Here is a 42787-nt window from a genome sequence, read left to right as displayed (position 1 = left end):
CAGTTCCCCGCGCCCCTGAAGGGGCGCTCGTGCAGCGCCCCTTTCTTTGAGGGGCGCGGGGAACTGCGCGAGCAACCACAGTCCACCCGCGCTCTCTCCACCGGCATCAGCCCGGCAGACGCTAAAGAACCTCGGCAAAAGTCACCGTGCGCTCCACGAGCAACGGCCACACCTGCCCCACGACGACCTCCTTGAAGTGCTCGGCGGCCTTGTGCGCCTCGAACCCCTCCCGGTCCACGTACCGCTCGTACAACAGAAACCCACCCGGCTCGCCCTCCACCACGTGCACCTCGTACATCAGGTTCGCGGGCTCCGTCCGCGTGGCCTCCCGCGCCTTCAGCAGCGCGGCACGCACCGCGGCCTCGTCGGCGGGTGCGCAGCGATAGTGGGCGACGACTGTGTACGCCATCCGTTTTCTCCTCTTCTTCTCAGCACTTGTCCGGCCCGCCCGATTCCAGCATGGATCATGCGCCCGACGGCCCGCGCACAGCGCAATCAATGCCTGCCCCCGCGGGGCTGGTGAACCCCCTCCCACATGGTGTGTTGTCGCAGACGGCCCGCACGGCCGGCAGCGCGGACGACGTAAGGAAGTGATCTCCATGCGCACTCTGGAAACCCTCTTGGGCGGGGAGTGGGTGAGGACCGGCGAATGGATCGACGTCCACGACCCCGCCGACGTCCGCACTCCCTTCGCCCGTGTTCCGGCCCTGTCCGCGAAGGACGTCACCAGGGCCTACGACCACGCCGAGCGCGGCTTCGCCGGCTGGAAGCGCACCAGCCCCTTCGAACGGGCCCGGGTCTTCACCGAGGCGGCCCGGCTGATCCGGGAGCGGGCCGGGGAGATCGCCGCCGACGTCACCGCCGAGAACGGCAAGACCCTGGCCGAGGCGACCGGCGAGACCCTGAAGGCCGCCGACTTCCTGGAGTACTACGCGGGCCTCGCCCGCCAGGGCTACGGCACCCTCCTGCACGACGTACGCCCGGACCACCGTACGCACACCCAGCGCGAGCCGATCGGCGTGATCCTGGTGATCAGCCCCTGGAACGATCCGCTGATCACCCCGGCCCGCAAGCTCGCCCCGCTGCTGGCCACCGGCAACGCCGCCGTGTTCAAGCCGGCCACCGAGACACCCCTGGCAGGGCTCCACTTCGCCCGTGCCCTGCACGACGCGGGCCTGCCCGCCGGCGTCCTCAACGTCGTCACCGGCCGGACCGCCGAGATCGAGGAGGCCCTCCTCGACGACCCCCGGATCGTCGGCATCACCTTCACCGGCTCCAACGCCGTGGGCAACCGCATCCGGCACCGCCTCGCCGACCGCAACGTCCGCTTCCAGGGCGAACTCGGCGGCAAGAACGCGTCGGTGGTGCTGCGCGACGCCGATCTGCCGGCCGCCGCGAAGGCCGTCGCGGCCGCCTCCTTCGGCCAGGCTGGACAGCGCTGCACCGCCACCAGCCGGGTGATCGTCGAACAGCCGGTGTACGACGAGTTCGTCACGCTGCTGGTCGCGGAGGTCCGGGCGCTGACCGTCGGCCCCGGCACCGACCCGGCGAGCACCCTGTGCCCGCTGTCGAGCCCGAAGCAGCGCGACAGTGTCCTCGCCGATCTGGGCAGGGCGGTGGAGCAGGGCGCGACCGTGCTCACCGGCGGCGGGGCGGACACCGAGCGACCCTACGGCTGCTACGTGGAACCCACCGTCCTCACGGGCGTCACCCCGGAGACGGCCGTCTGGCGGGAGGAGGTCTTCGGGCCCGTCCTCGCCGTCCGCGCGGTCGACGGCTTCACCGCGGCCGTGGAGGCGGTCAACGACTCCGGTTTCGGGCTCGCCGCGGCCGTGTTCACCCGCGACCTCGGCTCGGCGTACCGGTTCGCCGACGAGGCCGAGTGCGGGCAGGTCGCGGTCAACACGACGACCACCGGCTGGGACGTCCATCTGCCGTTCGGCGGCTTCCACGACTCCGGCACGGGCTACAAGGAGCAGGGCGAGGAAGTCCTCAGGTTCTCCACGCGGGTCAAGACGGTGGCCGTCCACTTCGGTGCCCCGGAGCGGGCCGATGGCTGACGAGACGGTCGGCGTCGTCGGCGCCGGCATCGTGGGCCTGGCCACGGCCCGCGAGATCGCGCTGCGCCGCCCCGGCACCCGGGTCGTGGTCCTGGAGAAGGAACAGGAGGTCTCCCGGCACCAGACCGGCCACAACTCCGGTGTGGTGCACGCCGGCATCTACTACACGCCCGGCAGCCTCAAGGCCGACCTGTGCGTGCGGGGCGTGTCCCTGCTGCGCGAGTACTGCCAGGACCGGCAGTTGCCGTACGACGAGATCGGCAAGCTGGTCGTGGCGGTCCGTGAGGACGAGCTCGGCCGGATGCAGAACCTGTACGAGCGGGCGAAGAACAACCACGTACCGGAACTGCGGAGGATCTCGCGCGACGAGATCAGGGAACTCGAACCGCACGTCGGCGGTATCGCGGCCCTGCACTCACCGCGCACCGCGATCACCGACTACCCGGCGATCGCCCGCGCGTTCGCCAAGGACATCGTCGACTCGGGCGGCGAGGTGCGCGTCGGCTTCCCGGTCACCTCGGTCACCACCGTGCCCGGCGGCATCGAGGTCGCCTCCGGACCGGACCGGGTCCGCGTCGACCGGCTGATCCTCTGTGCCGGCCTCCAGTCCGACTCCGTCGCCAGGCTCGCCCAGGACCGGCAGGAGCCCCGGATCATCCCCTTCCGCGGCGAGTACATGCTGCTCAGGCCGGACCGGTCCCATCTGGTGTGCGGCCTCGTCTACCCGGTGCCCGACCCGCGCTACCCCTTCCTCGGCGTGCACTTCACCCCGCGTGTCGACGGCTCGGTGGAGGTCGGCCCCAACGCCGTCCTCGCCCTCGCCAAGGAGGGGTACCGGCGCAGCAAGGTATCGCCCCGGGACCTGCTGGCCCTCGCGGCCTACCCGGGCGCCTGGCGGATGGCCGCCCAGCACTGGCGTACCGGCATCAGGGAGTACCGCGGCTCCTTCTCCACGGCCGCCTTCATGAAGGACGCCAAGCTGTACGTCCCGGGCGTCGGCGTCCGTGACGTGGTGCGCGGCGGCGCGGGCGTGCGCGCCCAGGCGCTGGACCGCGACGGGACGCTCGTCGACGACTTCCGCATCCACCGGGTCGGCCGGATCACGGCCGTACGCAACGCCCCCTCGCCGGCCGCCACGGCCTCCATGGCGATCGCCGAACACATCACCGCGGCCGTCTTCGACGACGCCTGACACAGCGGCCGCATGCCCCGCGAACAGCGCACTTCCGTGCAACAACAGCTTGCGCTCCGGGATCTCCGCAAGAGCGCACCGGCCGCCTAGCGTTCCTTCCACACCGCCCCACCACCCCCTTCGAGAGAAAGAGTTCGGACATGTTCGTCGTCGACACGCAGATCCACATCTGGAAGGAAGAGACCCCGGACCGCCCCTGGGTGCCCGGCGCCCGCGAGCGGATCCGCCTGAACGGCCACCGCGAGGACCCCTTCTCCTACGAGGAGGCCCTGGAGCTGATGGACGAGGCCGGCGTGAACCGGGCGCTGATCCTGCCGCCGTCCTGGGAGGGCGACCGTATCGACTACGCCCTGGAGGCCTGCGAGGCCCACCCGGACCGGTTCGGCATCATGGCCCGCATCCCGCAGAACAAGCCCGAAGAGGGCACGGCCATGCTCAAGGACTTCGCGCAGAACCCGCATGTGAAGGGCACCCGGCTCACCTTCCACCGGCCGCAGGACCGCAACTGGATGATCGACGGCACCAACGACTGGTACTGGCCGATCGCCGAGGAACTGCGCGTCCCGACCATGGTCCACGCCCCGATCTGGAAGCGCGAGCTGGGCGAGATCGCCGCCAGGCACCCCGAGCTGAAGATCATCATCGACCACATGGGCATCATGGCCCGCTGTGTGGACGACGCGATCGGCTACTGGGTCTCGGAGACCGCCGACCTGCACGTCCACCCGAACATCTACGTCAAGGTGTCGGCGCTGCCCGGCTACTCCACGCAGCCCTTCCCGAACAACAACATCCAGAAGTACGTGCGCGAGATGGTCGACAAGATGGGCCCGCAGCGCTGCTTCTACGGCACCGACATCACCCGGCTGCTCGGCCACGGCATCACCTACACCGACACGATCGAGCAGTTCACCAAGCACTGGGACTTCACCCCCGAGGAGCTTGAATGGATCATGGGCCGCGGTATCTCCGAGGTCCTGAACTGGCCGATCGAGGGCTGAGGAAACTCCGGCGATGACCAACAACCCACGGACCGACGGCGGGGACGCCGTCGTCTCCGCCTTCAACGCGGCGGGCGCCGACTACGTCTTCTGCTCCTCGGGGTCCGAATGGGCCCCGGTGTGGGAGGCGCTGGCCCGCCGCCACCGCGACGGCGAGCCCGCCCCGCGGTATCTCGACCTGACCCACGAGACGGTCGCCGTCGGCATGGCGACCGGGTACGGGCTGATCGCGCGCCGCCCGCAGGGCGTGCTGCTGCACGCGGCGCCGGGCCTGCTCCAGGGCTCGATGGCCGTGCACGGCGCGCTGCTGGCCGGCGTGCCGATGGTGGTCGCCTCGTCGGAGTCGACGACGTACGGCGACGCCCCCGGCCACGACCCGGGCGGCCAGTGGTACCGCAACCTGTCGATCGTGGGCGGCCCGCACGGCATCGCCCAGCCGTTCACCAAGTGGTCCACCGAGGCCGCCAGCGTGCACACGCTCCCGGTCATGATCACCCGGGCGGCGGAACTGGCCCGGCGCGCCCCGGCCGGACCGGCGTACCTGAACATCCCCCTGGAGATCCTCCTGGAGGAGTGGGACGGCCGCGAGGCCAAGCCCGTCGTGCCGCCCGGTTCGACGCACAGTTCGCCGGAGGAGGTCGACCCGGTCGCGCAGCTGATCCGGGAGGCGGCCAACCCCGTGATCGTCACCGAGACGGCGGGGCGCGAGGCGGGCGGCTTCGAGGCCCTGGCCGCCTTCGCCGAGGCCTGGAGCATCCCGGTCGTGGAGCCGGACTCGGCGGTGTGCGGCAACTTCCCGCGCACCCACCCGCTGCACGCGGGGAGTGACATCGGCCCCTGGACGGACACCGCCGACCTCATCCTCCTCGTCAACTGCCGCGCGCCCTTCTACCCGCCCTCGCGCCGCCCCGCCAAGGCGAAGGTCGTCGTCATCGACGAGATCCCGCAGCGCCCGCACGTCGTCTACCAAGTGCTTTTCGCCGACACCTACTTGGAGGGCAACGTTGCCAACACGCTGCGCCAGCTGACCAAGCGGGCGAAGGACCTCGACGAGCGGGCGGTCGAGGTGCGCCTGGCGGCACAGGAGGAACGGCACGCCGCCGAGCGGTCCGCGATCGCGGCGGCGGAGGCGAAGGCGGCCGAGACCAAGGGCGTCGACCCGGTGCTGGTCGCCGCCACCCTGCGCACGCTGCTGCACGGGCAGGACGCGATCGTCGTCGACGAGACCATCACCCACAGCCGGGTCGTGAAGCGCCATCTCCAAACCGCCGACCCGGACTCCTACTTCTACGTCCAGGGCGGACTCGGCCAGGGCATCGCGGTCGCCCTCGGCGTCAAACTCGCAGCGCAGGAACGGCCGGTGGTCCTCACCATCGGCGACGGCGCCTTCACCTACAACCCGGTGATCCCCTCGTACGACGCCTCGAACGCGTACGAACTGCCGTTGCTGATCGTGGTGTTCAACAACCGTGTCTACAAGTCGATGAACCTCAACCACCGCCGCTTCTACCCCGACGGCGCGGCCGCCGAGACCGGCGAGTGGCTCGGCACCGATCTGCACCGGCTGCCGCGGCTCGCCGGGTTCGCCGAGCCGTTCGGCATGCACACCGAGACCGTCGACACGTCGGAGGCGCTCGCGCCGGCGCTGGAACGCGCCCTCAAGGCCGTGGCCGAGGGCAGCACCGCCGTCGTGGACGTCCTAGTCACCCGCTAGCCCAGGAGACACACCCCAACCATGTCCAGCACCCCCACCAGGATCCTGGTGCCCGCCGACGACCTGCGCACCTTCTCCGCCGCCCTCCTGGAGAAGGGCGGCCTGAGCGCCGAACACGCCCGGACCACCGCCGACGTGTTCGTCTGGGCCGCGCAGCGCGGCGTCGACTCGCACGGCACCGCCCGCGTCCCCGCCTACCTGGAGCTGCTCGCCAAGGGCGTCGCCAACGCGCGGCCGGAGATCCGGATCGAGTCGACGGCGCCGGCCGCCGCCGTCCTGGACGCCGACCGTGCCCCCGGCCCGGTCGCCCTGACAGCCGCCGCCGACGAGGCGGTACGGCGGGCCCGCGAGACCGGCATCGCCTCGGTCGGTGTCCGCCGCACGGTGCACACCGGCGCGATCGGCTACTACGTGTCCCGGATCGCCGAACAGGGCCTGGTCGGGCTCGGGTTCGTGGCCGGCATGCCCAACATGGGCTACACCGGCGTCAAGGGCGCGGCCGTCGCCACCAGTCCCCTCGCCATCGCCGTACCGGCCCGTGAACACGCCCCGCTGCTGCTGGACATGGCCACCGCCACCATCGCCCTCGGCAAGATCCGCCAGGCGAAGGCGAGCGGCACGCCGCTGCCCGAGGGCGCGGCCGCGACGGCGGACGGCACGCCGACGACCGACCCGGAGCTGGCGGTCATGCCCCTGCCGCTCGGCGGCGCGAAGGGCTCCGGCATGTCCCTCGCCTTCGAGCTCCTGACCAGCGTCCTCGTCGGCGCGCCGATCTTCGCGGCCTTCCACTCGGACGACCCGGCGGGCCGCAAACACCGCCAGAACGCGCTCCTCATCGCCGTGGACCCGGCCGCCTTCGGCGACCCGGAGGCCTTCCTCGGCGCGGTGGACGACACGCTGGGCACCCTGAAGGGCCTGCCGGCGGCGGACGGCGTGCCCGGGGTGTTCTACCCGGGCGAGCGGAGCGCGGCGGTGGCGGAGGAACGGGGGGCGAAGGGCGTCCCCGTGGCTCCGAAGGTGTGGCGCGAACTGACCGACCACGCCGAGACGCTGGGGGTGGAGGCGCCGAAGCTCGGGGGCTAGCGGCGGGTTTGCACCACCCTGGACACGGTGGGCTGCCGGATGGTCGGCCCACCGTCGCGTCCTGACTCTGAAGGCATGACCAACAACATGCCCGGAAGAGCATTACGCATCGCACTGGCCGCGCTCGCCTGTGCCACGTTCCTCGGCGCCGTCGTCACCGTCCCGTCGGCCGCGGCCGCATCGGCAACCGGCGTCTCGGCGCGCGGAGAACTGCTGTCCGCCACCCCGGTGGGGCACCTGTCCCGCACCGAGGTCGTCGCGGCCGTCGCATCGATCCCGTTCGACACCACCCCCGTCCGCCACGGCGTGACCGGCTACCGCGTCACCTACCGCACCGTGGACGCCGCCGGCCGGCCGACCACCGCCAGCGGACTGGTGGAACTGCCCGACGGCAGCCGACACGACCTGCGGGTCATCTCCTACGGCCACGGCACCCGGGCCTACCGCGGCGGTGTCGCCTCGATGGCGGCGGGCAACGGCGACCGGGAGGCCGTCGAGTACTTCGCCTCTGCCGGGTACGCCGCCGTCGCGCCCGACTACCTGGGCCTGGGCACCGGGCCCGGTGCCCATCCGTACATGGACACCGCCACCGAGACGACCGCCTGGATCGACATGCTGCGCGCGAGCCGCACGCTGGCCTCCCGCCACGGCCACCGCCTCGAACCCGGCGTGCTGCTGACCGGCTTCTCCCAGGGCGGCACGGCGGCGATGGCCACCGGCAGGGCCCTCCAGCACGGCGCCGACCCGTACTGGAAACCGGCGGCACTGGCCCCCGTCAGCGGCCCGTACGACGTGCGGCACGCGGAGATCCCCGCGATGTTCCTGACCGGCGGTATGGATCCGGTCGAGGCCGCCTTCTACATGGGCTACTGGACGGTGTCCATGAACCGGCTGCACCACCTGTACGACTCGCCGTCGGAGGTGTTCCGGGCGCCGTACGACACCCTCGTCGAGGGACTGTACGACGGTGACCACACGGAGGAGAGCATCGTCGCCCAACTCCCCGCGAGTCCGGCCGAGTTGCTGACCCCGCGGTACGTCCAGCGGCTGCTGCACCCCACCGGCGCGCTGCTGGCCGCACTGCGCGACAACGACACGACCTGCCAGTGGCACCCGGAAGTCCCGGTCCGCCTGTACGCGGCGGACGGGGACCGGGACGCGGTGTTCGCCAACGCACTGCACTGCCGGCGGCAGCTGCGCGCTCACGGGGCGGACGTGCCGCTGGTCGACGTGGGCGACACCGACCACGTCGGCTCGGCCATCCGCGCCATCCCGCAGGTGCTGGACTGGTTCGCCCGTCAGGACTGAGGCCGGGGAGGCCGCCGGGGGCGCTACCGGACCGCCCGCACATGACGTGCGATGAGCGCATAGACCTCCCGTGCCCTCACGTCGTCCTTGCCGTCGTATCCGTGATCCACCCCCGCCACCTCGTGGAGTTCCACCAGTGCTCCCACGGCCCCCAGTCGCGAGGCATACCGCTCGCCCTCCGCCCTGAGGAGGTCGTACTCGGCGGTGATCACCAGTGCCGGGGCGATGCCCGTGAGGTCGGCCGTGTCGGACGGGTGGGCGGGGGAGACCAGCGGGTCGGTGCGGTCCTTCGGCTCCGGGACGTACGCCGTGTCGAACACCTCGGCCATCCAGGGCCGCAGCACCGGTCTGGCGACGGCGGCCCGCTTGTCGTTCGCGCTCGTCGCCAGGTCCAGCGGGGGATAGTGGAGGACCTGGAGGGCGATCGAGGGGCCGCCCTCGGCCAGCGCCCGCCGGGCCACCGCCGCCGCGAGTCCGCCGCCGGCGCTCTGTCCGCCGACGGTCAGCCGGGCACCGTCCCAGCCCTGTTCGGCCGCGTGTTCGGCGACCCAGCGGACCACTTCGTAGGCCTGGCGCGGCGGAGCAGGGAAGGGATGCTGCGGGGCGACGACGTAGTCGACGTTGACCACGGCCACCCCGGCCTCGGCGGCCAGGAACCGGCAGAGCGGGTCGTCGAGTTCGGTGAGCGACATGACGTAACCGCCGCCGTGGAAGTTGACGTGCACCGGGGGAGCGGGGTTCGTGGCCGGCGGCAGGTACACCGTGGCGCGGGCCGGGGCGACGGCCGTCGGGATGGTCAACGCGCGCACGGTGCGGGGGAATTCGGGGAACCGGGCGTGCGAGGCGGCGTCCGAACCCGGGCCGCTCGGGCGCCGGCTCGCGAACCCGGTCAGGCGCTGCATGGTCTTCGCGGCGAGCGCGGCGGCCGAAGGGCGGGCCAGAAGGGACATACGGCTCCGATCGGGAGGGGCCTGCACCATGGGGCGGTACCCGGCGGGCGACGGATCGACCATCAGGAATCCTGACGATCGTCGGGTGACGATAACCCCCGTTCCGATCGTGGTGTCAAGCCCCGCGGCGATCAGCGGGGGTGTCGGCCCGGCCCGTCGTGGTCGCGGGGCGGGTGGCCGCAGGGGCCGTGTTCGGGCGGCGGTACCGGCATCCCCGTCTCCTTGAGGGAGGTCACGCACGCGGCGAACTGGGCGCCCTCGATCATGTGCTCGCTGTCGGAGGCGGCCTCGGCCAGGCTCGCGCACGACACCGCCAGCAGCGCGGCGCCCGCGACCAGCGGCAGTGCGCGGCGCGGTGGCGGCGGGGCGAGCAGCGCCCGGACCCGCTGCGGCACCGCGCCCCCGGTCGCCGCGAGCGTGGCCCGGGCCCGGGCCGGGGCCTTGGCCGAGGCGAGGGCCGCCCGGCCCACCGCGCGCGCCACGACCGTGCGGTCCCCGAGGCGTACCGCGGCCTCCTCGTCGGCCCAGCGCTCCAGCACGAAACCGCCGGTCTCCCCGACCGGCCGCAGCAGCGGGCAGGCGGCCGCGGTGAGCCGCCAGGCGGTCTGGAAGAGATGGTGGCGGCCGCGCAGATGGGCCCGCTCGTGTGCGAGCAGCGCCTCCCGCTCGGCGTCGCCGAGGCAGCGCAGCATCCCGTGCGAGACCACGATCCGGCCCGGTGCCCCCGGGAGCGCGAAGGCGTGCGGCGACGCGTCGTCGAGCACGGCCAGCTCCAGGTCCCCGGGCAGCCGTGCGCACTCCCGGCGCGCCCAGAGCAGATGCCGTACCTGTCGTACGGCGGCGACCGTGAGGCCGGTGAGGGAGGCGAGCAGGGCGACCGTCGCGACCGCGGACACGGTGAGGTACACGGGGTCGTCCGCGCGCAGCGCCGTCACCGACCAGCGGCCCTCCTCCGCGACCTCGGGGATCTGTGCCAGCCCGGTGAACGCCAGCAGCGCCAGCGAGCCCAGCCAGCCGAGCGCCGTCACCAGTGCGCCGCCGGCCAGCGCCCACGCCGCCGGGCGCGGCGCGAACCGCCGGGCGAGCCGGGGCGCGAGCACCGCGAGGACCACGGTGACCAGGAAGGGGACGTAGACGCTGACTGTCATCGGCTCACGGTCCTTCGTCGGCGGGGCCGCCGTCGTGTTCCCCGAGCAGGCGCTGCAGCAACTGCTCGTCCTCCTCGGAGAGTTCGGAGACGAACCGGGCGAGCACGGCCTCCCGGTCGGAGCCGCGCTCCAGCAGGGTGTGCATGCGCTGGGCGGTGTCGGACGCCTCGTCCCGCACGGGCGCGTACGCGTAGCCGCGGCCCGCCCGGTGCCGTACGAGCGTGTCCTTGTCGTGGAGCCGGGACAGGATCGTCAGCACCGTCGTGTAGGCGAGGTCCCCCGGCAGCCGGTCCTGGACCTGCCGGGCGGTCAGCGGCTCGGAAGCGGCCCACAGGGCGGCCAGCACACCACTCTCCAGCTCGCCGCGGGCCCGTCGGCCGGTTGCCTCGCCGGTCTCGTCGATCTTCCGGTCGTGCACCGTTCACCGTCCTTCAACCAGCATTCGAGGTCACAGCCTACCGGGACTGCTACTACGGCTTGTAGAACCGGGGGCGGGCGGCTGTGAGCTGCGCGAAAGCGGTCTACTACAAGTTGTACGAGATTACCTACTACATGTTGTAGAGTTTCGCCGCTCCACTCCACCTGCGGAGTCTCTGCGGAGGAACCCACCCATGCCCCACCTCGGAAGTACGGTGCATCTGCGCGCCCTGGCGGCCGCCGCCCTGCGTCCCCGTCCCGCCCCGGTGCCCCGGCGCGCGACGCCCGCCGAGCGCGTCGTGATCGTCTCCGCGAGCATCGGCGCGGGCCACGACGGCGCCGCTCGCGAACTGGAACGCCGGCTGACGGCGGCCGGTGTCACGGTCGACCGGTACGACCTGCTCGACCTGCTGCCCGCCCGACTCGGCCGGACCGTCCGTGACGGCTACCACCGGATGCTCGTCCGGGCGCCCTGGATCTACCAGCGCGTCTACTCCAGCACCGAACGCGCCGGAGGCGGCGGCCCGCTGGCCCGCGCGCTGCTGCGCACCGCCGAGAACCGCATGCTCGACGCCCTCCCCGCCGACACCGGCGCCGTCGTCTCCACCTACCCCGGCGCCAGCCGCGTCCTGGGCAGTCTGCGGCTCGGCGGGCGCCTCGACGCACCGGTGTTCACCTATCTCACCGACTTCTCGGTGCACCCGCTGTGGGTGGCCGAGGGCGTCGACGTGCACCTCGCCGCCCACGCCGTGCCCGCCGCCCAGGCCCGCGCCCTGGGCGCCCGGGACGTCCGGGTGGGCGGCCCGGTCGCCGACCCGCGCTTCCGTCCCGCCGACGCCGAGCGGCGCCGGGCGGCCCGGGCCCGGTTCGGGCTGCCCGCGGACACCCCGCTGGCACTGCTCGTCGCCGGCTCCTGGGGGGTCGGCCCGGTCCGGCAGGTGGCCCTGGAACTGCGCGACTGCGGCGCGGCCGTACCGGTCGTCGTCTGCGGCCGCAACGAGGCCCTCGCAGAGCAACTGCGCGCCGACGGCATCGAGCACGCCTACGGCTGGGTCGACGACATGCCGGGCCTGATGCACGCGGCCGACGTGCTGGTGCAGAACGCCGGCGGGCTGACCTCGCTGGAGGCCTTCGCCGCCGGACTGCCCGTCGCCAGCTACCGCTGCATACCGGGCCACGGCCTCACCAACGCCGCGGCCCTCGACGAGGCCGGGGTCGCCGCCTGGATCCGTGACCCGGACCGGCTCAAGGACGTACTCGGCGATCTGATCGACGGCCCGCGCGGCCTGCTGCAGCGCGAGGCGGGCCACGCCCTGTTCGCCGCCGCCGGCGCGGGCCCCGCGGACGAGATAGCGCGCGCCTGCCGTGCGGCCGGCCCGCGCCCGGCTCCGCTCGGCCTCGACCGGCCGGCACCCCCGTCGGGCCCGGCCGCGAGCGCCCCCGGCACCGCGTCCGTACCGCGCGGGTCCCGCCCGGCCGTCCGGCGCCTCGCCGTCAGCGTCGCCGTGGCCTGTGCCGTCTGGGCCGGCGCGGTCGGCACCGCGGTCGCCACGACCGGCAGCGGCTCTGGTGTCATCCACGCCATCGGCCACACCCTCGACCTCGACGACGACGTCCACCTCGGCGCCCCGCAGCAGCAGGACCATCACTCATGACCCCCGCACCCGCCTCCGGTACGGCCCCGCACCCCGCCCGCCCGACGGAAGGGCCCTACTCGTGACCGCCACCGCACCCCTCCTCCGCGCGGCCGCGTTCGCCACCCTCCCGGCGCTCGCCCTGCACTCGGCGCCCGTGGTCTCCACGTTCGGCCCGCTGCGCAACCGCGTCATGCCCCGGCTCGCCGGCCGCGGCCGCGCGGACCATGTCGCCCTCACCTTCGACGACGGCCCGGACCCGCTGTCGACCCCGTTCTTCCTGCGGGCCCTGGACCAACGGAGCATCCGGGCCACCTTCTTCCTGCTCGGCAGCCAGGCCCGCCGCTCGCCCGGCCTGGTCCGTGAGATCGCCGCCGCCGGGCACGAGATAGGGATCCACGGCTGGCTGCACCGACCGCTCCTGCTGCGCGGCCCCCGGGCCACCCACGACGACTTCGCCCGGGCCCGGGACACCGTCGGCGCCCTCACCGGACAGGCTCCCCGGCTGTTCCGGCCGCCGTACGGAGTGATGTCCACCGCGGCCCATCTGGCCGCCCGCCGGCTCGGTCTCACCCCGGTGCTGTGGACCTGCTGGGGCGAGGACTGGACCGCCCGCGCCACCCCGGACTCCGTGCACCGCACGGTCACCCGGGACCTGGACGGCGGCGGCACGATCCTGCTGCACGACTCCGACTGCACCTCGGCGCCGGGCGCCTGGCGCTCGGCCCTGGGCGCGCTGCCGCGCATCCTGGACACCTGTGACCGGCGGGGATTCACCGTCGGACCGCTGCGTGAGCACGGACTCTGACGACCGGCGCGTACCCACCGCGCAGTACGGCGGGTAAACCCGTGCAGTAATTTACTTGAGTTACGCAACGATATGGTAAACTGGCCGGTATGTCCACAGAACCGCTGCCAGTCGTCCCCGCCGCCACGCCGGAGGTCGTCGAGATCGAGCGTGCCCTGACCCGTATCACCTATCTCAGCACCAGGGCCCGGCAGCACGAGCGGCTGATGGCGCTCGCCGGCGTCCCGCTGGACCGCGCCGCGGTGGCCCTGCTCCGCCAGGTCGCCGACTCCGAGCCGCTGCGCCCGGGAGAGCTGGCACAGCGGCTCGGAGTCGAGGCATCCCATGTGACGCGCACGGTGCAGCAGCTCCAGAGGTCCGGCTACGTCACCCGCGTCCCCGACCCCGACGACCGCCGCGCCCAACGGATCGAGCTCACCGACGGCGGCCGGGAGGCCGTCGACCGCGTCCGGGACGCCGGGGCACGCGGTATGCAGCTGGCCCTGGGGGAGTGGGAGCCCGAGGAACTGCGGCAGCTGGCCACGCTCTTCCACCGCATGGTCGACGACTTCCTGGCGTACGCGGTCGAGGACGAACCCGGCCAGGAGACCACCGAGACGGAGCCCCCGGCCTCCCGGGCCGTGTGAGGCGCAGGTAGGCGCGGCCGGGACGGCGCGGCCGGGTCGGTGGTCCGGTCGGAGCAGGACCCGGCGGCGAGCGGGGCGGTACCGCCCGGTAATATCCGGCGGCAGATCGTCAGAGGAGGCTGTGTGGCCCGGTCCGAACGTTCACCCCTGCTGCTCGCGGGGTTGCTGGCGACAGCCGGCGTCGCGCACTTCGCGGCACCGAAGTCGTTCGACGCGACGATTCCCAAGGTGCTGCCGGGTCCGCCGAGAGCATGGACGTACGGCAGCGGGGCCGTGGAACTGGCCCTGGCCGCGGGGATCGCCCTGCCGCGGACCCGCGCGGTGGCGGCCCGGGCGGCCGCCGCCTTCTTCGTGGGTGTGTTCCCGGCCAACGTCCAGATGGCCGTCGACTGGCAGAAGCGGCCCGAGCCGCTCAGGACCGCGGCCCTCGCCCGGCTGCCGCTCCAGATTCCCCTGGTGCTGTGGGCGCGTGGTGTCGCACGTGACGAGGAGGGCCGATAGATGGCGTCAACTGTCGAGGTGGGAAGCAGGATCGAGGACTTCGCGCTGCCGGACGAGACCGGTACGACGCGGACCCTCACGGATCTGCTGGCCGACGGGCCGGTCGTGCTGTTCTTCTATCCCGCCGCCCTGTCGGCCGGCTGCACCGCCGAGGCCTGCCACTTCCGGGACCTGGCCGCCGAATTCGCCGCCGCCGGCGCCCGCCCCGTCGGGATCAGCGGGGACAGCGTGGAACGCCAGCAGGAGTTCTCCGGCAAGCACACGCTCGGCATGCCGCTGCTCTCCGACGCGGACGGCGCCGTCCGGGAGCTGTTCGGCGTCAAGCGGGGCTTCTCGATCGCCCCGACCAAGCGGGCCACCTTCGTGATCGCCCAGGACCGCACCGTCCTGGAGGTCGTCCGCAGCGAGCTGCGCATGAACACCCACGCCGACCGGGCACTGGCCGCCCTGCGCGCCCACCAGGGCTGAGCGGACGGCCCGGGCCCGCGCTTGATGCGCCGGGGCACAGGTCTCATCCTGGGGCGTATGGAGCGTGTCGCTGCCACCGCGGTCGTCGACGCCCTGGGCAGGGTGACGGGGTGGAGCGAGGGCGCGCGGATGCTCACCGGACACCGGGCCGAGGAGGTCGTGGGCAAGCCCGCCGCCGACCTCCTCGCCGAGGCGGTCCCCGTCCGGGCACTGGCCACCGGCTCCGGGACCGTCGCACTGCGCCATGCCGACGGCCGCCGCCTGGAGATCGCCCTGACCGCCTGCCCGGTCCTCGGTCCCGACGGCGGCACCACCGGCCACGTACTCACCGCCGACCCGCCCTGGCAGACCGATTCCACGCCGGCCGGCCAGGCCTTCCAGCAGGCCTCAGTCGCCATGGCGGTCTTCGACGTCCGACAGCACTACCTTCGCGCCAACCATGCCGCCTGCCGCCTCATGGGCGTCCCCGAGGAGGCCCTGCTCGGCCGCTTCCTCCTGGACACCGTCGAGGAAGCCCCGCACAGTGACGGCTTCCTGCGCCACCTGCGCCAGGTCGTCGAGACAGGCCGGCCCGTCCGCTACGAGACCTCCACCGGGGGCCCGGCCCTGAACCGGGACCACGCGTGGAACATCGAGATGTGGCCCTTGCGCGACCCCGCCGGCGAGCTGACCGCCGTCGCCCTGGCCGCCTTCGACAGCACCGAGGAGTACCTGGCCCGGCTCCGGCTCGCCCTCCTCAACGAGGCGGCCACCGCCATCGGCACCACCCTGGACGTGGTGCACACCGCCGAGGAACTCGTCGACCTCCTCGTCCCCCGGTACGCCGACTTCGCCAGCGTCGACCTCCTCGACTGGGTCCTCGGCGCCGAGGAACTGCCCACCGTTCCGGAGGGCGACATCGCGCTGCGCCGCGTCGCCCACGGCTCCGTGACCGAGGGCACCCCCGAGGCCGCCGTACGGCTGGGCGACGCCGAGGTGCACCCGGCGGCGTCCCCGCCGGCCCGGGCGCTGCGGGAGCGGCGGGCGGTGGTCAGCCAGGCCGGCGAGCCCGAGTTCCGCCGCTGGGTCGAGGAGCGCAACGCCCTCTCGCCCGCCGGCCGGCCCTACCGCCAGGGCGTCCACTCCATGATCGCCGTACCCCTGCAGGCCCGGGGTGTCCTGCTCGGCGCCGTCGTGGGCGTGCGCATGCGCCACCCCGACGACTACGTCATCGACGACACCGTCTTCGCCGAGGAACTCGCCAGCCGCGCCGCCGTCTGCATCGACAACGCCCGCCGCTTCGCCCGCGAGCGCTCCACCGCCCTCGCCCTCCAGCACAGCCTGCTGCCCAGCGGCCTGCCCGGACAGGCCGCCGTCGAGGTCGCCCACCGCTATCTGCCCTGCGGATCGCTGGCCGGCATCGGCGGCGACTGGTTCGACGTGATCCCGCTCTCCGGCAGCCGGGTCGGCCTGGTCGTCGGCGACGTCGTCGGCCACGGCATCCGCTCCTCCGCCACCATGGGGCGGCTGCGTACGGCCGTACGCACCCTCGCCGACGTGGACCTGCCCCCCGACGAGCTCCTCACCCACCTCGACGACCTGGTGACCCACCTTGCCGCGGACGGCCCCGGCGAGGAAGTCGCCGAACTGGGTGCCACCTGCCTGTACGCCGTCTACGACCCGGTCTCGCGCCGGCTGAGCCTCGCCGCCGCCGGTCACCTGGCGCCCGCGATCGTGCTGCCGGGCGGCGAGGCCGAGCTGATCCCGATGACCGCGGGCCCGCCGCTCGGCGTCGGCGGTCTGCCCTTCGAGGCGACGGAGCTCGAACTGCCCGAGGGAGCCGTCGTCGCCCTCTACACGGACGGTCTGGTCGAGGACCGCGACCGGGACGTGGACCGCGCCACCGAGGAGATGTGCCGCGCCCTGAGCGCGCCCGCCGACTCCCTGGAAGCCCTCAGCGACAACGTGCTCAAGGCCGTCATGCCGGAACAGCCCGCCGACGACGTCGCCCTGCTGCTGGTCCGCACCCGCGCCCTCGGCGCCGACCGGGTCGCCACCTGGGACGTGCCGCCCGACCCTGCCCAGGTGGCGCACTTCCGGCAGGCGGCCACCGAACAGCTCACCGCCTGGGGCCTGGACGAGGCCGCCTTCGTCACCGAACTCGTCGTCAGCGAACTCGTCACCAACGCGATCCGCTACGGCGAACCGCCCATCCAGCTGCGCCTGATCCGCGACCGCGCGCTCATCTGCGAGGTCGCCGACGGCAGTTCGACCTCACCGCACCTGCGCCGGGCGCACGCCTACGACGAGGGCGGCCGGGGCCTGCTCCTCGTCGCCCAGCTCACCCAGCGCTGGGGCAGCCGGCAGACGGGCAGCGGCAAGACCATCTGGGCCGAACAGCCGCTGCCCGAGGGCGCGTTCCCGGTCGCCGACGAGTGACCGGTCCCGCCGGCTACTGGAAGTCGCAGCCCGGGTTCGGCACCGACTCCGAGTACGGCGAGCCGTGCGGCAGGATGTAGAGCACGTCGAGGACCAGGTCGGTGTCACCCAGGTTGGCACCCAGGTGCACGTCGCCCGGCCCGCCCGACTCGTACACCGTGCCGCCCCGCTTGTAGACGCCGTCCTCCTTGCAGTCGGAGTGGAAGTGGCTGAGGGTGCCCTTCTGGACGTACCCGTAGACCGGGCCGTCGTGGTAGTGCCAGCCGGTGGTCTGGCCGGGCGGGACGGTGATCTCCCGCAGGACGTAGTCCGTGTCACCGATGGTGGTCTGACTGATCACCCTGCCGGTCACACCGGGTCCGGCGGGGGTGGCGTAGGCGGTGCCGCAGGTCAGCAGAGTGCCGGCGGCCACCGCCCCGGCCATTGCGGTACGGAGCGCGGTACGCATGTGTGGGGGCCTCCTGAACCGAAGATCGAGTACCTTCGTGAACATAGGCTCCCGCACGGCCGGCCGGGGCAGGAACGGCTCAATCCGCGTACGCGCGGGCGGCGTTGCCGCTCATCCGTTCGGACACCGCCCGTCACCCCTCACCCGCCGAGCCCGGCAGCCGCCACGCCGAACTGCGCACCAGCCCGTCCTCGCGCAGTTTGATCATCGCCTTCCACGAGTCGACGTACCTGCCGACCCGGGGGTTGGGCCAGTGGATCAGATACAGGTCCACGTACTCCTGGCCCAGCCGCTGCCGTGACTCCTCGAAGGAGGCGAGGGTCTCCTCGTAACCGTGGTGTCGTCCCTCCAGCCTCGCGGACGGAGTGCGCGGTTGCGAGGAGTTCGGGGCGGCGTAGCCTGGACATGATCGACGCCAACCCGGCACTGGAGGTGGGCGATGTTCATCCGAATGCTGCGGCGCCGACTGCCGCGTGGCCTTGTCCTTCTCGGCAACGGCCGTCTCATCCGGGGGTTCAGCGGCGGCGACTACGACGGTCACGGATACCAGTCCTGACACGCCTGCACCCCTGAACGGGAGGAGGCGCGGTGGCTCAGGACTCCGATGCCCTCGTGGCCATGACGCACATCCTTTCACCCCACTGCCGTGTCACCAGGTTGTCCGGCGGGGCCCTCATCGCCGACTGGCGACGCACGCGTTTTCTCGGCATGACGACCGCCGACGTCCGGAAGTTCGTCGGCGGAGACGTCGAGGAGCGTGCGGAACTCGTCACCGGTCTCGTCCGAGCCGGATGTGCGACGGCCCGGCGAAAGGCCCACGCGGACGCCGAGATCGGGCTCTGGCTCCGCGGTGTGCATCTGCTGATCCGTGCCATCGGTTTCGGACGCGTCCTTCGGCTGCTGCCCCTGGTCGCCCCCGGCTACACCCGCGCGGACACCCCTTCCCCGCAGGATGTGGCACGGCTGAAACGAGCGGTCGAAGCACACGGCCGCAGAAGCTGGTTCGTCGACGACGACTGCAAGGCCGAGGCCGTGACGGCATTCGTCCTCCTGCGGCGGTGCGGCTTCGAAGCCACGCTGCACGTCGGTGTGCGTGAGCACCCGTTCGCCCTGCACGCCTGGACGTCAGCGGCCGGGCTGTGCGTTCCCGCCGCCGCTCCGCGAGGACACGCCTTCACGCCGGTTCTCTCGATCGGCTGCGGAAGCGAGTGATATTGGAAGCGCTCCGACTCGAATGGTCCGGGGGCGACGCGAAGCTGTGGACCGCGGGGGCGATGGCTCGGCAGAGACTCGTGACAACGGTCTCCTCACCGGCCGGCACCGCGGCGGTCGTCGGCTGGGCCGACTCGGTCCATGACCGCCAGGCGGGCGCCCGAGCTCTCCTCGACGCCTTCGACCGCCCCGGAGCCGAACCGCCACTGCCGACCGGTGACTTCGCGGCTGTCCTGGTGTACCGCGACCGCGTGCTGCTGATGCGGGACGCGCAGGCACGCATCCCGCTGTTCTTCAGAGAGTCCGGCGGCCGTGTGAGCGCCGTGAGCACCGCGGCGCGCAGCCTGGGGCACCCCGCGGAGTTGGAACGGCGTTACTTCTGCCGCTGTCTGACCGGGAACATGGCCCAACCACATACGGAGCTGAGCCCGTTCGCCGGGGTGCACCGGGTCCTCGGCGGCGAAGTGGTGGAGCTCTCGGTCACCGGACGGCTGCGCGGCCGGTCGGTACTCCGCGCCCGCCGGCCCTGCGACCCGCCGGCATCGCCCGACGGACCCGGCCCCGGTGCGGCCGGGCAGGATCTGCGCCAAGCCCTGGAGCAGGCCGTCGGGCGCCGCCTCGGCAGGACGACCGCATGTCACGTCTCCGGCGGCACCGACTCCACCAGCGTCGCGTTGCTCGCGGCGCGCCTGCTCGCCGAGGGCGAGGACCCCGACGCGGACCTGATCCTGCTCGCCGGGCGCTTCGACGGGGGAGAACTGGCCGGGGAGCGGCCGTACCTCGAGGAGGCCGTCGACGCGGTCCGCCGGCTGGCACCAGCGGCCCGTCCGGTGATCGTCGAGGCCGACGACGTGGCCGACTTCGATGACTTCGAGCACCATGCGGGAGACTCGGACGAGCCGCACGCCCACGCCTTCCGCGCCCCGTTCTGGAACCGGCTGCATGCCGTTGCGGCGGAGCTGGGCTGCGACATCCTTCTCACCGGTTGCGGAGCCGATCCGGTCGTCGACACCAACCCGCTGCACCTGCACCGGCTTGCCCGCTCCGGAAGGCTCCGGGAGCTGACCAGGCAGGCACGCGCCCATGCCGCAACGAGTGAACGGGGTGTTCGCGAGATCGTCGGCACCCACGTGGTGCGGCCGGCGCTTCCGCTGGCGGCCGAACGGTTCGCGAGGCTCGTCCATCGCGGAACAGTACTCGGGGGACTCGGCAACTTCACTCGCCCGCCCTGGTTGCGACCCGAATTCGCGCGGGCTCACGGCTACCGCTCGGCCAGCATCGCCGAGAGCCGGTTCGTGTTCGGGAGCCGGCCGGAGCAGTCGCTCTACGACGCGGCCAACTACCTTGCCGCGCCTGACCCGTTGTCCTGGCGCTACGCACAGCAGAACGGGTTCTTCCTCTCGCACCCCTTCCTCGACCCGGAGGTGGTCGCGACGATGCGGCGCCTCCCCGCCGAAGTCACGATGCGGGCGGGCCGTTCGAAGGCGGTTCTGCGCGAGGCGATGGCGGATCTGCTCCCGCCCCGGATACACGGCCGAACGGCCAAGATCCCCTTCAACGACCTCTACGTCCGTGGTCTGCGGGCACACGGCGACGAACTCATCGACCTCTGCCGCTCCGCACGGCATCCGCTCATCGCCGAGATGTTCGACGTCGACACGCTGTGCCGGGCGGTGCGCGAGGCTCAGTGGGGGATGGGCGACTCGTACTCCTGGGACCGCGTGAACTGCTCGCTCGCGCTGGTGGTGTGGCTGGAGCGGCTGGGGGACCGGCGTTCGGCGGTACCCGGGGCGGTCGTGCCCGTCAGAGCTTGCTTTTGATGTCCCACAGGGTGCGCTCCACCGGCCCTGTCTCGACGATTCGGATGCCGTACCGTTCTGCCACTTTTCCGGGCGCCTCCTTCCCGTCTGGCATGTTGACGGTTTCCGCAATGTCTACGCCGTGAGCGCCGAACTCCCAGTAGACGTTGATGTGTCGGGTGTCCCTAGTCTCCTCGTCGATGGCGTTGTTCTCGTGAAGCGTGCTCTCGTAGATGAGGGAATCAAAGTCCTTGCGCTTTTTCAGCCAATCGGGCACCCGCCCGCCGGCCCAGCTCCTGAAACCCGTTGTGGCGGGCTTCAATTGGTCGAGAGACACGCGGTCCTTGCGCGTGAGGTGTGCGCTGGCGTAGAACGCCACCTGGTCGTACTTCGTGTCCTTGGGTAGTTGCACGACGACTCGAGCGCTGACGGTGTCGTTCGCGCCGATCGGATCTCCGTAGCGCATCCATGGTTGTGCCTCGACCAAGTCACCTGGCTGGTACCTCTCTCTACGCGACAGTGGATTCGTCCCCTCGAATGATGTCCACTGTTCGGCAACGGCTCGCCACTCCTGGCGAAGCCGGTCCTGCCGGATCAGTGGCACCCGTTGCCCCATGGCGTGGAATTCGGTGCCCAGTACGTCGAAACTCAAGTCGCTATGGTTCTCAAGAGTGATCTGGACCGGCACTGAGAACGCCTTTCGATCCGGACTCAGCACCGGGTCCCCCGTGGTCAGCCTGATGACGGGCCTGACTTCGCGCTGTGACGGCAGGTAGAGATTCTGATAGCCGAAATTTCCTACCGCAATGGCGGTGGTGGCGAGCAGCGTCATTGCCACCCGTTTGGGAGCAGGGATCGTGGCCAATGTCCGCCAGACGGCGTAGACGGCCCATGCCGAACCCAGTGTGAGGGTGCCGAGCAACGCCTTCCAACCTGCCGAGTCGGCGTTGCTCAGCAGTTCGAGGAAGAGCGTCAAGTTGGCCAGGAAGGCCACGAAGGTACCGAGCAGTGCCACCAGGCCGGAGTGGGGGAAAGTCCGGAGCAGCCAGTGGTCCATGAGCGCCGCGGCGCCCAGGAACGAGATGAAGGCGACCCCGACGAGCACCGCACCGGTGAGGCGACCGGGAAAGGTGAAGGCGCTGGTCAGGTCCCCCACACCGAAATAGCCCAGCGCCGCGGCCGTCAGCAGGAGGACCAGCAGGACCGACACCAGGCACACGCGTGAGCGTCCGTTGTGCGCCAGAGCCCGTTGCGCCCGCTCGCGCGTGGTGTCCCGCGACTTCTTGCGAAGGCTCACGCGGCCACCTGCCTCGCCGTGTCAACGGTTTTCACGAGTGTCTCCTTCGCGGACCACAGCGGACCAGAAGCTCTGCCACCAGGGATTTCGAGATCATCGTCCGTGGAGAACCGTCCGATCGCCATCCGCGTGCCTCCGGATGCAGGAGCACCCGGTGCATCACCGCGTCCCATGCCGGGGTACTTCACCAGTGGCCGGTACCGACGACCAGCGGAGCGCACATGACGACGGAAAGCAGCACGGGGAACCCGGCGGTCGAGGTGAACCCCGTCTCCGGGCACATCGGGGCCGAGATCACCGGCGTCGACCTCACCGAAGAACTCGACGACGTCGTGGTCGGGCTGATCCGGGAGGCCGTGCTGCGTTGGAAGGTCGTCTTCTTCCGGGACCAGCGCCTGGACCACATCGGGCACGTCGCCTTCGCCCGCCGCTTCGGCGAACCGGTCGTGCTCGGCCGGCGTGGCAGCGCCTCACCGGCCGGCTTCCCCGAGGTGGAGACCACCGCCGACCGGCTGGAGCTCGGCGGCCGGTTCGGGATGGAGCACGAGGAGTGGCTCCAGAGGCGCCGGCACACCCTGCTGCGCGGCTGGCACTGCGACCACGGGGCGCGGATCGACCCGCCCTCCGCGACCATCCTGCGCGCCGAGACCGTCCCGCCGTACGGCGGCGACACCACCTGGGCCAATCTGGCCGCCGCCTACGCCGGGCTCTCCGCGCCCGTGCGCGCCTTCGTCGACGGCCTGCGCGCCGAGCACCGCCTCGGCGTCGGTTACCAGCCCCGCCCCGGTGATGACACGTATCTGCGCCACCTCCTTGACCATCAGGTGGCCTCGGTGCACCCGCTGGTGCGCGTCCATCCGGAGAGCGGCGAGCGGGTGCTGTACGTCAACGGCTACTACGTCGAGCAGATCGCCGACGTCTCCCGCCCGGAGAGCGCCGCACTCCTGGAGATGCTGCTCGAACAGGCCGTACGGCCCGAGTACACGGTCCGCTTCCGCTGGGAGCCCGGCAGCGTCGCCTTCTGGGACAACCGGGCCACCATCCACCTCGCGCCCAGCGACAACGCCCACCTCGGCTTCCCCCGGGTCATGCACCGGGTGATGCTGCACGGCGAGGTTCCGGTCGGTGTGGACGGCAAGCCGTCCGAGCCGGTGACCGGCACGGAGGTGGGCCGCTGGTGACTCAGGCAGCGGACCCGGGGCGCCAGCCCAGGGCCGGACCGAGGTGGGTCGCCAGGTCCGTGAGGATCTGGACGTAGTCCTCGTGCTCGAACGTGAACGGCAGCGCGAAGGCCACCTCGTCGACCTCGCGGAACCCGGCGTGCGCGTGCAACCGCTCGACGATCTCCGCCGAGGTGCCGACGATGTCCGGGGCGAACAGCAGCCGCGCCGGGCCCTGCGGGGTGGTGGTACGGGGCAGGCGCTTGGCCGCGTACGCCTCGTACCTGGCGCGCTGCTCGGGCGTGGCGGAGTCGGTCGGGATGACGACCAGGCCCTGGGAGACCCGGGCCGCCTCGCCGTCGGGATGGTGGGCGCGGAACTCGCGGATGTGCGAGCTCTGGATCTCCGCGAAGTCGTACGGCCCCTCCGGGTCCACGGCCCTGACGACACTGCTCGTCAGGAAGTTCATGGCGTGCTCGCCCGCCCAGCGCGCGGAGCCGAGACTGCCGCCGCCGTACCAGAGCCGGCGCCCGAGACCGGCGGAGTGCGGCTGGACGACATCGGAGAAGACCTCGAAGCCCTCGACCCCGCTGAAGTCGGTGGCGGGCTTGCCCCGGACGAAGTCCAGGAGCCGCCGCACCCGCTCGTAGCTGAAGTCCTCGACATCGGCCGTGTCCGGGTAGAGGGCCTCCCTGACCTGCTCGTAGTGCATGGGCGGGCCCACGCTCACACCGGGGTTGAGGCGGCCCCCGGACAGGATGTCGACGGTCGCCAGGTCCTCGGCGAGCCGCAGCGGGTTCTCCCAGCCCAGCGGGATCACCGCGGTGCCGAGTTCGATCCGGCTGGTGCGCTGCGAGGCAGCCGCGAGGACGGCGACCGGGGACGAGATGCCGTACTGGAGATGCCGGTGGCGCACCCATGCGCTGTCGAAGCCCAGCCGCTCGCCCAGCTCGATGATCTCCAGCGTGGACTCGTGCCCCCGGCCCGGATCCGCGCCGTCGAACAGGCCGATGGTGAGGAAGCCCAGTCTGCGCAGGGGGCGGGGGGTGGACGGCACGGGTCCTCCAGCGGTCGTACGTCAGTTCTGCCCCGATTGTGACACCCGAACATTGCGGGAGTGTGATCAGCTGCGGATCAGGCCAGGGGGATGGTGATCTCGTCCTCCACCGGCGGGTCCAGCTCCTGGGGCCGGTTGCCGGTGGCGGCGAAGCAGCGCAGCCGCACCGCCTCCGGGCTGACGTCGAGGCGTAGGAAGCACTTGAAGAACGGCGGGCTGTAGGTGACCGAGCCCGGGGAGAACAGCTGGGTGTAGATCTTCTTCACGGGCAGCCGGAAGCGGGAGCCGCGGCCCGGGCGGCTGCCGGCGCCCAGCAGCGTCGCGACCAGGCGGGTGCGGCGGGTGACCCGGGTGTCCGGGGCGGGCGCGCGACCGGGTCTGATGCCCAGCCGCTCGGCGATCACGGCCGTGGCCTCGGCCTCGCTGAGCGTGAAGAAGCGGGGGAGACGCAGTCTGCGGCCGTACAGCCGGCTGTAGAAGGCGAGGGAGTCGCCGCGCAGCGGGTAGCAGCGGAAGTCGTCCTCGGTGACGTTCGCGACCGAGACCGGCGGGATGGTGTGGGTGGCGTGCATGAAGGCACCGCCGCCGCCCGCGACCACGTACTGGATGGTGCGCCCGTCCACGTCGACGGGGTAGCGCTGGTAGTTGTGGATGTCGCCGCCGATCGCCGCCACATAGTGGTGGGCCGGGTCGCGCACGATGTCGTCGACCGTGCCGCCGCCCTCGATCGGGCACGGGTGGTGCTCGCCGTCCACGTACAGCGGGGAACCGGTGACGAGGATCTTCGGGCGCGGCCCCCGGGACACCTCGCGCAGCCAGGCGCCCTGTTCGGCGTCGACGGTGCCGAGCAGCCCGGTGTCGATACCGACGATCCGCACCGGCCCGGCGTCGATGGCCCAGTACGGGCCCGGCTGCACGGCCGTCTGCTCCGGTGCCGACCGCAGCTTCCGGGCCTCCGCGAGGAGTTGCTCGTCGGCCGGGCGCGGCCGGTGCCACAGCAGGGCGCGCCACCAGGCACGGGTCAGCGGGCGGGGCCCCGGCTCGGCCGGGAGCGGCGCGGCCTCGTCGCAGAAGACGCGCATGAAGGCGCCGAGGTCCTCGTACCAGTCGTGGTTTCCGGGTATCGCGTATATCGGCGCCGGATAGTCCTGGTACGGCCGGAAGAACTTGGTGCCGTAGTCGTCGGTGGCCCCGACCGGATAGATGACGTCGCTCGCGATCACCGCGAAGTCGGTGTCCCGACCGGCCTTCAGAAAGCCCGGGACGACGGCGTACTGCGAGTCGTCGCCCTCGCCGGTGTCGCCGATCACCATGAACGAGAACCGGTCCGCCTCGTGACGCCGGATCACCTTGTCGCCGGGTGCCCCGGCGGCCGCCTGCTGCGCCACCCAACGGCTGCGGGTACGGCCGGTCGGATCGCCGAACCAGGAGGACAGCACCCCGTTGCGGGCGGCCCACATGGTCCTCGGGTCGAACCAGAACAGCTTCTCGACATGGTCCGGCATCAGCCGGCGATAGGCACCGTGCTCGGCCTCGCCCCAGCCGGCGCCTTCTGCGGTCTCGCGTGAGGAGTCAGACACGCGGGAACCGTACAACGATCAACGGGTGGTTGTGGCGAGGGGGTTGGGGCGGGACAGGTCGGCCGCACCGACGAGGTCGTCATGGTGCGGGAGACCTGCCGGCCCGGTCGGCTTACGAGGACCTTCCACGGTGGAAATCCCTCCGTAACGCCAACCTTGTCAACTCTTATGCAACGATGATTCATCTCAGTGGACATCCTGTAGTGAGCAGGGAGGGCCCCATGACGACCGAACCCGAAGCAGCCGCCCCCGATCTCGCCGAACTGGTGCGGGCCGACGGCGTCGAGTTCGTCCTCGCCGTCTTCGTCGACCTGACCGGCAAGCCGTGCGCCAAGCTCGTCCCCGCCCAGGCCGTCGGGGAACTGCGGGACGACGGCGTCGGCTTCGCCGGATACGCGGCCGGCGCCCTCGGGCAGCTGCCCAGCGACCCGGACGTCGTCGCCCGCCCGGACGCCTCCTCGTACACCCCCCTCCCCTTCGTGAAACCCGGCCTCGCCCTCGTCCACTGCGACCCGTACGTCGAAGGGAAGCCCTGGCCGTACGCCCCGCGAGTCGTCCTGCGCACTGTGCTGGAGCGGGCCGCCGCGCAGGGCCTCTCCCTGGCCGTCGGCGCCGAGGTCGAGTACTTCCTGGTCAACCGGGACGAACACGGCGTCCTCAGCGTCGCCGACAGCAGGGACACCGCCGTGCGGCCCTGTTACGACGCCCGCGGCCTGACCCGGATGTACGACCACCTCACCGCCGTCTCCAGTGCCATGAACAGCCTCGGCTGGGGCAACTACGCCAACGACCACGAGGACGGCAACGGCCAGTTCGAGCAGAACTTCAGGTACGCCGACGCCCTGACCACCGCCGACCGGGTCATCACCATGCGGTACCTGGTGTCGGTCCTCGCCGAACAGCGGGGCATGACCGCCACGTTCATGCCGAAGCCGTTCACCGACCGCACCGGCACCGGCATGCATCTGCACCTGTCACTGTGGCGGGGGAACGAGCCCGCCTTCCCCGATCCCGCCGACACCCGCGGCCTCGGACTCTCCCCGCTCGCCTACTCCTTCGTGGCCGGGATCGTCGAGCACGCGCGGGCCCTCCAGGCGGTCATCGCACCCACCGTCAACTCGTACAAGCGGACCGGCGCCGTCTCCACCCGCTCGGGCGCCACCTGGTCGCCCCGCGTCGCGGGCTACGGCGGCAACGACCGCACCCACTTCGTCCGCGTCCCCGACGGCAACCGGATCGAACTGCGCGGCGGCGACGGAGCCGCCAACCCCTATCTCGCCGCTGCCGCCGCCCTGGCCGCCGGGCTCGACGGCATCGAACGCGGCCTCGACCCGGGCGAGCCGGGGGCCGGCGGCAAGGGGCCGGAACTCCCGCCGACCCTCCTGCACGCCGTCGAGGCACTGCAGGCCGACGAGGTGATCAGCGGCACCCTCGACGCGGCCGGACCGGGAGTGAGCCGGTACTTCGCCGACCTCAAGCGCGAGGAGTTCTTCGACTGGCACTCCACGGTCGGCGCCTGGGAGCTGGACCGCTATCTGACCGCCTTCTGACGGGACTTGGGAAGGGACCTCCATTGTGCGGAATCGTCGGGCTCCATCTGCGCGAGCCCTCACTGGAACCACGCCTCGGCGAACTGCTCACCGCGATGCTCGGCCAGGTCGTCGAGCGGGGGCCGGACTCGGCGGGAGTCGCCGTCTACGGTGACCCCCGGCTGTCCCCGCCGGGACGGGCCGTCGTCTCACTGCTCGGGGTCACGCCGGTCGAGGCGCAGGCCGCGCTGCCGGGCGCGGTGGCCGTCAGCGCCGACGTCACGACGGTCGTGCACGCGGAACGTTCCGTCGCCGCCCTGCTCGCGGCCGTCGCCGACGGGCTGCCGCACGCCACCGTCATCGGCTCCGGCACGGACATGGCCGTGCTCAAGGGCACCGGGAACCCGGTGGAGTTGGCGGACTCCTTCGGGCTCGCCGGCGTGACCGGCTGGCAGGGCGTCGGACACACCCGGATGGCCACCGAGTCGGCGGTCACCCCCGAGGGCGCCCATCCGTTCTCCGTGGGGCCCGGCCAGTGCCTGGTGCACAACGGCTCCTTCGCCAACCACGCCACCATCCGCCGCGAACTGCGCGCCCAGGGCGTGGATTTCGACAGCGAGAACGACTCCGAGGTCGGCGCCCGGTTCGTCGCCCACCAACTCGCCCAGGGAGCCGACCCGGAGAAGGCGCTGAAGCTGCTGTGCGAGCGGTTCGACGGCTTCTACACGCTGCTGGTGTCCACCGGCGACTCCTTCGCGGTCGTCCGGGACGCCATCGCCTGCAAGCCCGCGATGGTCGCGGAGACCGCCGACTGGGTGGCGATGGCCTCCGAGTACCGGGCGCTGGACGTCCTGCCGGGCATCGAGAACGCCCGCATCTTCGAACCCGAGCCGGAAGAGGTGTACGTATGGCGACGCTGATCGACCTGGCCGAGACGCCGGTCCGGGAGCTCAACGGGGCGTTGCACGCGGCCGGGGCCGACGAGTGGCGGGTGCTGAACCCGCGCGGTGCGCATGCGGTCGCCTGCGGTATCCGGGATCCTCTCACCGTCGACGTCGAGGGCCACGTCGGCTACTACTGCGCCGGCATGAACCAGCACGCCACCGTCACCGTGCACGGCAACGCGGGGACCGGGGTCGCCGAGAACATGATGTCCGGCACGGTCCGGGTGCGGGGGAACGCCTCCCAGTCGGCGGGGGCCACCGCCCATGGCGGGCTGCTGGTGATCGACGGGGACGCATCGGCGCGGTGCGGGATCTCCATGAAGGGCGTGGACATCGTCGTCGGCGGAAACGTCGGGCACATGAGCGCGTTCATGGGGCAGGCCGGGCGGCTGGTCGTCTGCGGCGACGCGGGGGACGCGCTGGGGGACTCGCTGTACGAGGCTCGGATCTATGTGCGGGGGGCGGTGAAGTCACTGGGAGCGGACTGCGTGGAGAAGGAGATGCGGGGTGAGCATCTCGCCGAACTGGCCGAGTTGTTGAAGGCGGCGGAGCGGGATGAGGAGCCGGGTGAGTTCCGCCGGTACGGATCGGCTCGGGAGTTGTATCACTTCAAGATCGACAATTCGGCTGCGTACTAGCGTCGTGCGTCGTCTGCGGGCCGGTTGTGGCTGGTCGCGCAGTTCCCCGCGCCCCCAAGGGGGCGTTCCGCTCACCCCTGTCTGGAGTTGTGAACCTTGGAACCCGCATCCCTCGGCCTCCGTGAGTCCGCCACCTTCGATCGCGCCACCATCCACGCCATCCAGCGCGCCGCCGACACCGGGATCTACGACATCCGCGGGTGGGGGGCCAAGCGTCGGCTCCCGCACTTCGATGATCTGCTGCTGCTCGGCGCCTCCATGTCCCGCTACCCCCTGGAGGGTTATCGCGAGCGGTGTGACACGGACGTCGTCCTCGGTTCCCGACACGCGAAGAACCCGCTCCGGCTGGCCACGCCCGTCACCATCGCAGGCATGAGCTTCGGCGCCCTCTCCGCGCAGGCAAAGGAGGCGCTCGGGCGGGGGGCCAGCGAGGTCGGTACGTCCACGACCACCGGTGACGGCGGGATGACCCCCGAGGAACGCGGGCACTCCAAACACCTCGTCTACCAGTACCTGCCGTCCCGGTACGGCATGAACCCCGACGACCTGCGGGCCGCCGACGCCATCGAGGTCGTTCTCGGGCAGGGGGCCAAGCCCGGTGGCGGGGGCATGCTGCTCGGGCAGAAGGTCACCGAACGCGTGGCCGGGATGCGGACGCTGCCCGTCGGTATCGACCAGCGCAGCGCCTGCCGGCACCCCGACTGGACCGGCCCCGACGACCTCGCCATCAAGATCCTCGAACTGCGCGAGATCACCGACTGGGAGAAGCCGGTCTATGTGAAGGTCGGCGCGACCCGGACGTACTACGACGTGAAGCTGGCCGTGCACGCGGGTGCGGACGTCGTCGTGGTCGACGGCATGCAGGGCGGTACGGCGGCCACCCAGGACGTCTTCATCGAGCACGTCGGCATCCCGACCCTCGCGGCCCTGCCCCAGGCGGTCCGGGCACTCCAGGAACTGGGCGTCCACCGCGAGGTCCAGCTGGTCGTCTCCGGTGGCATCCGCTCCGGCGCCGACATGGCCAAGGCCCTCGCCCTCGGGGCGGACGCGGTGGCCGTCGGCACGGCAGCGCTCATCGCACTCGGCGACAACCACCCCCGGTACGACGCCGAGTACCGGCAACTGGGCTCTGCCGCAGGCTACTTCGACGACTACCAGGACGGGCGCGACCCGGCCGGCATCTCCACCCAGGACCCCGCTCTCGCCGCCCGGCTCGACCCCGTCGAGGGCGGTCGGCGGCTCGCCAACTTCCTGCGGGTGATGACCATGGAGGCCCAGACCCTCGCCCGCGCCTGCGGCAAGGCCCACCTCCTGCACCTCGAACCCGAGGACCTGGTCGCCCTCACCATCGAGTCCGCCGCCATGGCCCGCGTCCCGCTCGCCGGCACGGACTGGATCCCGGGAGCCGGACTGTGATCGCGGTCGTCGGCGCCGGACTCATGGGCGCCGCCACCGCCTGGCAGCTCGCCCGGCGCGGCCACCCGGTCACCCTGATCGAGGCGTACGACATCGGCCACAGGCGGGGTGGCTCGCACGGCAGTTCGAGGATCTTCCGGCGGGCGTACGCCGACCCCTTCTACGTCGGGCTCACGGGCCGCGCCTACGAGGAGTGGCGGGCGTTGGAGGAGGACGCCTCGACTCCCTTGCTGCGCAGGACCGGTGGGCTCGACCTGGGGGAGGGGCGGGACCCCGAGGGGCTCGCCGGGGTGCTGGCGGCGGCCGGAGTGCCGTACGAGCTCCTCGGTGCCGGGGCCGCCCGCGAGCGCTGGCCGTACATCCGCTTCACCGGACCGGCCCTCTACCACCCGGGCGCGGGCGTGATCGATGCCGACGCGACGGTCGCGGCCTGTGTGCGGAGGGCCGCCGAGCACGGGGCGCAGGTATGGAGCGGGGTGCGGGTCACCGGCATCGACGTACGGCGGAAGGTGCTGCTGCGCACGGCCGACGGCCGTGAGCTGACCGCCGACACCGCCGTGATCGCCGCCGGCGCCTGGCTGCCCGAACTCGGACTGCCCGTCGCCCTGCCGCCGTTGGCGGTGACCCAGCAGCAGGTCTTCCACTTCCGGCAGCGCCAACCGGACGAGCGGTGGCCGATCCTGGTCACCAAGGACGCGGAGATGCAGACCTACGGCCTGCCGTCGGGCAGGGACGGCGGACCGCTCCCCGCGATGAAGGTCGCCGAGCACGACCGGGGCACCCCCACCACGGCCACCGCCCGCACCGGCGTCGTCGACCCGTCCTCACGCACCCGCGTGAGCGAGTTCGTCCGCGACCGGCTCCCGGGCCTCGACCCCGAACCGGTCGCCGAGGCGACCTGCCTCTACACCACCACACCCGACGAGGACTTCGTCCTGGACCGGCACGGCCCGCTCGTCATCGCCTCCCCGTGCTCCGGACACGGCGCCAAGTTCGCCCCGCTCATCGGCGCGATGGTCGCCGACCTCGCGACCGGTCGTGCCGAACCCCACCCCCGGTTCCGCCTGGGGCGCCCGGGCTAGGATGCGCCGGTGACCGAGCACCCCGAACCCGCAGCGGACGCCGACGACAAGGCGCTGGAGCGTGTCATCGCGGTCCGTACCCGTGAGTACCGGCAGGCGGCCGGGCTCTCGGTCGGCGAGATGGCCCAGCGCGTCGGCATCTCCAAGGCCATGCTGTCGAAGATCGAGAACGCCCAGACGGCGTGCAGCCTCACCACCCTCTCGCGCCTCGCGCGCGGCCTCGACGTCCCGGTCACGGCCCTGTTCCGGGGGCTGGACGACGAGCGCGAAGCGGTCTTCGTCCCGGCCGGGCACGGCGCCCGGATCGTCCGGCGCGGTACCCGGGTCGGCCACGAGTACGCCCAGCTCGGCTCGTTGCGGGGCGCCCACAAGCGGATGGACGCCCTGCTGGTCACCCTCACCGAACAGAGCGAGGTGTTCCCGCTCTTCCAGCACGCCGGCACCGAACTCCTCTACATGCTGGAGGGCGTCATGGTCTACGGCCACGGCAAGTCCAGCTACACCCTGCGCCCCGGCGACGCCCTCCAGTTCGACGGCGAGGCCCCGCACGGCCCCGAACGGCTCGTCGAGTTGCCGATCCGCTTCCTCACCGTGACGGCCTTCGGAGACAGCCCGCAGCACTGAAACCCGGCCTTAATCGGACACGGACGGGTCTTGTAACGCACACCAAGTCTACTGAGATGAAACGAAGTTTCTCCCTGTTGGACTTCTCCGCGGAGTGTGCGCATGGACACCGGAAGTACCGCCTGGATGCTCGCGAGTACGGCGCTCGTCTGTCTGATGGTGCCGGGACTGGCCCTCTTCTACGGCGGCATGGTTGCCGCCAAGAGCGTCCTCAACATGATCATGATGACGTTCGGCGCCGTCGCCCTGGTCGGCTGCATCTGGGTCGTCTACGGCTTCTCGGCCTCGTTCGGCGACTCGATCGGCGGTGCCGGACTGCTCGGTGACGTCACCGAGTACTTCGGGATGAGCGGTGTCATGAGGGACGACCCGAAGGCCGTCATCCCGCTCTCCGTGTTCGCCGCCTTCCAGGCCCTGTTCGCCGCCCTCACCGCCGCCCTCATCTGCGGCGCGATCTCGGACCGCATCAAATTCGGCTCCTGGATGACCTTCACGGGCATCTGGGTGACCCTGGTCTACCTGCCCGTCGCGCACTGGGTGTTCGCCTTCGACGGCAAGGGCGTGGTCGGCGGCTGGATCGTCAACAGGCTGGGCGCCATCGACTTCGCGGGCGGCACGGCCGTCCACATCAACTCCGGCGCGGCGGCCCTGGCCGTGATCCTCGTCCTCGGCAAGCGCATCGGCTGGCAGAAGGACGGCGGCACCGAACGCCCCCACAACCTTCCGCTCGTCATGCTCGGCGCGGGCCTGCTGTGGTTCGGCTGGTTCGGCTTCAACGGCGGATCGGCACTGACGTCGAGCAACGCCGCCTCCGTCGTCGTCCTCAACACCTTCGTCGCGACCTGCTCCGCGATGCTCGGCTGGCTGCTGGTCGAGAAGCTCCGCGACGGCCACTCCACCAGCCTCGGCGCCGCCTCCGGCGCGATCGCCGGCCTCGTCGCCATCACCCCGTCCTGCGGTGCCGTCTCCCCGTCCGGCGCCCTCCTTCTCGGCGCCATCGGCGGAGCGGTCTGCGCCCTCGCCGTGGGCCTCAAGTACCGGCTCGGCTACGACGACTCGCTCGACGTGGTCGGCATCCACCTCGTCGGCGGCATCACCGGCACCCTGCTGGTCGGCGTCCTCGCCACGTCCGAGGCCCCGAACGGAGTCGACGGTCTCCTCTACGGCGGCGGTCTCTCCCTCCTCGGCAAGCAGGCGGTCGGTGCCTTCGCCGTCCTGGCGTACTCCTTCGCCGTGACCTGGCTGATCGCCAAGGCACTCGACAAGACGATGGGCCTCCGGGTCCGCCCCGAGGTCGAACAGGAGGGCGTGGACGCCCACCTGCACGCGGAGAGCGCCTACGACCTCACCCACGCGCCGACCACCACCGCCCCGGCTCCTCAGCCCGCCACCGCAGGATAGGGAGATCCCGCCCTCCGCCCTTGTCGCCGTTCGGGCACGGCCGGTGCCCGGGGGCACCGGCCGTGCCGTCGGGTCAGCCTGCCGGGGTGCGCCGCAGCACCGTGCCGTACCCGTCCGCCTCCAGTGACGCCGTGCCCTCGTGGCCGGTCACGGTGATCCTGAGGGTGAGGGAGCCGGTGAGGCGCTCGGCGGTGAGCTGCCAGGTCTGCGGGGAGCCGACCCCGAGGGTGGTGCGGGCCTTCTCGACGAGGGCGGGGATGCGGTCGTAGGGCAGGGACCGCGGGTCGAACCGTCCCGCTTGTATGCCGGTGGGGGCGAACACGACCGACAGTTGGCTTTCCTGCACGACGACGGTCAGCGCCTGGCGCCGGGTCTCGTCCCTGGTCAGCGAGGCGACGGCCCGGCGCAGTTCGCCCTTGTCGAGCATCGACCGGCCCGGGCCGAGAGTGACCGTGCCGGTCGCGGACGTCACGACGGTGGTGGACGACGAGGACGTCGTGGAGACGGACGGCTCCGATGAGGGCGGCTGCGCGCCGTCGTCCGCGGCGGACAGGTCGGTGCGGAAGAGCAGGACCACGACGGCCGCGCCGAGCAGCACGCCGAGCAGGGCGAGGAAGCCGCCGGCACCGCCCTCGGACGGCTTGCTCACCAGAGCCGACCCGGGAGCCGAGTCGAGGCGCGCTCCCGCCACCCGCTCCTTCCACTCCGGCGTCGGCCGCTGCAGGATCCGTACGCGCCACGGCCGGTCCGGTGGGTACTGGACCACCAGGATGCCGCGCGGCCGGTAGTCGGGCAGTTCGACGAGATTGATGCTCTCCGCGACCACGACGCGGAACGCCGGTCCGTCGTCCGGCGCGACGGTGAGGTCGAACCGCACCGATACGTCACTCGACCCGTCCCCGACGGCACGCAGGCTCTCGATCATCGCGAGTGCCGTTTCGGGCGCGACGGCCGCCTCCCGGGCACGCCGCGGCGCACCGGCGAGGAGGACCAGCAGGCCGTACCCCACGGGCAGTGCCGTGCCCGTGACGACCAGTGGCACGTTCTCGATGACGATGCCGACGACGAAGGCGGCCAGGGACGCCCCGATCACACCGCCCGTCAGGAATCTCCGGGCAAGGACCAGGGGAGCACTGCGCGTGGGCAGCGGTGCGCCCTCGATGATCGTCATGGCACCGATTGTGCCCGTTCGGGGTGACGACCGGTAGATCCGGGCGGTATCGCCTTGATCGTCTCTCAACTGCCCCGGCGCGGAACCGGGTTCGCCCGGTACGACGGGCGCCGACGCCCGCTCAGGCGGTCGTCCAGTCACGCAGCCGGCGGGCGATCCCGGCCACGCCCAGCGCTCCGGAGGCGGCGTCGCGCACCAGTGCGACGGCCGCCTTGGGCGGGTAGTCGAGTGCACGCATGTTGAGGGTCAGGTAGGCCTCGGTCGCATGCCAGGCGAAGGCCTCGTTGGAGTGTTCCAGGCAGGGCAGCCTGGCCAGGGTCTGCAGCAGCGCGGCCGCCTTGAGATGCAGGGATCCGTAGATCTCGCGCTTCATCGCGCGGGCGTTGACGCGAGCGACCGCGGCGTAGAGAGGCCCGTAGTCGTCGACCTGCGGGTCGCCGTCGAGAACCTCGGCCGCGTGCAGCAGAAAGGTGACCTCGAGCGGGTGGAGCGGCTCCGGCTGGGTCACGCGGCGTGGCCCCGCTCGTGCTGCTCGATCTCTCGCCGGGCCTCCTGCTCGGCCGCGCGCTGCTCGGCGCTGGGATCCAAGGTGCCGGGCTCGGCCGCGAACGCCACCCCGCTACGGGCCATCGACGCCTTGAAGGCCTCCAGGAACCGCTGCTCCACAGCGGTCGCGCGGTCGTAGGCGGCCGACAGGATGTACTCCTGCATGCTGACCCCTGCCTGCCGGGCGGCTTCCGCGATCGCGGCCCGCTTCTCGGCATCGGGAAAGCGCAGGTTCATCGCCTTGGGATCCGACATGGTACCCACGGTACCAGCGATACCACCGCATGTCCCGGGAGAAGCCGGGGAGGCGGGGCCCGGCCCGGACTCCTCCGAGGACAACGCGCGGGAAGATCTCCGGAAAAGGGTGACGTCAGGTGTCACCTTTGGCGGGCACCGTGGTGCCATGGACAAGGACAACAACACCCAGGACACCGGCCGGGAAGGCCCGCTCGCCGGTCGCATCGCCCTCGTCGCCGGGGCCACCCGCGGCGCCGGACGTGCCCTCGCCGTCGAACTCGGCCGCGCCGGCGCCACCGTCTACGTCACCGGCCGCACCACCCGCGGGCACGCCAGCGAGGTCGGCCGGACCACGGAGACGATCGAGGAGACCGCGGAGCTGGTCACAGCGGCCGGCGGTACCGGCATCGCCGTCCCCACCGACCATCTGGACGCGGACCAGGTCCGTGTCCTCGTCGAGCGGATCGACCGCGAACAGGGGCGGCTCGACATCCTCGTCAACGACCTCTGGGGCGGCGAACACCTGCTCGCCGGCTCCGTCTTCGGCAGGAAGAGCTGGGAGACGCCGCTCGCCGACGGCCTGCGCATCCTGGACCTCGGGGTGCGCTCGCACCTGATCACCGCGGCCCTCGCCCTTCCGGTCCTGGTCCGCTCGGACGCACCGCTGCACGTGGAGGTCACCGACGGCACGGCGGCCTTCAACCGGCGTTACCGCGAGAACCTCTACTACGACCTCGCGAAGAACGCCCCGATCCGCATCGCCTTCGGGCTGGGCCAGGAGCTGGCCGAGTACGGGGGCACGGCGGTCGCCGTCACGCCCGGCTTCCTGCGCTCGGAGCAGATGCTCGCCCACTTCGGCGTGACCGAGGAGAACTGGCGCGACGTCGTCGACCGGGAACCGGACTTCGCCATCGCCGAGTCGCCGCACTACCTCGCCCGCGGGGTCGCCGCGCTCGCCGCCGACCCGGACCGGGCCGCCCGCTGGAACGGCAGGTCCGCCTCCAGCGCGGATCTCGCCAGGGCATACGGCGTACGGGACGTGGACGGCAGCCGGCCGGACGCCCTGGCGTACTTCGAGGAGGTCACGTACGGAGGGAAGGACGGCTCGCCGGACGACTACCGCTGATCCTCCGGCTCCGCGCCGTACACGGCGGCGAGGGCCCGCGCATGCTCGCGGAAGCGGGCGCGCAGGCCCGCCGGGGCCAGCACCTCCACGTCCGCGCCCAGCGCGGTCAGCTGCCCGAAGGCGACGTCCTCGGACTCCACCGGCAGGTCGAGCGTGACCTGCCCGGCGGCGTCCGGCGCGGTCGTGGACGCCAGTGCCTCGGCCACGCCGGCCGGGTCCACCAGGGAGGGCAGACGCCGCAGGCCGCGCTCGGTCAGACGTACGGTGACGGTCTCGCGCAGCAGCGCGCGGGCGAAGCCGGCGGCCTGGGCCTGCCAGTGCGCGGCCAGGTCGAAGGACGGGTCGCGGACGAAGGGTTCGCCGGTGCCGGGAGCAGGGCGGAGCGCCGTGACACGGTCGACGCGGTAGGTACGCCAGGTGCCGTCCCGGCCCGTAGTCCGCTCGGCGGGGACGCGGCCCACGACGTACCAGACGCCCGCCTTCAGGACGAGCCCGTACGGTTCCAGCAGGCGCGTCACCACGCGGGACGGCGCACCGTCCCGGCCCGGCCGCGCGTAGTCCAGCTCGACGGTGCGGTCGGACCACACGGCGCGGGCCAGCTCCGGGAGCAGCTCCGGCGCCGACGGCTCGCGGAACCAGGCGGGGGCGTCCAGGTGGAAGCGGCGCACCGACGACTCGGCCGCCGCACGCAGCGAGGGCAGCAGGGTGGCCGACAGCTTCAGCCGGGCCGTGTCCGCCGCCCCCGACAGCCCCAGGTCGCGCAGGGCCGTGGGCAGACCGGAGAGGTAGAGCGTCTCGGCCTCGGTGGGGTGGAGCGTGGTGAGCCGGGTCCGGTGGCCCGGCGCCAGGTGATAGCCGCCCGCGCGGCCGCGCTCGGACCGGATGGGAACGCCTGCCTCCTGCAAGGCCTGGGCATCGCGGATCACCGTGCGCTTGGAGACGTCCAGCTCGCGGGCGAGGGCGACGGCGGTCAGGCCGGGGCTCGACTGGACGAGAAGCGCCATGCGGATCAGGCGGGCGGCACGCATGTCTCAAGGATCGTGGACCTGCGCACCGCCGTCACCTCGCTGCACGAGAACCTCGCCCCCCGGCGGCCGGCCCGTCTTCCGCGTCTTCGCGGTCCTGGCCCGCGGCTGGATCGGCGGACGCCCCGACCGGTGCCGCCGGCGAAGCCTTTGGTGCGGGTCGGAGCAGGGCGCCCACGCCGCATCGGATATTCACGGCGGGACCGGTCACCACTCGTAGGGGTTCGAGGGGGCGCCGTACGGGTCCTGCGGAGGGCGTGTGGGGCGATGCGGGGTGCCCGGTCGGCCGGTGGCGCCGGGTGCCGGCTGGGCGGGGATGCCGAACTGGCCGGTCCCGCCGGGTGCCGGGCGGTTCCGGGCGCTGTACCGGTCCGTGGCGGACGGCGCGCTGCGCGTCGCCGTGCCGTACCGGTCCGCGCCGCCGGGCGCCGGGCGGCCGTAACGGCTCCGAGGTGTACGCCCGCTGCGCCGGCCCGCTGGGCGTGAGCGTGCCGACCGGGGCGACGGCGCGGGCGGGGGGTTCGTCTCGGGCGCCCGGCGGTTCCAGTCCCCCTCGCCCAGGACCAGCAGCGGGTCGAACATCACCACCACCCCGGCCAGCAGCAGGAACACGGCCGGGCCGAGCAGCATGGGCAGCAGCAGCGAGGTCGGCGACGCACTCGACCAGGAGGTGACGGACGCCGGGTGCACATCGACACTCACGGCCGCCATGGCGGTGTAGTGCATGCCCGACACCGCCAGGCCCATCACCAGACTGGCGCCCAGACTCGCCGTGAAACCCCGCACGGACACGGCCGCCCACAGCGCCGCCGTCGCGGCCGCGATCGCGATCAGGACGGAGAGGGTGACCGTCACCGGGTCGTAGTGAATCGTTCCGTCAAGGCGGAGCGCCGCCATGCCCAGGTAGTGCATGGCGGCCACGCCGAGCCCGGTGATGACGCCCGCCGTCCAGAGCGTCCCCGCGGTCGCGCCCCGGTAGCCGACCGCGAAGACGCCGATGCCGACCACCAGGATCGCCACCGCGAGACTGAGCAGGGTCAGCCCCACGTCGTAGCGGATCGTGGTCTCCTGGACATGGAAGCCGATCATCGCGATGAAGTGCATCGTCCAGATGCCGCAGCCGATCGAGGCCGCCCCCAGCGCGAGCCAGCCGGGCCGCCACGACTGCCCGTGGTGGTACAGCGACCTGACGATGCAGCGCAGCCCCAGTGCCCCGCCCAGACAGGCCATCAGATAGGCGGCGACCGGAGTCACCGCACCGTAGTGGAAACCGTCCGTCGTGCCGTGCATGTGCACAACTCCCCCCAGAGTCACGGCTGTCGTGGGGGAAGGTACTACGCGCCGGGGGCGTGCGCCGGGACTTCGCCCGCCTCTGGGGTACTACGGGTCGGCACAACTGCCGCAGAGGTGACCTCCAGCAGGGACACGGGCGGGGCTCAGGGGGCGACGATTTTGATCGCGCTCATCCAGCCGTGCCCCTCGGGCCGCGTCTGCAGGGCCATGTGCAGCAGCTGGATGCCCTCCAGCTCCCGGGCGTGCCGCAGGCCGCCGACGACCACCGGGTTGAGCCCGCCGGAGGAGGCCAGCTCGGCCACCTGGTCGCGGGCCGCCGCGTCGTCGCCGGCGATGAACACGTCCAGCGGCAGCCCGCCCACCTCGCCCGCGACCAGTGAGCCCGCGAACGTGGTGTTGAAGGCCTTCACCACGTGCGTGCCCGGTGCGGCGGCCTCGGCGAGCTGCTGGGCGCCGGAGCTGTCCGCGGGCACCGTGAGCGAGTCGAAGGTCGAGAAGTCCACCGGGTTCGAGATGTCGACGACGGTCTTCCCGGTGAGTTGGTCCCCGTACTCGGTGACGACCTGTTTGGCCGCGTCGAACGGCACGGCAAGCACCACCACGTCCGCCGACCCGACCGCGTCCGGCACGGCGGGCGCCACGTCCGCCCCCGGCGTCCGCTCGCCCAGGGCGTCGGCGAGCGTGGCGGCCTTGGCGGGATCCGTGCCGATCAGCCGGACCGTGTGCCCGCCCGCCAGGGCCCTGGTGGCGATACCGCCCGCCATGTTGCCTGTGCCGACGATGAAGACCCGCATGGGTGAGCCCCTTCCGTGGGGTGGGAGCTGCTGACGGCCGGTCCGGGGCGCGAAGTCGCACACTCCGGCTGAACAAGGATAAATCGGTCGGCTTGGCGCGGCTCGCGCTGGTGACACAGGGGCCCGTCGGCCTGTCGGCCCGCCGGCCGGACCGGGTTCCTCGCCCCGGTCCCTCCGCGGCCGGCCGCGGAGGATAGCGTGGCGATCATGGCGGACTGGAGGGCACGACCGGCGTCGGACGCGGACGTCGATGCGGTGGCCGAACTGCGTGCCGTCGTCATGCGGGAGGACCTGGAGCGGCTCGGCCGGTACGACGCGCGGCGGGTCCGGCAGCGGCTGCGGGACGGGTTCGACGCGGCCCACACCCGGGTGATCGAGGTGGGCGGCGCCTTCGCCGGCTGTGTGGCGCTGCGGCCGGCCGGGGACGTCCGCTGGTTGGAGCACTTCTATCTGGCCCCGCACGTTCAGGGCGGCGGCATCGGCTCGGCCGTGCTGGGCGAGCTGCTGGAGCGGTGCGACCGCGACGGCGCCCCCGTCCGGCTGAACGTCCTGCAGGGCAGCGCGGCCCGGCGGCTGTACGAGCGGCACGGATTCCTGGTCGAGAGCGAGGACCCGGTGGACGTGTTCATGGTTCGCCCGCCGGCCTCGCGCCCGCCCTCCCTGCGCCCGCCCTCCCGCTGAACGCCGGTCCGGCCGGACCGCCCCGCCTTGCATAGGGAAAACCCTCGACTGACCTCGACGTGAATGACATGCGCGGGTCAAATCTGGAATCCTCGCTCAGCACACGCCTTCTCCATGGCGTGTCCACGGATCACGGACCACGCACCCCGGTTCCTGGATCCCGGTTCCCGCACAGCTCAGCTCGTCCCGGACAGCACATCCCCGTCTGCCCGGTCTGTCACCGGCCGCGACCCGGCGGCCGCAGCAGGAGGAGTACGAGTGAGACGTCTTCCCCACAGACGGGCCACGGTAGGAGCCGCACTGGTCTCCACCGCCGCCTTCCTCGCCGTCGGCATCCAGTCGGTCCCGGCGAACGCCAAGCCTGCCACCCCCCACCCCAGCCCTGTCCGCACCGGCGGCCTGGAGGCGAAGCTCACCCCCGCCCAGCACACCGCGCTGATCAAGAGCGCCCAGCAGAAGACCACCACGACCGCCCGCACCCTCGGCCTCGGCGCCAAGGAGAAGCTGGTCGTCAAGGATGTCACCAAGGACAACGACGGCACCCTGCATACCCGTTACGAGCGCACCTACGACGGCCTCCCCGTCCTCGGCGGCGACCTGGTCGTGCACACCCCGCCCGCCTCCCTCGCGGCCGGAACGGTGAGCACCACCTTCAACAACAAGCACACCATCGCGGTCCCCACGGTCAGCGCGGCCTACAGCAAGTCCGCCGCACAGACCAAGGCGCTCAAGGCGGCCAGGGCCCTCGACGCCCAGAAGCCCGTCGCCGACAGCGCCCGCAAGGTGATCTGGGCCGGCAACGGCACCCCGAAGCTCGCCTGGGAGACCGTGATCGGCGGCTTCCAGGACGACGGCACGCCCAGCAAGCTGCACGTCGTCACGGACGCCACCAGCGGCAAGGAGCTCTACCGCTACCAGGCCGTCCAGACGGGCACGGGCAACACCCAGTACAGCGGCACGGTCACCCTCAACACCACGCTGTCGGGTTCGACGTACCAGCTGTACGACACCACGCGCGGCGGCCACAAGACGTACACCCTCAACAACGGCACGTCGGGCACCGGCACCCTGATGACCGACACCGACGACGTGTGGGGCACCGGATCCGGCTCCAACACCCAGACCGCCGGCGCCGACGCGGCCTACGGCGCGCAGGAGACCTGGGACTTCTACAAGAACACCTTCGGTCGCAGCGGCATCAAGAACGACGGCGTCGCCGCCTACAGCCGCGTCCACTACAGCACGGCGTACGTCAACGCCTTCTGGGACGACGACTGCTTCTGCATGACCTACGGCGACGGCACGAGCAGCACCCACGCCCTCACCTCGCTCGACGTGGCGGGCCACGAGATGAGCCACGGCGTCACGTCGAACACGGCGGGGCTCAACTACACCGGTGAGTCCGGCGGGTTGAACGAGGCCACCTCCGACATCTTCGGCACCGGCGTGGAGTTCTACGCCAACAACTCCTCCGACGTCGGTGACTACCTCATCGGCGAGAAGATCGACATCAACGGCGACGGCACGCCGCTGCGTTACATGGACAAGCCGAGCAAGGACGGCTCGTCGGCGGACAGCTGGTACTCCGGTGTCGGCAACCTCGACGTGCACTACTCCTCGGGCCCGGCGAACCACATGTTCTACCTGCTCTCCGAGGGCAGCGGTACCAAGACCATCAACGGCGTCACCTACACCAGCACCACCTCCGACGGCGTTGCCGTCGCCGGCATCGGCCGGGACGCGGCCCTGCAGATCTGGTACAAGGCGCTGACGTCGTACATGACGTCCAGCACCAACTACTCCGCAGCCCGCACCGCCGCCCTGAACGCGGCCGCGGCGCTGTACGGCACCAGCTCCACCCAGTACGCGGGTGTCGGCAACGCCTTCGCCGGCATCAACGTCGGCAGCCACATCACCGTGCCCACCTCGGGCGTCACGGTCACCAACCCGGGCAGCCAGTCCTCGACCGTCGGCACCGCGGTGAGCCTGCAGATATCGGCGAGCAGCACCAACAGCGGCTCGCTGACCTACGCGGCGACCGGACTGCCGACCGGCCTGTCGATCAGCAGCTCGACCGGCGCCATCACCGGCACACCCACGACGGCGGGCACCTACAGCACCACCGTCACGGTGACCGACTCGACGGGTGCCACCGGCACGGCCTCCTTCACCTGGACCGTCAGTTCCAGCGGAGGCGGCGGCAGTTGCACCTCCACGCAACTGCTGGGCAACGCCGGCTTCGAGTCGGGTAACACCACCTGGACGGCCACCAGCGGCGTCATCACCAACTCCAGCAGTGAGGCCGCCCACGCGGGCTCGTACAAGGCCTGGCTCGACGGCTACGGATCGACCCACACCGACACGCTCTCCCAGTCGGTGACGATCCCGTCCGGCTGCAC

The 42787-nt window shown here is 71.9% G+C and carries 39 protein-coding genes and 1 pseudogene; 25 read left to right on the top strand and 15 right to left on the bottom strand.

Annotated elements, in window-relative coordinates; translation table 11 throughout:
- Positions 1-121: 121 nt before the first annotated feature.
- A complete protein-coding gene (locus ACFWPS_RS44990; protein WP_383717578.1) occupies positions 122-409 on the bottom strand; it encodes a putative quinol monooxygenase in 288 nt (95 codons plus the stop codon).
- 190 nt (positions 410-599) lie between these two features.
- Between ACFWPS_RS44990 and ACFWPS_RS44985 the strand changes: the two genes are divergently transcribed.
- From ACFWPS_RS44985 to ACFWPS_RS44960, 6 genes are all read left to right on the top strand, one after another.
- The gene (locus tag ACFWPS_RS44985; protein ID WP_383717575.1) at positions 600-2060 is read left to right on the top strand and encodes an aldehyde dehydrogenase family protein; all 1461 of its coding nucleotides are present in this window, start codon (positions 600-602) and stop codon (positions 2058-2060) included.
- Positions 2053-3252 (top strand): L-2-hydroxyglutarate oxidase, encoded by a 1200-nt coding sequence (gene lhgO, locus ACFWPS_RS44980; protein WP_383717572.1) that lies wholly within the window; start codon positions 2053-2055, stop codon positions 3250-3252. The genes ACFWPS_RS44985 and lhgO overlap by 8 nt, the downstream gene beginning before the upstream one ends.
- Positions 3253-3392: 140 nt before the next feature.
- Entirely contained in the window at positions 3393-4253 is an 861-nt protein-coding gene (locus tag ACFWPS_RS44975) for an amidohydrolase family protein (RefSeq protein WP_383717569.1), read from the top strand.
- 13 nt (positions 4254-4266) lie between these two features.
- Positions 4267-5967, top strand: coding sequence for a thiamine pyrophosphate-dependent enzyme (locus ACFWPS_RS44970; RefSeq protein ID WP_383717566.1), 1701 nt, complete (start codon positions 4267-4269; stop codon positions 5965-5967).
- A gap of 21 nt (positions 5968-5988) precedes the next feature.
- Positions 5989-7050, top strand: a complete 1062-nt coding sequence (locus tag ACFWPS_RS44965) for an Ldh family oxidoreductase (RefSeq protein WP_383717563.1) — start codon at positions 5989-5991, stop codon at positions 7048-7050.
- A gap of 75 nt (positions 7051-7125) precedes the next feature.
- The gene (locus ACFWPS_RS44960) at positions 7126-8358 is read left to right on the top strand and encodes an alpha/beta hydrolase family protein (RefSeq protein ID WP_383717561.1); all 1233 of its coding nucleotides are present in this window, start codon (positions 7126-7128) and stop codon (positions 8356-8358) included.
- 23 nt (positions 8359-8381) lie between these two features.
- Here ACFWPS_RS44960 and ACFWPS_RS44955 read toward each other — a convergent pair whose 3' ends face one another.
- The 3 genes from ACFWPS_RS44955 to ACFWPS_RS44945 form a co-directional block, all read right to left on the bottom strand.
- Positions 8382-9308, bottom strand: coding sequence for an alpha/beta hydrolase fold domain-containing protein (locus ACFWPS_RS44955; RefSeq protein WP_383717558.1), 927 nt, complete (start codon positions 9306-9308; stop codon positions 8382-8384).
- Between the two features lie 131 nt (positions 9309-9439).
- Positions 9440-10456, bottom strand: coding sequence for a M56 family metallopeptidase (locus tag ACFWPS_RS44950; protein ID WP_383717555.1), 1017 nt, complete (start codon positions 10454-10456; stop codon positions 9440-9442).
- 4 nt (positions 10457-10460) lie between these two features.
- Positions 10461-10874 carry a BlaI/MecI/CopY family transcriptional regulator gene (locus ACFWPS_RS44945; RefSeq protein WP_383717552.1) on the bottom strand — a complete coding sequence of 138 codons (414 nt, stop codon included), beginning with the start codon at positions 10872-10874 and terminating at the stop codon, positions 10461-10463.
- Positions 10875-11067: 193 nt separating this feature from the next.
- Here ACFWPS_RS44945 and ACFWPS_RS44940 point away from each other — a divergent pair, with 193 nt between their 5' ends.
- The 6 genes from ACFWPS_RS44940 to ACFWPS_RS44915 all read left to right on the top strand — a co-directional run bounded on the left by ACFWPS_RS44940 (position 11068) and on the right by ACFWPS_RS44915 (position 17328).
- Complete coding sequence (locus tag ACFWPS_RS44940) at positions 11068-12528, top strand: glycosyltransferase (protein ID WP_383717550.1); 1461 nt, start codon at positions 11068-11070, stop codon at positions 12526-12528.
- A gap of 61 nt (positions 12529-12589) precedes the next feature.
- Positions 12590-13315 (top strand): polysaccharide deacetylase family protein, encoded by a 726-nt coding sequence (locus tag ACFWPS_RS44935; protein ID WP_383717547.1) that lies wholly within the window; start codon positions 12590-12592, stop codon positions 13313-13315.
- Between the two features lie 89 nt (positions 13316-13404).
- Positions 13405-13941 (top strand): MarR family winged helix-turn-helix transcriptional regulator, encoded by a 537-nt coding sequence (locus ACFWPS_RS44930; protein ID WP_383717544.1) that lies wholly within the window; start codon positions 13405-13407, stop codon positions 13939-13941.
- Positions 13942-14064: 123 nt separating this feature from the next.
- Positions 14065-14442, top strand: coding sequence for a DoxX family protein (locus ACFWPS_RS44925; protein WP_383717541.1), 378 nt, complete (start codon positions 14065-14067; stop codon positions 14440-14442).
- Entirely contained in the window at positions 14443-14910 is a 468-nt protein-coding gene (locus tag ACFWPS_RS44920) for a peroxiredoxin (protein ID WP_383717538.1), read from the top strand. It abuts the gene before it with no gap.
- Positions 14911-14967: 57 nt separating this feature from the next.
- Positions 14968-17328, top strand: a complete 2361-nt coding sequence (locus ACFWPS_RS44915; RefSeq protein WP_383717535.1) for a SpoIIE family protein phosphatase — start codon at positions 14968-14970, stop codon at positions 17326-17328.
- Positions 17329-17341: 13 nt separating this feature from the next.
- Here the strand turns inward: ACFWPS_RS44915 and ACFWPS_RS44910 are convergent, their stop codons facing one another.
- Together ACFWPS_RS44910 and ACFWPS_RS44905 are read right to left on the bottom strand one after the other, a co-directional pair.
- Entirely contained in the window at positions 17342-17776 is a 435-nt protein-coding gene (locus ACFWPS_RS44910; RefSeq protein ID WP_383717533.1) for a cupin domain-containing protein, read from the bottom strand.
- A 172-nt stretch (positions 17777-17948) separates the two neighbouring features.
- Positions 17949-18137, bottom strand: a pseudogene (locus tag ACFWPS_RS44905) (aldo/keto reductase); the annotation flags it as partial.
- A gap of 227 nt (positions 18138-18364) precedes the next feature.
- Between ACFWPS_RS44905 and ACFWPS_RS44900 the strand changes: the two are divergent.
- Together ACFWPS_RS44900 and ACFWPS_RS44895 are read left to right on the top strand one after the other, a co-directional pair.
- On the top strand, positions 18365-18988 hold the full coding sequence (locus tag ACFWPS_RS44900; protein WP_383717531.1) for a lasso peptide biosynthesis B2 protein: 624 nt from the start codon (positions 18365-18367) through the stop codon (positions 18986-18988).
- A 62-nt stretch (positions 18989-19050) separates the two neighbouring features.
- Positions 19051-20808 carry an asparagine synthase-related protein gene (locus ACFWPS_RS44895; protein WP_383717528.1) on the top strand — a complete coding sequence of 586 codons (1758 nt, stop codon included), beginning with the start codon at positions 19051-19053 and terminating at the stop codon, positions 20806-20808.
- Here the strand turns inward: ACFWPS_RS44895 and ACFWPS_RS44890 are convergent.
- Positions 20792-22084 (bottom strand): hypothetical protein, encoded by a 1293-nt coding sequence (locus tag ACFWPS_RS44890; RefSeq protein ID WP_383717526.1) that lies wholly within the window; start codon positions 22082-22084, stop codon positions 20792-20794. The genes ACFWPS_RS44895 and ACFWPS_RS44890 overlap by 17 nt on opposite strands.
- A 221-nt stretch (positions 22085-22305) precedes the next feature.
- On the opposite strand from ACFWPS_RS44890, the gene ACFWPS_RS44885 reads away from it, so the two are divergent.
- Complete coding sequence (locus ACFWPS_RS44885; protein ID WP_383717523.1) at positions 22306-23265, top strand: TauD/TfdA dioxygenase family protein; 960 nt, start codon at positions 22306-22308, stop codon at positions 23263-23265.
- A gap of 1 nt (position 23266) precedes the next feature.
- Here ACFWPS_RS44885 and ACFWPS_RS44880 read toward each other — a convergent pair whose 3' ends face one another.
- A complete protein-coding gene (locus ACFWPS_RS44880; RefSeq protein WP_383717521.1) occupies positions 23267-24301 on the bottom strand; it encodes an LLM class flavin-dependent oxidoreductase in 1035 nt (344 codons plus the stop codon).
- A gap of 77 nt (positions 24302-24378) precedes the next feature.
- Positions 24379-25881, bottom strand: coding sequence for a metallophosphoesterase family protein (locus ACFWPS_RS44875; protein ID WP_383717519.1), 1503 nt, complete (start codon positions 25879-25881; stop codon positions 24379-24381).
- A gap of 221 nt (positions 25882-26102) precedes the next feature.
- On the opposite strand from ACFWPS_RS44875, the gene glnT reads away from it, so the two are divergent.
- The 7 genes from glnT (at position 26103) to ACFWPS_RS44840 (ending at position 33515) form a co-directional block, all read left to right on the top strand.
- Positions 26103-27431 carry a type III glutamate--ammonia ligase gene (glnT, locus tag ACFWPS_RS44870; RefSeq protein WP_383717516.1) on the top strand — a complete coding sequence of 443 codons (1329 nt, stop codon included), beginning with the start codon at positions 26103-26105 and terminating at the stop codon, positions 27429-27431.
- A gap of 23 nt (positions 27432-27454) precedes the next feature.
- The gene (locus tag ACFWPS_RS44865; protein WP_383717513.1) at positions 27455-28330 is read left to right on the top strand and encodes a glutamine amidotransferase family protein; all 876 of its coding nucleotides are present in this window, start codon (positions 27455-27457) and stop codon (positions 28328-28330) included.
- Positions 28318-28992, top strand: a complete 675-nt coding sequence (locus ACFWPS_RS44860; protein ID WP_383717511.1) for a glutamate synthase — start codon at positions 28318-28320, stop codon at positions 28990-28992. Before ACFWPS_RS44865 ends, ACFWPS_RS44860 begins: the two co-directional genes overlap by 13 nt.
- A 96-nt stretch (positions 28993-29088) precedes the next feature.
- Positions 29089-30408, top strand: a complete 1320-nt coding sequence (locus ACFWPS_RS44855; RefSeq protein WP_383717508.1) for an FMN-binding glutamate synthase family protein — start codon at positions 29089-29091, stop codon at positions 30406-30408.
- Entirely contained in the window at positions 30405-31490 is a 1086-nt protein-coding gene (locus ACFWPS_RS44850) for an FAD-dependent oxidoreductase (RefSeq protein WP_383717505.1), read from the top strand. The genes ACFWPS_RS44855 and ACFWPS_RS44850 overlap by 4 nt, the downstream gene beginning before the upstream one ends.
- Positions 31491-31499: 9 nt before the next feature.
- Positions 31500-32114 (top strand): helix-turn-helix domain-containing protein, encoded by a 615-nt coding sequence (locus tag ACFWPS_RS44845; RefSeq protein WP_383717502.1) that lies wholly within the window; start codon positions 31500-31502, stop codon positions 32112-32114.
- Between the two features lie 102 nt (positions 32115-32216).
- Positions 32217-33515: an ammonium transporter gene (locus ACFWPS_RS44840; RefSeq protein ID WP_383717499.1), complete on the top strand. Its 1299-nt coding sequence runs from the start codon at positions 32217-32219 to the stop codon at positions 33513-33515.
- Between the two features lie 73 nt (positions 33516-33588).
- On the opposite strand, the gene ACFWPS_RS44835 is transcribed toward ACFWPS_RS44840, so the two are convergent.
- The 3 genes from ACFWPS_RS44835 to ACFWPS_RS44825 all read right to left on the bottom strand — a co-directional run bounded on the left by ACFWPS_RS44835 (position 33589) and on the right by ACFWPS_RS44825 (position 35487).
- Complete coding sequence (locus tag ACFWPS_RS44835; RefSeq protein ID WP_383717497.1) at positions 33589-34686, bottom strand: hypothetical protein; 1098 nt, start codon at positions 34684-34686, stop codon at positions 33589-33591.
- Positions 34687-34807: 121 nt separating this feature from the next.
- A complete protein-coding gene (locus ACFWPS_RS44830) occupies positions 34808-35194 on the bottom strand; it encodes a fic family toxin-antitoxin system, toxin component (protein ID WP_383717495.1) in 387 nt (128 codons plus the stop codon).
- Complete coding sequence (locus tag ACFWPS_RS44825; RefSeq protein WP_383717492.1) at positions 35191-35487, bottom strand: hypothetical protein; 297 nt, start codon at positions 35485-35487, stop codon at positions 35191-35193. The genes ACFWPS_RS44830 and ACFWPS_RS44825 overlap by 4 nt, the downstream gene beginning before the upstream one ends.
- A 148-nt stretch (positions 35488-35635) precedes the next feature.
- Between ACFWPS_RS44825 and ACFWPS_RS44820 the strand changes: the two genes are divergently transcribed.
- Positions 35636-36595, top strand: coding sequence for an SDR family oxidoreductase (locus tag ACFWPS_RS44820; protein WP_383717489.1), 960 nt, complete (start codon positions 35636-35638; stop codon positions 36593-36595).
- On the opposite strand, the gene ACFWPS_RS44815 is transcribed toward ACFWPS_RS44820, so the two are convergent.
- From ACFWPS_RS44815 to ACFWPS_RS44805, 3 genes are all read right to left on the bottom strand, one after another.
- Complete coding sequence (locus ACFWPS_RS44815) at positions 36586-37623, bottom strand: helix-turn-helix transcriptional regulator (RefSeq protein ID WP_383717486.1); 1038 nt, start codon at positions 37621-37623, stop codon at positions 36586-36588. The genes ACFWPS_RS44820 and ACFWPS_RS44815 overlap by 10 nt on opposite strands.
- 204 nt (positions 37624-37827) lie before the next feature.
- Positions 37828-38910, bottom strand: a complete 1083-nt coding sequence (locus tag ACFWPS_RS44810) for an MHYT domain-containing protein (protein WP_383717483.1) — start codon at positions 38908-38910, stop codon at positions 37828-37830.
- Between the two features lie 146 nt (positions 38911-39056).
- A complete protein-coding gene (locus ACFWPS_RS44805) occupies positions 39057-39707 on the bottom strand; it encodes an NADPH-dependent F420 reductase (protein WP_383717481.1) in 651 nt (216 codons plus the stop codon).
- A 207-nt stretch (positions 39708-39914) separates the two neighbouring features.
- Here ACFWPS_RS44805 and ACFWPS_RS44800 point away from each other — a divergent pair, with 207 nt between their 5' ends.
- Together ACFWPS_RS44800 and ACFWPS_RS44795 are read left to right on the top strand one after the other, a co-directional pair.
- Positions 39915-40388, top strand: coding sequence for a GNAT family N-acetyltransferase (locus tag ACFWPS_RS44800; RefSeq protein ID WP_383717478.1), 474 nt, complete (start codon positions 39915-39917; stop codon positions 40386-40388).
- 258 nt (positions 40389-40646) lie between these two features.
- Positions 40647-42787, top strand: a 2141-nt coding sequence (locus ACFWPS_RS44795; protein ID WP_383717476.1) for a M4 family metallopeptidase, incomplete at its 3' end; no start/stop codon positions are given.

It is taken from the genome of Streptomyces sp. NPDC058457 (assembly GCF_042720695.1).
Lineage (GTDB): Bacteria > Actinomycetota > Actinomycetes > Streptomycetales > Streptomycetaceae > Streptomyces.
Note: the sequence above shows the minus strand (reverse complement) of the source record. Positions and strands in the feature narration are given on the sequence as shown.

Bases quoted from the DNA above. Each gene is read 5' to 3' on its own strand.
- ACFWPS_RS44915 (WP_383717535.1), top strand. From the start codon at position 14,968: ATGGAGCGTGTCGCTGCCACCGCGGTCGTCGACGCCCTGGGCAGGGTG.
- ACFWPS_RS44965 (WP_383717563.1), top strand. From the start codon at position 5,989: ATGTCCAGCACCCCCACCAGGATCCTGGTGCCCGCCGACGACCTGCGC.
- ACFWPS_RS44825 (WP_383717492.1), bottom strand. From the start codon at position 35,487: ATGTCGGATCCCAAGGCGATGAACCTGCGCTTTCCCGATGCCGAGAAG.
- ACFWPS_RS44985 (WP_383717575.1), top strand. From the start codon at position 600: ATGCGCACTCTGGAAACCCTCTTGGGCGGGGAGTGGGTGAGGACCGGC.
- ACFWPS_RS44835 (WP_383717497.1), bottom strand. From the start codon at position 34,686: ATGACGATCATCGAGGGCGCACCGCTGCCCACGCGCAGTGCTCCCCTG.
- ACFWPS_RS44885 (WP_383717523.1), top strand. From the start codon at position 22,306: ATGACGACGGAAAGCAGCACGGGGAACCCGGCGGTCGAGGTGAACCCC.
- ACFWPS_RS44930 (WP_383717544.1), top strand. From the start codon at position 13,405: ATGTCCACAGAACCGCTGCCAGTCGTCCCCGCCGCCACGCCGGAGGTC.
- glnT (WP_383717516.1), top strand. From the start codon at position 26,103: ATGACGACCGAACCCGAAGCAGCCGCCCCCGATCTCGCCGAACTGGTG.
- ACFWPS_RS44840 (WP_383717499.1), top strand. From the start codon at position 32,217: ATGGACACCGGAAGTACCGCCTGGATGCTCGCGAGTACGGCGCTCGTC.
- ACFWPS_RS44970 (WP_383717566.1), top strand. From the start codon at position 4,267: ATGACCAACAACCCACGGACCGACGGCGGGGACGCCGTCGTCTCCGCC.
- ACFWPS_RS44895 (WP_383717528.1), top strand. From the start codon at position 19,051: ATGGCTCGGCAGAGACTCGTGACAACGGTCTCCTCACCGGCCGGCACC.
- ACFWPS_RS44820 (WP_383717489.1), top strand. From the start codon at position 35,636: ATGGACAAGGACAACAACACCCAGGACACCGGCCGGGAAGGCCCGCTC.
- ACFWPS_RS44815 (WP_383717486.1), bottom strand. From the start codon at position 37,623: ATGCGTGCCGCCCGCCTGATCCGCATGGCGCTTCTCGTCCAGTCGAGC.
- ACFWPS_RS44990 (WP_383717578.1), bottom strand. From the start codon at position 409: ATGGCGTACACAGTCGTCGCCCACTATCGCTGCGCACCCGCCGACGAG.
- ACFWPS_RS44955 (WP_383717558.1), bottom strand. From the start codon at position 9,308: ATGTCCCTTCTGGCCCGCCCTTCGGCCGCCGCGCTCGCCGCGAAGACC.
- ACFWPS_RS44960 (WP_383717561.1), top strand. From the start codon at position 7,126: ATGACCAACAACATGCCCGGAAGAGCATTACGCATCGCACTGGCCGCG.
- ACFWPS_RS44920 (WP_383717538.1), top strand. From the start codon at position 14,443: ATGGCGTCAACTGTCGAGGTGGGAAGCAGGATCGAGGACTTCGCGCTG.
- lhgO (WP_383717572.1), top strand. From the start codon at position 2,053: ATGGCTGACGAGACGGTCGGCGTCGTCGGCGCCGGCATCGTGGGCCTG.
- ACFWPS_RS44805 (WP_383717481.1), bottom strand. From the start codon at position 39,707: ATGCGGGTCTTCATCGTCGGCACAGGCAACATGGCGGGCGGTATCGCC.
- ACFWPS_RS44800 (WP_383717478.1), top strand. From the start codon at position 39,915: ATGGCGGACTGGAGGGCACGACCGGCGTCGGACGCGGACGTCGATGCG.
- ACFWPS_RS44940 (WP_383717550.1), top strand. From the start codon at position 11,068: ATGCCCCACCTCGGAAGTACGGTGCATCTGCGCGCCCTGGCGGCCGCC.
- ACFWPS_RS44950 (WP_383717555.1), bottom strand. From the start codon at position 10,456: ATGACAGTCAGCGTCTACGTCCCCTTCCTGGTCACCGTGGTCCTCGCG.
- ACFWPS_RS44910 (WP_383717533.1), bottom strand. From the start codon at position 17,776: ATGCGTACCGCGCTCCGTACCGCAATGGCCGGGGCGGTGGCCGCCGGC.
- ACFWPS_RS44860 (WP_383717511.1), top strand. From the start codon at position 28,318: ATGGCGACGCTGATCGACCTGGCCGAGACGCCGGTCCGGGAGCTCAAC.
- ACFWPS_RS44810 (WP_383717483.1), bottom strand. From the start codon at position 38,910: ATGCACGGCACGACGGACGGTTTCCACTACGGTGCGGTGACTCCGGTC.
- ACFWPS_RS44975 (WP_383717569.1), top strand. From the start codon at position 3,393: ATGTTCGTCGTCGACACGCAGATCCACATCTGGAAGGAAGAGACCCCG.